The organism is Geodermatophilus dictyosporus (assembly GCF_900115505.1).
In the GTDB taxonomy this organism is placed as follows: domain Bacteria; phylum Actinomycetota; class Actinomycetes; order Mycobacteriales; family Geodermatophilaceae; genus Geodermatophilus; species Geodermatophilus dictyosporus.
Genome location: NZ_FOWQ01000008.1, coordinates 57,672 through 113,678, shown reverse-complemented (window position 1 = coordinate 113,678; position 56,007 = coordinate 57,672). Strand labels below are relative to the sequence as shown.

Annotated in this window: 54 protein-coding genes, 1 tRNA gene and 3 pseudogenes (3 of these 58 only partly in view); 15 read left to right on the top strand and 43 right to left on the bottom strand. The window is 76.3% G+C overall.

What is annotated here, in order from left to right; genetic code table 11:
• From BMZ33_RS17940 to BMZ33_RS17920, 5 genes are all read right to left on the bottom strand, one after another.
• Nucleotides 1-318, bottom strand: the 5' portion of a protein-coding gene (locus BMZ33_RS17940; protein WP_091114015.1) for a hypothetical protein. The gene continues 21 nt to the left of window position 1, outside the view; the window shows 318 of its 339 coding nt (coding positions 1-318); it begins with the start codon at nucleotides 316-318; its stop codon lies off the left edge, out of view.
• A gap of 112 nt (nucleotides 319-430) precedes the next feature.
• The gene (locus tag BMZ33_RS17935) at nucleotides 431-901 is read right to left on the bottom strand and encodes an Rv0361 family membrane protein (protein WP_091114012.1); all 471 of its coding nucleotides are present in this window, start codon (nucleotides 899-901) and stop codon (nucleotides 431-433) included.
• Nucleotides 898-2,061: a tRNA dihydrouridine synthase DusB gene (dusB, locus tag BMZ33_RS17930; protein ID WP_091114008.1), complete on the bottom strand. Its 1,164-nt coding sequence runs from the start codon at nucleotides 2,059-2,061 to the stop codon at nucleotides 898-900. Before dusB ends, BMZ33_RS17935 begins: the two co-directional genes overlap by 4 nt.
• Before the next feature lie 52 nt (nucleotides 2,062-2,113).
• Nucleotides 2,114-2,518, bottom strand: a complete 405-nt coding sequence (gene vapC / locus BMZ33_RS17925; protein ID WP_091114005.1) for a type II toxin-antitoxin system VapC family toxin — start codon at nucleotides 2,516-2,518, stop codon at nucleotides 2,114-2,116.
• Nucleotides 2,515-2,733 carry a type II toxin-antitoxin system VapB family antitoxin gene (locus BMZ33_RS17920; protein ID WP_169064516.1) on the bottom strand — a complete coding sequence of 73 codons (219 nt, stop codon included), beginning with the start codon at nucleotides 2,731-2,733 and terminating at the stop codon, nucleotides 2,515-2,517. Before BMZ33_RS17920 ends, vapC begins: the two co-directional genes overlap by 4 nt.
• A gap of 128 nt (nucleotides 2,734-2,861) precedes the next feature.
• Here BMZ33_RS17920 and BMZ33_RS17915 point away from each other — a divergent pair, with 128 nt between their 5' ends.
• On the top strand, nucleotides 2,862-4,031 hold the full coding sequence (locus BMZ33_RS17915) for a glycosyltransferase family 9 protein (protein ID WP_091113998.1): 1,170 nt from the start codon (nucleotides 2,862-2,864) through the stop codon (nucleotides 4,029-4,031).
• Here the strand turns inward: BMZ33_RS17915 and BMZ33_RS17910 are convergent.
• The 3 genes from BMZ33_RS17910 to BMZ33_RS17900 form a co-directional block, all read right to left on the bottom strand.
• A complete protein-coding gene (locus BMZ33_RS17910; RefSeq protein ID WP_091113994.1) occupies nucleotides 4,001-5,404 on the bottom strand; it encodes a glycine--tRNA ligase in 1,404 nt (467 codons plus the stop codon). The two genes, BMZ33_RS17915 and BMZ33_RS17910, sit on opposite strands and share 31 nt — an antisense overlap.
• Before the next feature lie 79 nt (nucleotides 5,405-5,483).
• Nucleotides 5,484-6,494, bottom strand: coding sequence for a hypothetical protein (locus tag BMZ33_RS17905; protein ID WP_091113991.1), 1,011 nt, complete (start codon nucleotides 6,492-6,494; stop codon nucleotides 5,484-5,486).
• 69 nt (nucleotides 6,495-6,563) lie between these two features.
• A complete protein-coding gene (locus tag BMZ33_RS17900) occupies nucleotides 6,564-6,854 on the bottom strand; it encodes an antibiotic biosynthesis monooxygenase family protein (protein WP_091113986.1) in 291 nt (96 codons plus the stop codon).
• A 170-nt stretch (nucleotides 6,855-7,024) separates the two neighbouring features.
• On the opposite strand from BMZ33_RS17900, the gene BMZ33_RS23490 reads away from it, so the two are divergent.
• Nucleotides 7,025-8,824 (top strand): serine/threonine-protein kinase, encoded by a 1,800-nt coding sequence (locus BMZ33_RS23490; RefSeq protein WP_169064515.1) that lies wholly within the window; start codon nucleotides 7,025-7,027, stop codon nucleotides 8,822-8,824.
• Between the two features lie 64 nt (nucleotides 8,825-8,888).
• Here BMZ33_RS23490 and BMZ33_RS17890 read toward each other — a convergent pair whose 3' ends face one another.
• Nucleotides 8,889-9,734: a protein kinase domain-containing protein gene (locus tag BMZ33_RS17890; protein WP_091113984.1), complete on the bottom strand. Its 846-nt coding sequence runs from the start codon at nucleotides 9,732-9,734 to the stop codon at nucleotides 8,889-8,891.
• A gap of 219 nt (nucleotides 9,735-9,953) precedes the next feature.
• On the opposite strand from BMZ33_RS17890, the gene BMZ33_RS17885 reads away from it, so the two are divergent.
• Complete coding sequence (locus tag BMZ33_RS17885; protein WP_169064514.1) at nucleotides 9,954-12,080, top strand: cation:proton antiporter; 2,127 nt, start codon at nucleotides 9,954-9,956, stop codon at nucleotides 12,078-12,080.
• Between the two features lie 261 nt (nucleotides 12,081-12,341).
• On the opposite strand, the gene BMZ33_RS24535 is transcribed toward BMZ33_RS17885, so the two are convergent.
• From BMZ33_RS24535 to BMZ33_RS17825, 12 genes are all read right to left on the bottom strand, one after another.
• Complete coding sequence (locus tag BMZ33_RS24535; RefSeq protein ID WP_091113981.1) at nucleotides 12,342-13,850, bottom strand: FHA domain-containing protein; 1,509 nt, start codon at nucleotides 13,848-13,850, stop codon at nucleotides 12,342-12,344.
• The gene (locus BMZ33_RS17875) at nucleotides 13,850-14,284 is read right to left on the bottom strand and encodes a hypothetical protein (RefSeq protein ID WP_091113976.1); all 435 of its coding nucleotides are present in this window, start codon (nucleotides 14,282-14,284) and stop codon (nucleotides 13,850-13,852) included. Before BMZ33_RS17875 ends, BMZ33_RS24535 begins: the two co-directional genes overlap by 1 nt.
• Nucleotides 14,285-14,330: 46 nt before the next feature.
• Nucleotides 14,331-15,878: an FAD/NAD(P)-binding protein gene (locus BMZ33_RS17870; RefSeq protein ID WP_091113972.1), complete on the bottom strand. Its 1,548-nt coding sequence runs from the start codon at nucleotides 15,876-15,878 to the stop codon at nucleotides 14,331-14,333.
• A 202-nt stretch (nucleotides 15,879-16,080) separates the two neighbouring features.
• Nucleotides 16,081-16,845: an isoprenyl transferase gene (locus BMZ33_RS17865; RefSeq protein ID WP_091113969.1), complete on the bottom strand. Its 765-nt coding sequence runs from the start codon at nucleotides 16,843-16,845 to the stop codon at nucleotides 16,081-16,083.
• Nucleotides 16,835-17,623 carry a DNA repair protein RecO gene (gene recO / locus BMZ33_RS17860; protein ID WP_091113965.1) on the bottom strand — a complete coding sequence of 263 codons (789 nt, stop codon included), beginning with the start codon at nucleotides 17,621-17,623 and terminating at the stop codon, nucleotides 16,835-16,837. The genes BMZ33_RS17865 and recO overlap by 11 nt, the downstream gene beginning before the upstream one ends.
• Entirely contained in the window at nucleotides 17,624-18,538 is a 915-nt protein-coding gene (gene era, locus BMZ33_RS17855) for a GTPase Era (protein ID WP_091113962.1), read from the bottom strand.
• Nucleotides 18,539-18,587: 49 nt separating this feature from the next.
• Nucleotides 18,588-18,926, bottom strand: coding sequence for a cytidine deaminase (locus BMZ33_RS17850; protein WP_091113958.1), 339 nt, complete (start codon nucleotides 18,924-18,926; stop codon nucleotides 18,588-18,590).
• A 6-nt stretch (nucleotides 18,927-18,932) separates the two neighbouring features.
• Nucleotides 18,933-20,267: a hemolysin family protein gene (locus tag BMZ33_RS17845; RefSeq protein ID WP_091113955.1), complete on the bottom strand. Its 1,335-nt coding sequence runs from the start codon at nucleotides 20,265-20,267 to the stop codon at nucleotides 18,933-18,935.
• A 4-nt stretch (nucleotides 20,268-20,271) separates the two neighbouring features.
• Nucleotides 20,272-20,775: an rRNA maturation RNase YbeY gene (gene ybeY / locus BMZ33_RS17840; protein WP_091113950.1), complete on the bottom strand. Its 504-nt coding sequence runs from the start codon at nucleotides 20,773-20,775 to the stop codon at nucleotides 20,272-20,274.
• Between the two features lie 3 nt (nucleotides 20,776-20,778).
• Entirely contained in the window at nucleotides 20,779-21,894 is a 1,116-nt protein-coding gene (locus tag BMZ33_RS17835) for a PhoH family protein (RefSeq protein ID WP_091113947.1), read from the bottom strand.
• 120 nt (nucleotides 21,895-22,014) lie between these two features.
• Nucleotides 22,015-22,842 (bottom strand): enoyl-CoA hydratase/isomerase family protein, encoded by an 828-nt coding sequence (locus BMZ33_RS17830; protein WP_091114460.1) that lies wholly within the window; start codon nucleotides 22,840-22,842, stop codon nucleotides 22,015-22,017.
• Nucleotides 22,843-22,866: 24 nt separating this feature from the next.
• Nucleotides 22,867-23,226: a histidine triad nucleotide-binding protein gene (locus BMZ33_RS17825; RefSeq protein ID WP_169064512.1), complete on the bottom strand. Its 360-nt coding sequence runs from the start codon at nucleotides 23,224-23,226 to the stop codon at nucleotides 22,867-22,869.
• A gap of 110 nt (nucleotides 23,227-23,336) precedes the next feature.
• Between BMZ33_RS17825 and BMZ33_RS17820 the strand changes: the two genes are divergently transcribed.
• The 3 genes from BMZ33_RS17820 to BMZ33_RS17810 are packed head-to-tail and all read left to right on the top strand — an operon-like array spanning nucleotide 23,337 to nucleotide 26,622.
• Nucleotides 23,337-24,278: a putative selenate ABC transporter substrate-binding protein gene (locus BMZ33_RS17820; protein ID WP_169064511.1), complete on the top strand. Its 942-nt coding sequence runs from the start codon at nucleotides 23,337-23,339 to the stop codon at nucleotides 24,276-24,278.
• A gap of 23 nt (nucleotides 24,279-24,301) precedes the next feature.
• On the top strand, nucleotides 24,302-25,018 hold the full coding sequence (locus tag BMZ33_RS17815) for a phosphonate ABC transporter ATP-binding protein (protein WP_169064510.1): 717 nt from the start codon (nucleotides 24,302-24,304) through the stop codon (nucleotides 25,016-25,018).
• Nucleotides 25,015-26,622, top strand: a complete 1,608-nt coding sequence (locus BMZ33_RS17810; RefSeq protein WP_091113939.1) for an ABC transporter permease subunit — start codon at nucleotides 25,015-25,017, stop codon at nucleotides 26,620-26,622. Before BMZ33_RS17815 ends, BMZ33_RS17810 begins: the two co-directional genes overlap by 4 nt.
• A gap of 105 nt (nucleotides 26,623-26,727) precedes the next feature.
• Here BMZ33_RS17810 and BMZ33_RS17805 read toward each other — a convergent pair whose 3' ends face one another.
• From BMZ33_RS17805 to hrcA, 3 genes are read right to left on the bottom strand one after another with little or no spacing between them, the layout of a single operon-like run.
• Nucleotides 26,728-27,495 (bottom strand): 16S rRNA (uracil(1498)-N(3))-methyltransferase, encoded by a 768-nt coding sequence (locus BMZ33_RS17805; protein WP_091113936.1) that lies wholly within the window; start codon nucleotides 27,493-27,495, stop codon nucleotides 26,728-26,730.
• Entirely contained in the window at nucleotides 27,492-28,643 is a 1,152-nt protein-coding gene (dnaJ, locus tag BMZ33_RS17800; protein WP_091113934.1) for a molecular chaperone DnaJ, read from the bottom strand. The genes BMZ33_RS17805 and dnaJ overlap by 4 nt, the downstream gene beginning before the upstream one ends.
• Before the next feature lie 14 nt (nucleotides 28,644-28,657).
• On the bottom strand, nucleotides 28,658-29,680 hold the full coding sequence (gene hrcA / locus BMZ33_RS17795) for a heat-inducible transcriptional repressor HrcA (protein WP_091113931.1): 1,023 nt from the start codon (nucleotides 29,678-29,680) through the stop codon (nucleotides 28,658-28,660).
• Between the two features lie 268 nt (nucleotides 29,681-29,948).
• Here hrcA and BMZ33_RS17790 point away from each other — a divergent pair, with 268 nt between their 5' ends.
• The 3 genes from BMZ33_RS17790 to BMZ33_RS17780 all read left to right on the top strand — a co-directional run bounded on the left by BMZ33_RS17790 (nucleotide 29,949) and on the right by BMZ33_RS17780 (nucleotide 32,161).
• Nucleotides 29,949-30,260: a type II toxin-antitoxin system VapB family antitoxin gene (locus BMZ33_RS17790; protein WP_169064509.1), complete on the top strand. Its 312-nt coding sequence runs from the start codon at nucleotides 29,949-29,951 to the stop codon at nucleotides 30,258-30,260.
• Nucleotides 30,257-30,724, top strand: a complete 468-nt coding sequence (locus tag BMZ33_RS17785; protein WP_169064508.1) for a GNAT family N-acetyltransferase — start codon at nucleotides 30,257-30,259, stop codon at nucleotides 30,722-30,724. Before BMZ33_RS17790 ends, BMZ33_RS17785 begins: the two co-directional genes overlap by 4 nt.
• Before the next feature lie 180 nt (nucleotides 30,725-30,904).
• Nucleotides 30,905-32,161, top strand: a complete 1,257-nt coding sequence (locus tag BMZ33_RS17780) for a serine hydrolase domain-containing protein (RefSeq protein ID WP_091113927.1) — start codon at nucleotides 30,905-30,907, stop codon at nucleotides 32,159-32,161.
• A 111-nt stretch (nucleotides 32,162-32,272) separates the two neighbouring features.
• On the opposite strand, the gene BMZ33_RS17775 is transcribed toward BMZ33_RS17780, so the two are convergent.
• From BMZ33_RS17775 to hemW, 5 genes and pseudogenes are all read right to left on the bottom strand, one after another.
• On the bottom strand, nucleotides 32,273-32,878 hold the full coding sequence (locus BMZ33_RS17775) for a response regulator transcription factor (protein ID WP_091113924.1): 606 nt from the start codon (nucleotides 32,876-32,878) through the stop codon (nucleotides 32,273-32,275).
• Nucleotides 32,875-33,987 carry a sensor histidine kinase gene (locus tag BMZ33_RS17770; protein ID WP_091114441.1) on the bottom strand — a complete coding sequence of 371 codons (1,113 nt, stop codon included), beginning with the start codon at nucleotides 33,985-33,987 and terminating at the stop codon, nucleotides 32,875-32,877. Before BMZ33_RS17770 ends, BMZ33_RS17775 begins: the two co-directional genes overlap by 4 nt.
• A 20-nt stretch (nucleotides 33,988-34,007) precedes the next feature.
• A complete protein-coding gene (locus BMZ33_RS17765) occupies nucleotides 34,008-34,682 on the bottom strand; it encodes an ABC transporter permease (protein WP_169064507.1) in 675 nt (224 codons plus the stop codon).
• 70 nt (nucleotides 34,683-34,752) lie between these two features.
• Nucleotides 34,753-34,878: pseudogene (locus BMZ33_RS24250) on the bottom strand (ABC transporter ATP-binding protein); the annotation flags it as partial.
• A gap of 97 nt (nucleotides 34,879-34,975) precedes the next feature.
• Complete coding sequence (gene hemW / locus BMZ33_RS17755; RefSeq protein ID WP_091113916.1) at nucleotides 34,976-36,196, bottom strand: radical SAM family heme chaperone HemW; 1,221 nt, start codon at nucleotides 36,194-36,196, stop codon at nucleotides 34,976-34,978.
• Nucleotides 36,197-36,234: 38 nt separating this feature from the next.
• Between hemW and BMZ33_RS17750 the strand changes: the two genes are divergently transcribed.
• Both BMZ33_RS17750 and BMZ33_RS22800 read left to right on the top strand, forming a co-directional pair.
• Nucleotides 36,235-37,002, top strand: coding sequence for an enoyl-CoA hydratase-related protein (locus BMZ33_RS17750; protein WP_091113911.1), 768 nt, complete (start codon nucleotides 36,235-36,237; stop codon nucleotides 37,000-37,002).
• A 32-nt stretch (nucleotides 37,003-37,034) separates the two neighbouring features.
• On the top strand, nucleotides 37,035-37,193 hold the full coding sequence (locus BMZ33_RS22800; RefSeq protein ID WP_136697340.1) for a heme biosynthesis protein HemY: 159 nt from the start codon (nucleotides 37,035-37,037) through the stop codon (nucleotides 37,191-37,193).
• Between the two features lie 95 nt (nucleotides 37,194-37,288).
• On the opposite strand, the gene BMZ33_RS17745 is transcribed toward BMZ33_RS22800, so the two are convergent.
• From BMZ33_RS17745 to BMZ33_RS23485, 4 genes are all read right to left on the bottom strand, one after another.
• Nucleotides 37,289-38,236, bottom strand: a complete 948-nt coding sequence (locus BMZ33_RS17745) for a polyphosphate kinase 2 family protein (RefSeq protein ID WP_091113908.1) — start codon at nucleotides 38,234-38,236, stop codon at nucleotides 37,289-37,291.
• Nucleotides 38,237-38,348: 112 nt separating this feature from the next.
• Complete coding sequence (gene selB, locus BMZ33_RS17740; protein ID WP_091114438.1) at nucleotides 38,349-40,094, bottom strand: selenocysteine-specific translation elongation factor; 1,746 nt, start codon at nucleotides 40,092-40,094, stop codon at nucleotides 38,349-38,351.
• A gap of 5 nt (nucleotides 40,095-40,099) precedes the next feature.
• Nucleotides 40,100-41,410, bottom strand: a complete 1,311-nt coding sequence (gene selA / locus BMZ33_RS17735) for an L-seryl-tRNA(Sec) selenium transferase (protein ID WP_091113904.1) — start codon at nucleotides 41,408-41,410, stop codon at nucleotides 40,100-40,102.
• Nucleotides 41,411-41,447: 37 nt separating this feature from the next.
• Nucleotides 41,448-41,543: transfer RNA gene (locus BMZ33_RS23485), tRNA-OTHER, on the bottom strand.
• 44 nt (nucleotides 41,544-41,587) lie between these two features.
• Between BMZ33_RS23485 and selD the strand changes: the two are divergent.
• The 3 genes and pseudogenes from selD to BMZ33_RS17720 form a co-directional block, all read left to right on the top strand.
• Nucleotides 41,588-42,546, top strand: a pseudogene (selD, locus tag BMZ33_RS17730) (selenide, water dikinase SelD); the annotation flags it as partial.
• A gap of 164 nt (nucleotides 42,547-42,710) precedes the next feature.
• A complete protein-coding gene (locus BMZ33_RS17725) occupies nucleotides 42,711-43,292 on the top strand; it encodes a hypothetical protein (RefSeq protein ID WP_091113901.1) in 582 nt (193 codons plus the stop codon).
• Between the two features lie 62 nt (nucleotides 43,293-43,354).
• Complete coding sequence (locus BMZ33_RS17720) at nucleotides 43,355-44,320, top strand: zinc-binding dehydrogenase (protein ID WP_091113897.1); 966 nt, start codon at nucleotides 43,355-43,357, stop codon at nucleotides 44,318-44,320.
• Here the strand turns inward: BMZ33_RS17720 and BMZ33_RS17715 are convergent.
• From BMZ33_RS17715 to lepA, 4 genes are all read right to left on the bottom strand, one after another.
• Nucleotides 44,310-46,049, bottom strand: a complete 1,740-nt coding sequence (locus tag BMZ33_RS17715) for an MFS transporter (RefSeq protein ID WP_091113893.1) — start codon at nucleotides 46,047-46,049, stop codon at nucleotides 44,310-44,312. The genes BMZ33_RS17720 and BMZ33_RS17715 overlap by 11 nt on opposite strands.
• Nucleotides 46,018-46,719: an LppX_LprAFG lipoprotein gene (locus BMZ33_RS17710; protein WP_091113890.1), complete on the bottom strand. Its 702-nt coding sequence runs from the start codon at nucleotides 46,717-46,719 to the stop codon at nucleotides 46,018-46,020. The genes BMZ33_RS17715 and BMZ33_RS17710 overlap by 32 nt, the downstream gene beginning before the upstream one ends.
• Before the next feature lie 62 nt (nucleotides 46,720-46,781).
• Nucleotides 46,782-47,441 carry an MOSC domain-containing protein gene (locus BMZ33_RS17705; RefSeq protein WP_091113886.1) on the bottom strand — a complete coding sequence of 220 codons (660 nt, stop codon included), beginning with the start codon at nucleotides 47,439-47,441 and terminating at the stop codon, nucleotides 46,782-46,784.
• On the bottom strand, nucleotides 47,438-49,267 hold the full coding sequence (gene lepA / locus BMZ33_RS17700) for a translation elongation factor 4 (RefSeq protein ID WP_091113882.1): 1,830 nt from the start codon (nucleotides 49,265-49,267) through the stop codon (nucleotides 47,438-47,440). Before lepA ends, BMZ33_RS17705 begins: the two co-directional genes overlap by 4 nt.
• A gap of 176 nt (nucleotides 49,268-49,443) precedes the next feature.
• Between lepA and rpsT the strand changes: the two genes are divergently transcribed.
• A complete protein-coding gene (rpsT, locus tag BMZ33_RS17695) occupies nucleotides 49,444-49,704 on the top strand; it encodes a 30S ribosomal protein S20 (RefSeq protein WP_091113878.1) in 261 nt (86 codons plus the stop codon).
• An 87-nt stretch (nucleotides 49,705-49,791) separates the two neighbouring features.
• On the opposite strand, the gene holA is transcribed toward rpsT, so the two are convergent.
• Entirely contained in the window at nucleotides 49,792-50,796 is a 1,005-nt protein-coding gene (gene holA / locus BMZ33_RS24245) for a DNA polymerase III subunit delta (protein ID WP_169064505.1), read from the bottom strand.
• Between the two features lie 343 nt (nucleotides 50,797-51,139).
• A pseudogene (locus BMZ33_RS24240) lies at nucleotides 51,140-52,666 on the bottom strand (ComEC/Rec2 family competence protein); the annotation flags it as partial.
• 569 nt (nucleotides 52,667-53,235) lie between these two features.
• Complete coding sequence (locus tag BMZ33_RS17685) at nucleotides 53,236-54,159, bottom strand: ComEA family DNA-binding protein (RefSeq protein WP_091113875.1); 924 nt, start codon at nucleotides 54,157-54,159, stop codon at nucleotides 53,236-53,238.
• Between the two features lie 137 nt (nucleotides 54,160-54,296).
• Nucleotides 54,297-55,190 (bottom strand): DegV family protein, encoded by an 894-nt coding sequence (locus BMZ33_RS17680; protein ID WP_091113871.1) that lies wholly within the window; start codon nucleotides 55,188-55,190, stop codon nucleotides 54,297-54,299.
• A gap of 56 nt (nucleotides 55,191-55,246) precedes the next feature.
• Nucleotides 55,247-56,007: the 3' portion of a histidine phosphatase family protein gene (locus BMZ33_RS17675; protein WP_091113868.1), read on the bottom strand. Its footprint extends 1 nt past the window's final position; the window shows 761 of its 762 coding nt (coding positions 2-762); only part of the start codon is in view: it crosses the right edge, with 2 bases visible at nucleotides 56,006-56,007; the stop codon is at nucleotides 55,247-55,249.
• Nucleotides 56,005-56,007: the 3' end of a ribosome silencing factor gene (rsfS, locus tag BMZ33_RS24230; protein WP_169064504.1), read on the bottom strand. It continues 606 nt past the right edge of the window; only the last 3 of its 609 coding nucleotides appear in the window; the start codon falls outside the window, past its right edge; it ends in the stop codon at nucleotides 56,005-56,007. Before rsfS ends, BMZ33_RS17675 begins: the two co-directional genes overlap by 4 nt.

The following is a 56,007-nucleotide window of genomic DNA, read 5'->3' as shown; positions in this document are numbered from 1 at the left end:
GACGACGGCGAAGGCGATGGTCAGCAGGCAGACGAGGATGCCGACGTAGAGGCCGGTGCGGTTGACCGGCGAGGGGGCCGGCGAGCGGTAGTTCGGGAAGCCGCTGGCGAGCGTGCCCTGCGGCAGCCGCGCGGCCTGCTGCGGCGTCGGCGCGTACTGCGGCCGGGGCGGCAGCTGCACCTGGCCGGGGTGGACCACCTGGGTGGGCGCGGCGGGCTGGGGCACGGCCGGGGCGGCGGCGGGCGCCGGCACCGGCGGGTAGGGGGCGTACGGCCCGGCGGGCGTGTACTGCGCGGGCTGGTAGGGCGGCTGCGACAACGTCGTTCCTCTCGACGGGCCCGGCCGGACCTCCGGACGGGCGGCGCACATGGTGGCAGCCACCCTCCGGGGCGGGAAGGGATCCCGCCGCGCCTCGCAGCGCGCCCCGTCGTCAGCCCGCGGGCGTGCTGCCGCAGACGCGCGGGCCGTCCTCGAGGACGACGGTCACCGTCGTCTCGGCACTCCCGTCGCCGTCCGCCCAGCGGACGCGGACCTCCTGCGCGTCCTGCCCGTCGAGCTCGCCGGGCTGCACGCCGGCGACCTCACCGGTGCCGAGCGGTGCGTACCCGAGTGCCCGCTCCCCGGCCTCGACGCCCTGCTCCTCCGCGCGGTCGCGCTCGGCCTCGCACAGCAGCTCGCCGGCGGTCTCGGTGTCGCCGGCCTCCAGCGCGGCGAGGTAGACGCCGACCACCTCGCGGGCCTGGTCCTCGGCCGAGCCCTTGACCAGGGGCAGCGCCACCACGGCGGCCACCGCGACCGCGGCCGTGCCGCCCAGCATCGCGACGATGAACCCGTTGCGGGTGCGCGGCTTGCCGGTGTGCAGCGCCTCCGGACCCTCGTCGTACAGGTAGGGCCCGCTCATCCGCCGCTCGTCTCCAGCTCGGCGCCCGCCGGGGGGCGCGGGTCGTCGCGGTCGTCGAGCCAGCCCTCGGGCAGCGCCACCGGCCGCGGGCTGCTGGTGCGCCCGCGGGGCCCGCCGAGGACCGCCGTCGGGTAGGGCTGGTCCTCGATCCGGTCGAGCAGGCCGGCCAGCTCGTCGAGCGAGCTCACCATCGCCAGCGCGCGGCGCACGTCGGAGCCGACCGAGAAGCCCTTGAGGTACCAGGCGACGTGCTTGCGGAAGTCGGTGCAGCCGTGCAGCTCGCCCTGCTCGGCCGACAGCAGCTGCGCGTGCCGGTGCATGACCGCGGCGACCTCGCGCAGCGTCGGCAGCGCCCGCCGCGACTCCCCGGCGAAGGCGGCGGCCAGGTCGCCGAACAGCCACGGCCGGCCCAGGCAGCCGCGGCCGATGACGACGCCGGCGCACCCGGTCTCGCGGACCAGCCGCAGCGCGTCGTCGGCCTCCCAGACGTCGCCGTTGCCCAGCACCGGGATGCCGACGGTCTCGACCAGGCGGGCGATCGGCGTCCAGTCGGCGGTGCCGCTGTAGAGCTGGTCGGCGGTGCGCCCGTGCAGGGTGATCGCGGCGGCGCCCTCGTCCTGGGCGATCCGGCCGGCGTCGAGGTAGGTGACGTGGTCGGCGTCGATGCCGATGCGGGTCTTGACCGTCACCGGGACGTCCCGCGCCGCGCGGACGGCGGAACGCACGATGTCGCGGAGGAGCACCCGCCGCCACGGCAGCGCCGAGCCGCCGCCCTTGCGGGTCACCTTGGGCACCGGGCAGCCGAAGTTGAGGTCGACGTGCGCCGGGCGGACGCCGGCGACCTGCTCGTCGACGAGCATCTCCACGGCCCGCCCCACGGTGGCCGGGTCGACGCCGTAGAGCTGCACGGAGAACCCGCCCGCCGCCTCCTCGCGCGTGGCCCGGACCATCCGCAGCGTCTTCTCGTTGCGCTCGACCAGCGCCCGCGTGGTGATCATCTCGCAGACGTAGAGGCCGGCCCCGAACTCGCGGCACAGCGTCCGGAACGCGGGGTTGGTGATGCCGGCCATCGGCGCGAGGACCACCGCGGGGTCCACCGTCAGCGACCCGAGCCGCAGCGGCGGCAGCGCCGTCGACGTCGGCTCGAGGGTGGCGGTCACGAGGTCCAGGGTAGGTCGCGGCGCGCCGTGGCCGGGGTCACCCGCGGGACCGTCAGCGCGGCCCCGGCACGGTCCGCAGCCCGGTGTGCCGCGCCAGGACGGCGAAGTCGCGGTCGCGGTGCAGCACGCCGACCCCGTGCCGCAGCGCCACGGCGGCCACCACGCAGTCGTTCAGCGAGCGCGGTGTCTCACCGGCCCGCCGGCAGGCCCGGTACAGCGCGGCGGCGGTCTCCGCGTCGACCGGGGACTCCTGCCGGAGGAGCTCGGCGCCGGCGAGGAAGCGGGCGAGCTGCCCGGCCCGCTCCTCGTCGGCCGTCCCGGCCAGGACCTCCAGCAGCACGACGTCGGTCGCCGCCGCCGCCCCGTCGGCGATCAGCTCGTGGAGCAGGTCGGTCTCGACCCCCTCGACGCCGCGCAGGTAGGCGATCCACACCGACGAGTCGACGAGGACGGTCACCGGTCGACCGGCTCCCCGGCCTCGCCGCGGCGGATCGCGTCGAGGTCGCCCTCCCACCCGCTGCCGCGCAGGGCGTGCATCTCGCGCGGGGTCATGGGCGCCGCGCTCACCTGCCGGAGGGCGAAGTCGACGGCGTCCTTCTTGGTGCGCAGCCCGTACCGCCGCATGACCCGGTCGACCAGGTCGTCGTCGATGTCGATGTTGGTCCGGCCCACGGGGGCAGCGTACACATCGAGGTGTACGCGTGTGCACGGCGACGGTCCAGCCGATCGGGCGGCCCGGGCATGGGCCGCACCCGGGCTGGGCAGGGGGAGTCCCTGCCCAGCCGAGCCCAGGAGGACGCGTGCCCAGGTCGTTCGCCGCACCGCCGGCGGCCGCGGGGGCGCTCGTCCCCGGCGTCGAGCGGATCGCCGTCCTGCGGGCCAACTTCCTCGGCGACCTGGTGCTCACCCTCCCGGCGCTGGCCGCGCTGCGGGCCGCCTACCCCGACGCGGAGGTCACCTACCTGGGCGCGCCGTGGCACCCGGGCCTGCTGGAGGGCCGGCCCGGGCCGTGGGACCGGGTGGTCGTCGTCCCGCCGTGGCCGGGCGTCCGCGACGAGCCGGGCGCCTCGCGCGACAGCGCCGAGGTGCGGCGCTTCCTCGCCGGCCAGCGGGCGGAGGGCTACGACCTGGCGCTGCAGCTGCACGGCGGGGGCGGCAACTCCAACCCGCTGGTGGCCGCCCTGGGCGCCCGGGTGACCGCCGGCGCCCGCGACGCCGGCGCGCCGGCCCTCGACCGCGACCTGCCCTACGCGCACGACCAGCACGAGGTGTTGCGCTGCCTGGAGGTGGCCGGGCTGGTCGGCGCGGTCCCGGTGGAGCTGGCGCCGCGGCTGGCCCTCACCCCGGCCGACGCCGCGGCGGCCGACGCGGTCCTGCCGGCCGGGCCCGCACCGCTGGTCGCGCTGCACCCCGGCGCCCAGGACCCGCGGCGCCGGTGGCCGGCCGGGTCCTTCGCCGCGGTCGCCGACGCGCTGGCCGCCGAGGGCGTGCACGTGGTGCTCGTCGGCTCGGGGGCCGACGACCGGCAGGCCGCGGACGCGATCCGCGCGGCGTCCTCGGCCCCGCTGCTCGACCTGGTCGGCCGGCTGCCGCTCGGTGCGCTGGCCGGCGTCCTGGCCCGCTGCCGGCTGGTGGTGGCCAACGACTCGGGGCCGCGGCACCTCGCCGAGGCCGTGGGGACGGCGACCGTCGGCGTCTTCCTGGAGCGCAACCTGCTCAACGCCGGCCCGCTCGGCCGCCGGCGGCACCGCGTGGCCGTCTCCACCCGCACCGACTGCCCCGTCTGCGGCACCGACCAGCGCCGGTCCCGCTGCGGGCACGACCGGTCGCTGGTCGCCGGCGTGCCGGTCGGGACCGTGGTGGCCGCCGCCCTCGAGCTGCTCGAGGGCGGCGGCCCCGCGGTGCACGCGGCTGCCGCCGCGGAGGAGCCCCGGCCGGCTCAGCAGCCGGGCAGGCGCGCGGCGAGGTAGGACTCGACCTGGTCCAGGGCGACGCGCTCCTGGCTCATCGAGTCGCGCTCCCGGACGGTCACCGCCTGGTCCTCGAGGGTGTCGAAGTCGACGGTGAGGCAGAACGGCGTCCCGACCTCGTCCTGCCGGCGGTAGCGGCGGCCGATGGCGCCGGCGTCGTCGAAGTCGACGTTCCAGTTGCGGCGCAGCTGCGCGGCGAGGTCGCGCGCCTTGGGCGAGAGGTCGGCGTTGCGCGACAGCGGCAGGACGGCGGCCTTGACCGGCGCCAGCCGCGGGTCCAGCCGCAGCACCGTGCGGGTGTCCACGCCGCCCTTGGCGTTGGGCGCCTGGTCCTCGGTGTAGGCCTCGACGAGGAAGGCCATCAGCGAGCGGGTCAGGCCGGCGGCCGGCTCGATGACGTAGGGAGTCCAGCGGGTGTTGCTGGCCTGGTCGAAGTAGGACAGGTCCGTGCCCGAGTGCTCCGAGTGCGTGGACAGGTCGAAGTCGGTGCGGTTGGCGATGCCCTCGAGCTCGCCCCACTCCGAGCCCTGGAAGCCGAAGCGGTACTCGATGTCGACGGTGCGCTTCGAGTAGTGGGAGAGCTTCTCCTTCGGGTGCTCGAAGTGCCGCAGGTTGTCCGGCGAGATGCCCAGGTCGGTGTACCAGCGGGTGCGCTCGTCGATCCAGTACTGGTGCCACTCCTCGTCGCTGCCGGGCTCGACGAAGAACTCCATCTCCATCTGCTCGAACTCACGCGTCCGGAAGACGAAGTTGCCCGGGGTGATCTCGTTGCGGAAGGACTTGCCGATCTGGCCGATGCCGAACGGCGGCTTGCGGCGCGCGGCGCCCATGACGTTGGCGAAGTTGACGAAGATGCCCTGCGCGGTCTCCGGGCGCAGGTAGTGCAGCCCCGACTCGTCCTCGACCGGGCCGAGGTAGGTCTTCAGCATCATGTTGAAGTCGCGCGGCTCGGTCCACTGCCCCTTGGTGCCGCAGCTCGGGCAGGTGATGTCGGCCAGGCCGTTCTCCGGCAACCGGCCCTTCCTCGCCTCGAACTCCTCCTCGAGGTGGTCGGCCCGGAAGCGCTTGTGGCAGTTCTGGCACTCGGTGAGCGGGTCGGTGAAGACGCCGACGTGCCCGGAGGCCACCCACACCTGGCGGGGCAGGATCACCGAGGAGTCCAGGCCGACGACGTCGTCGCGGCGCTGCACGACGGTGCGCCACCACTGCCGCTTGATGTTCTCCTTGAGCTCGACGCCCAGCGGCCCGTAGTCCCAGGCGGAGCGGGTGCCGCCGTAGATCTCACCGGAGGGGAAGACGAACCCCCGGCGCTTGCAGAGGTTGACCACCTTGTCGAGGCGGGCGGGGTCGTGCGGGGTGGTGCTGGCGCTCACGGGCTCGGGGCTCCATCCGGCTGGCGGTCGGCGAGTGGACCCGCCCACGGTAGTCGCCGGGCCCCGGCCGCCCGCCCGGTCAGGGCTCGGTGAACCCGCACACGGCCGGCCGGCCGGCCTCCTCCACCACGGTGACCACGAACGACCGGGCCGCGCCCGTCTCGAGCGTGACGTCGAAGGTGACCTGGTCGACGTCGTCCTGGGCGACCGCGTCGGTGGCCGAGCCCTCGGTGATCCGGCCGCCGAGGAACGCCTCGAAGTCGCCCTGCAGCGCGGCCGGGTCGGCGAAGCGGTCCTGCCCGTCGGTGCACAGGTCGGCGTAGGCGGCGCCGGCGTCGCCGTCGACCAGCGACTGCACCCACCCGGCGGCGAACTCGGGGCTCTCGGGGAGGTTGAGCGTGTCGCTGCTCCCGCCACCGTCCGGGTTGCCGGCGCCGCCGCCGAAGCCACCACCGCCGCCGGGCGACGACGACGTGGGGGTCGCGGTCGTCGGGCTCGCCGAGGTCGGCGACGCGCTCGCCGACGTGGAGGGAGGCGCGGTGATCGCGGTGTCGCCGCGGTCCTCGCGGGTGAGCAGCACGGTGACCAGCACGCCGGCGCCGACGAGGACGACGGCCAGCGCGACCAGGAGCGCGACGAGCGGCCCGCGGCGCCGGCGCTGCTGCGGGGGCGGCGCGCCGTAGCCGGGCCCGCCGTACCCGGGGCCGCCGTAGCCGGAGCCGCCGTACCCGGGTCCGCCGTACCCCGGGCCGCCGTACCCCGGGCCGCCGTGACCACCGGGCGGGCCGTAGGGGCCGGGGGCACCCCAGGACGGGCCGGCCTGGCCCGGGGCGCCCCAGCCCTGCGGCTGGCCCGGCCGGGCCCACGCCGGGTTCGGGACGGCGGGCTGCCCGCCGGTCGCCGGGGGTGCCGCGCCGGGCTGCTGCGCGCCGCCGTCCATCCGCAGCGTCGGGTCCCGCTGGCCCAGCGGCGTCCCCGACATCCGGTCGGTCGGCTGGTCGGGGACCGGGGAGCGCGGCGGGACCGGGGGCAGGCGCACCTCGCGGGTGCGGTCGGCCGGCGTCCCGTCGTCCTGCGGCGGCTGGCTCATCGCGCCCGTCCTCCCGGCTGCGGTGCTGTCCGACGCAGGCTACGCACCGGGGACGACCCGCCCCAGCGGCTACGGCCCCGGTCGGTCCAGGGGCAGGTAGGCGCCCGGCTCGTCGAGCGCGTGCAACCACACCGGCGCCCCGGCCACCTTGACCTCGGCGGCCGACAGCGCCCGGCGGTAGGCGCCGACGCCCTCCCAGCGCGTGACCAGCGCCCACAGCGACGGGTCGTCGGCGGCCCGTCCCGCCTCCCCGCCGCGCCAGCCCGGCCGGTCGGCCAGCGCGGTCAGCAGCCGGTCGACGACGGCGGGGAAGTCGGCGGCGCCGTCCGGGGGGACGCGCAGACGGGTGACCGCGAACACCGGCCCATCGTGCCCCACGGGGCGGCCCGGCCCGCGTCGCCCGGCGGGTGCGCGGACCGCGTCCGGGGCGCTGGTCGCGGCCGGTTGCCGTCCCTAGACTCCGCCGACGACCCGCACCCGGCGCCGGCTCCGGCGAGCGACCGGGGTCGCGGCACACGGAGGAAGCACCGGTGGAGTTGCAACAGTTCGGCCCCTACCGCCTCGAGGCACTGCTCGGCCGCGGCGGGATGGGCGAGGTCTACCGCGCCTTCGACACCGAGCACGACCGGACGGTGGCGCTGAAGGTGCTCTCCGAGCACCTGGCCGCCGACACGGGCTACCGCGAGCGCTTCCGGCGCGAGGCACACCTGGCCGCCCGCCTCAACGAGCCGCACATCGTCCCCATCCACCGCTACGGCGAGATCGGGGGCCGGCTGTTCCTCGACATGCGCCTGGTGCCCGGCCGCGACGTCGCCGCGGTGCTGGCCGCCGAGGGGCCGATGAGCCCCGAGCGGGCGGTGTCGATCGTCGGCCAGACCGCGCGGGCGCTGGACGCCGCGCACGCCGACGGCCTGGTGCACCGCGACGTCAAGCCCTCGAACGTGCTGCTGACCGGCACCGGCGACGACGAGTTCGTCTACCTCGTCGACTTCGGCATCGCCCGGTCGACGTCGGACGCGCAGGGCCCGGCGCTGACCCAGACCGGCGCCGCGCTCGGCTCCTTCGACTACATGGCCCCCGAGCGCTTCCTGGAGAAGCCGATCGACCGGCGGGTCGACGTCTACGCCCTGGCCTGCGTGCTCTTCGAGTGCCTCACCGCCCGCCGCCCGTTCACCGGCGACGGGCTGGCCACGCTGATGTACGCCCACCTCAACACCACGCCACCGCCGCCGTCGGCCCTGCGTCCGGGGCTGCCGCGGGCGCTCGACGACGTCGTCGCCAAGGGGCTGGCCAAGGAGCCCGCCGAGCGGTACGCGAGCTGCGGCGAGCTGGCCGCGGCGGCGCGGGCGGCACTCGCGTCGGTGGGCGTGGCGGCCCGGCCGGAGGCGGCCCCGCCGACGTCGGTCACGCCGCTGCCGGTGCGGCCGCAGACCGTGGGCTTCGCCCCCGCCGGCGCGCCCGGCGGGTACGGCCCGCCGTCCTCCCCCGGGCTCCCCGCGGCCGGCTACGGGCCGCCGTCGAACCCGGGCCCGCCGGTCGGGTTCGGCCCGCCGTCGAACCCCGGCCCGCCGGTCGGGTTCGGCCCGCCGTCGCACCCCGGGCCACCCGCCGGGTACCCGCCGCCGGGCCCGGGCTTCCCGCCCGCGGGCCCGGGCTTCCCGCCGGGTGGGGCGACGCCGTCCGGCCACCGCAGGAGGAACAGCAGGCTGCCGCTGGTCCTGGCCGGGCTCGCGGCGGTCGTCGTGCTCGCCGTCGTGGCGGTCGTCGCCCTGGCCGGCCGGTCCGGTGACACCACCACCGGCACCTCTCAGGCCGGCGGCAGCAGCGGGCAGGTCGGCACCTCGGGCGACGCGGGCACCAGTGCCGGCCCCGACCCGGAGGAGCAGCTGCGCGCCGTCCTGCCCGGCGGTTTCGACCCCTCCTCCTGCACCACTCAGGGCGCCGCGGGCGACGGCGACCTCGCGGCACTGCAGTGCGGCGCGGCGGAGCAGCAGCCGGGGCCGCAGGTGGCGTTCTTCTACCTCTACGAGGACGGCGCCGCGGTCGACGCGGTGTTCGTCTCCGACGTGACCGGCGTCGGGCTCTCCCCGCTGAGCGGCGCGGACTGCCCCGACGCCCAGGGCTACCGCGGCTACGAGGGGCCGGACGGCGAGCTGGCCGGGCGGGTGGCCTGCTGGGTCGACGACGAGGGTGACGCCAACCTCGCCTGGACCCAGGACGACGTCGCCGCGGAAGGACACGTGGTGGTCGCCGACGGCGGGGAGTCCGGGCTGGCCGACCTGTGGGCCTGGTGGAACGACGCCGATGAGAGCGACTTCCGGGCCGGCTGAGCCGCTCACGGCGAGGCCCCGCCCCCACCGGCCGGTGGGGGCGGGCCCTCCGCCGCGTGCGGGTTCAGGCGCGGACGCCGCCGAGCGCCGCCGCGGCCAGCCGGTCGAGCCGCAGGGCCACCTGCTCGGCGGTCGCCGGGCGCTGCCCCACCGGGGCCAGGCACTCCGACACCAGCGCGGCCTCGTCGTCGGTCAGCCCCGGGCTGATCGCGGGCTCGGCGCTCATCACCCGGCGGATGGCGAGCAGCGGCTCGCCGTCGGGCAGCTCGCCGTAGAGGCCGGTGCCGGTCAGCGCCCGGTTGAGGGTGGCGCCGAGGGCGAAAACCTCGGTGGCCCGCGAGGGGCGGTCGCCGCGCAGCAGCGCCGGGTCCAGGTACTCCACCGAGGCGGCGCTGGCCATGCCGGTCAGCGTCACGCCCGGGGCGAGGTAGCGCGCCAGGCCCAGGTCGGAGAGCTTGCCGCCGTCCTCGGTGAGCAGGACGTTGGCCGGCTTGATGTCGCCGTGGGTGAGGCCGGCCTCGTGCAGGGCGTGCGCGGCGTGCGCGGCGTGCGCCACCGCCCGCAGCACCTCCCCGCGGCTCAGCGGCCGGGCCGGCGCGGCCAGCGAGCCGAGCGGGCAGTACTCCATCGCGTACAGGAAGCTGTCCTGCAGCACCGCGTCGAAGACCCGCACCAGGTAGGGCGAGGCCACCTGCGCGAAGGCCCGCAGCTCCCGCACCCCGCGCTCGTAGGCCTGCTCGCTGTGCGTGCCGGTGAAGACCTTGACCGCGACGTACTCGTCGGGCAGGCCCAGGCGGGCCGGCGGGCGGGCCAGGTAGAAGCGGCCGTTGTTCCCCTCCCCCAGGACGCGGACCACCTGGTAGTCCGCGATGTTGGCGGGCGCCGCGCCCACCAGGCCGACGGCATCCATCCACGTCCTCCTGAACTCGGTGCTCCCCGGCCCGGCCGGGACGCCGCGGGTGCGCGGCAGCGCGTCAGTGTGCCGCCCTCCCCGCGGTCCCGGAACCCGTTCGCGCCCGCCCCACTCCCGCGTCCGCGAACCCCCTGTGCGGTGCCGGGCGGGGCTAGCATCCGCGCCCGCACCGCCCGGGCAGCGTGACCCGGACACCTCGACACCCCCGGAGCAGCCGTGGAGCCGCGCCCCGTCGCAGAGATCATCGCCTACGTCTTCATCGACCTGGCGGTGATCATGGTGATCGCCCGGCTCATGGGCCGGCTGGCGGTCAAGGTCGGCCAGCCCGCCGTCGTCGGCGAGATCGTCGCCGGCATCATGCTGGGCCCGACCCTGCTGGGGGCCCTGCCCGGCGATCTGGACACCCTGCTGTTCCCCACCGACATCCGGCCGTTCCTCAACGTGCTGGCGCAGCTGGGCCTGGTCCTGTTCATGTTCCTCATCGGCCTCGAGGTCGACCTGTCGTTCATCCGCGGGCGGGAGAAGGTCGCCGTCTCGGTGTCGCTGGCCTCGATCCTGCTGCCGTTCGCGCTCGGGGTGCTGCTGGCCACCTACCTGCACACCAACCACGACGTCTTCACCGCGGAGGACGGCGCGACGTCGGTGATCCCGTTCCTCGGGTTCGCGCTGTTCATGGGCGTGGCCATGTCGATCACCGCGTTCCCGGTGCTGGCGCGGATCCTGGCCGAGCGGCAGATGCACCGGATCCCGACCGGCGTGCTGGCGCTGGCCTGCGCCGCCGTCGACGACGTCCTGGCCTGGTGCCTGCTGGCGGTGGTCGTGGCGATCGTCGCGGCGAGCTCGTTCACCGGCGTGGTGCTGATCCTGAGCCTGTCGATCGTCTTCGCCCTGGTGATGTTCCTGCTCGTCAAGCCGCTGCTGCGGGTGCTGGTCACGAAGTACGAGCGGCTGGGTCAGCTGACGCCGGAGATGCTCGCCGGCGTGCTCATCGGCATCCTCGCCAGCGCGTGGGTGGCCGAGGAGATCGGCATCCACTTCATCTTCGGCGCGTTCCTGTTCGGCGTCGTCATGCCGCGCAAGGGCGCCGCCCGCCTCAACCACGAGATCATCGACCGGCTCGAGCAGGTCAGCGTGCTGCTCCTGCTGCCGGTGTTCTTCGTGGTCACCGGCCTCAACGTCGACGTCGGCGCCATCGACCTGACCGGGGTCGGCGAGCTGGCACTGATCCTGCTGGTCGCGATCTCCGGCAAGTTCGTCGGCGCCTTCGCCGCGGCCCGGGCGCAGCGGGTCCCGCGGCGGCAGGCCACCGCCCTGGCGACGCTGATGAACACCCGCGGGCTCACCGAGCTGGTCATCCTCAACATCGGTGTGCAGCAGGGCGTCCTCGACGGCGAGATGTTCACGCTGATGGTGATCATGGCCGTGGTGACCACGGTGATGGCCTCGCCGCTGCTCAACGTCATCTACCCGAAGCGGATCCTGGAGCGCGACATCGCGGCGGCCGAGCGGGCCGAGATGGGTCTGACCGACGCCTACACCGTCGTGGTGGTGGTCGACGACCTCGACCGCGACGCCGGCCTGGTGGACCTCGCCTGCGACCTCGTCGGCCGCGAGCAGCCGGCGCAGGTCGTGCTCACCCGGGTGGTCCGCCGGTCGCGGCCCAAGCCGGAGGTGTCCAGCGGCCTGGGTCCGGACCTGGAACTCATGGCGACGGTGGCCGGCGAGCTCCGCACGCTGGCCCGGCGCGTCGAGCAGCGCGGCCCGCGGGCCTCGGTGGCCTCGCGCTTCAGCGAGGACCCGTGGGCCGAGGTCGCCGACCTGGCCGGCAGCAGTGCCGCCGACGTGGTGCTCGTGCGCAGCGGCTGGGGCATCGCCGAGGGCGCGCTGACCGCCGGGACGGGCAACCCGTGGCCGCCGTCGCTGCACGGGTCGGTGGTCGTGGTCTCGGGCGAGCTGGGTGAGTCCGGACTCCAGCCGGGCGGGCCGGTCGCCGTCGTGCAGGACGCCGACGCCGACGGCCGTGCCGCCCTGCGGGTGGCCGCGCACGCCGCGGTCGGGAGGTCGGCGCCGCTGCAACTGCGGTCCGGGGGCCGACGCGGGGTGCGGCGCAACGTCGCCGACTCGCTGCGCCGGGCAGGGGTGCAGGTCGCCGCCGACGGGGAGGTGCTCCCGGCACTCCTGGTCGCTCCCGCCGGCGCGGCGCCGGTCCCGGCCGCAGACGACCTGACGCCGATCCTGCTGGTGCACGCCGGCACCGCCGACACCGACCGCGACATGGACGAGACGCTGGCCGCTCTCGCCCCCGCCGCACGCCCGGAGACGCCCCGCGCCGAGTCGGTCTGAGGCCCCACCACCACCGGAGCCCGCGTCCCCGTCTCCCGGGGGCGCGGGCTCCGGCGCGTCCGGGGGCGACGCCGGGCACTGGCGCGGGACCACCTGGTCCCCTGGCCGCCGGTCGTGCCCTGCCCGGGAGCGCCGTCGTGCTCGGACCACTCCTGGAGTCAGAGCACGAGGAGCGGCCGGACAGGTCCCCGGCGGCCGGTCGTGCTCTGACCACACCTGTGTGCAGAGCACGACCGGACTGGCGCCGGGGACAGGTGCCGGTCAGAAGCCACCGTGGGGTGACTCGAAGGCGAACTGGCGGCCGCCCATGCGCACGGCCATGCCCGGGGTCAGCCGGACCGGCTGACCCGGCACCAGCGACGACCAGCCGGGCGCACCGCGCGGGGCCACGAGCGTGCCGTTGGCCGAGCCGGTGTCGACCAGCAGCACGTCCCAACCCTCGAGGCGGATCTCGGCGTGGTGCCGGCTGACGCCGCCGGTGTGGTCGACCACCAGCAGCGGCCGCAGCTGGCCGGAGGCGACGCGCTCGTCGGTCTCCGGCTCGCGGCCCAGCAGGTAGTCCATGTCCAGGCTGACCGTGGCGCCGTCGTCGAAGACCAGCAGCCCCAGCGGTGGGCGCGGACCCTCGACGAGCACCGCGGTCTGCTGCGTCGTGCGGATGCCGCACAGCGCGCAGAACCCGGCCCGCGGGTCGTTGAGGTGCCCGTTCTTGCAGAGGATGCCCTTGACCTGCGGACGCTCGTCCTGGGGCTCGGCGGCCGGGGCGCCCACGGCGGGCTCGGCGCCCGGTGTGGGCAGCGGCTCCCGCCGCGGCTCGGGCTCGGCGGTGCCGCCGAACAGCAGCGTCGACTTCTTCGGCGCGGGCAGCTCCACCGGCGGGGCCGGCTCGGGCGGCAGCGGAGCGGCGTGGTCGTGGCCCGCGTGGTCGTGGTCGCCGTGGTCGTGGCCGTGTCCCTCGTGGTCGCGCGGCGCCGCGGGCGGTGCCAGGACCTCGGGCGGCCGCGCCGGCGGGGCCGGCACGGACGGCCGCGGAGGCGGTGGCGGCAACGGCGGCGTCGCGACGTGGGGCGCCGGCAGCCGCAGCTGCGTCGTCCCCGGGGGGACCGGACCGGCCGCAGTCGGCGCGGGGGCCGGGGACAGGACCGCCGCGGCACCCGGGACGGCCCCGGCCTCCAGGTCGGCGAGCGGGTGCGGCGCGGTGTCGGCCGGGGAGCCGGCCGACAGGTGCAGCGCCGCGGGCGGCCAGGTGACGAACCGGTCGAGCACGAGCGTCCCGTTGTCCAGCTTCTCGCCCTCGGCCGGGGTCAGGCGCAGGCCCAGGTCGGGCACCTCGGCGGTGCCGCCGCCGACGAGCACCAGCGCCAGCCCGTCCTCGGTCGCGGCGGCCACCGCGAACGACGGCGGGTCGGTGACCGTGAGCAGCCACCCGCGCACCTCCTCGTGCAGCCGCCGGCCCGGGGCGCGGCTGCCGGCCGCCGAGACGCGTCGGCAGAGGGTGACCAGCTCACCGACGTGCGCGTCGCCGGCCGGGGCGGCGACCGGCGCCGCGGGCACCGGGGCCGGCCCCCAGCCGACCAGCGCCGGCCGGACCGGCGCGGTGGCCGGCCCCGCCCGGGAGGTGGTCACCCCGACGACCAGGAGCACCCCGGGCAGCCGCACGACCAGGTCCTGCCCCGGGGCGACCCGGACGGCGACCTGGTCGAAGGGCGGCACCGTGGCCGGCGCCCCGGTCGCGCCCGTCAGCGGGACCGGCGGCGTGGAGACCGACATCAGATGAGCCTCCCGCCGTTGATCCGCCAGTGGATGAAGGGCACGCGCATGGGGCCGTTGGCCACCAGCCACACGATCAGCCAGACGCTGACGAAGTGGATGGCGAAGGCCGGGCCGGTCAGCGAGTCCACCCACGGGATGGCGCCGCCGGCGAACAGGAACCACACCAGCAGGCCCTCGGGGATGCCGGTGAGCAGGCCGAAGAGCGTGGGCCAGTCCTTCTCCCACCGGAACTGCTGGATGCCGTGGTAGACGAGCTCCCACAGCACGCCCAGCACGGTCACCACCAGGAGCACGGAGAAGGTGGCCTTGTAGGACTCACCCAGCGAGGCCCCGGTGGGCAGCACGGGCGTGATGATCAGGGTCCAGATCGATCCGACCACGGCCAGCAGGAAGATCCTGGTCTGGATGCGGCCGTTGAGGGTGGGCAGCACGGGTGTCGTCTCTCTCGGTCGTCGGTATCGGGGTCGCGGGCGCCGGTCAGATCTGCTTGTTCCGGACCCACTTCCACCACTGGCTGGTCGACCGTCCCGGCCCCAGCTTCCTCGCGAAGCCCTGCTTGATCAGGTCGTCGGCGATCTCCTGAGCGGCGATCTGCAGCCCGAAGAAGGTGTCGACCCCGGGGAAGGGGCCGCCGAGCGTCGCGCTGCCCGAGGCGTAGACCTTCCCGCCGTTGGCGGTGCCGGTGACCTCGAAGTTGCGCTGCACGTCCAGCCGGCCCACCGGGTTGCGCCCGGCACCGGAGTGGTCGAGCAGGTCGGCCAGCACGCGGTGCTCGCGGATGTCGGCCTCGAGCCCGGTGCAGTCGATGACGGCGTCGAAGGTGCCCACGTGCGGACCCTGGTCCGGTGTGCTCACCCGCACCTCGACCAGGTCACCGACCGGCCGCATGTCCTCGATCGAGCCGATCATGACGCGGTACCAGCCCTCGGCGCGGCCGCGCCGGAGCTGCTCCTGCCAGTCCCGGCGCACCGGGGTGTTGGTGCCGCCCATCTCCTCGTAGAGCCGCTTGCGCTCGGCCCCCTCACTGGTGCGCACCTGCTGCTTGAGCTGCCCGCCCCAGACCGACTTCGGGTAGTTGAAGCCCTGGTAGGCCCAGCCGTCGGCACCCTTGCGCCGCTTGAAGATGCCGGCGCCGTGCGGCTTGTCCACGTAGGTGCGGAACAGGTGCACGATCTGGGTCTGCAGGCCACGCTGGTCGCGGTCGTCGATGAGCCGCTGCAGCACGCGGGAGGCGACGATGCCGCCGCCGCGGACGAGCACGGTCCCCGGGCGCTGGTGCAGCCGCTCGTAGACGTGCTCGTGCCGCTCGTAGGCGTTGACGACCCTCGAGTAGTCGTTGTGCTCGCTGCGGTAGCGCTGGAGGTCGGGCAGAAACTTCAGGCCCGGGTAGCCGACGGCCACGTGCACCCACTGGCTGCGGTAGGCGATCCGCTTGGTCGGGGTCGCCCCCTCCGGCGGGGTCAGGATGGTGAAGTACCCGCCGCCCACGCGGCGCCGGACCATCCGGACCTGGCCGTGCACGACCATCTCCGGATACCGGATCCGGTACATCTCCTTCTCCATCGACTCGAACGCGTGCCCGGCCTTCGGTGTGTAGTAGTTGGCGAAGATCGGCTCGACCAGCACGTTCCAGGCCTGCTTGAGGTCGCCCTGCAGCGCCTCGCGGATGGCGTAGCTCGGGAAGCCCCAGATGTTGTCTGGGCAGGAGGACGAGTCCGACCGCAGCCGCTCGCCCCGGGGGATCTGGGAGACCGTCGTCAGGTACTCGTAGCTCTCCCACGGCGTCTTCAGCGGGGTCAGCACCCGCATGGCGCTGGTGGGGACGCCGCAGATGCGGAGGTAGTCCACGGTCACGAACGACCCGATGCCGCCGCCGAAGGTGACGAACGGGACGTCGATGATCGGGATGCCCGCCTCGGCCAGCATCTGGTCGGTCCAGAAGTCGCTGGCGATCAGCTGGTCGTTGAGGTCACCGGGCTGCGCCGGGGTCCGGGCGTGCTGGGGCGCGATCGTGCTCTCGCTCACGGTGGGAGGTCCGTCCTCTGTCGGGAGGCGCCACTGTCGGTCCGTGCCGTGGGCCTGTCAACGGATTCCGTCGCGGCTCCGGACACCCGTCGGAGGCCCCCGCCGGGAGCCCCGGGACGGCGGTCGCGCGCCCGCGCGCCCGGCGGCCGGACAGGCCCCTCGCAGGGGCCCGCCGCCAGCCGGCGAGCGGTGGGGGTCCCTCTCAGGCGCTGCCGAAGCGGCGCTGGCGGGAGGCGTACTCCTCGCACGCCGCCCACAGGTGCCGGCGGTCGAAGTCGGGCCAGAGGGTGTCGAGGAAGACGAACTCGGCGTAGGCCGACTGCCACAGCAGGAAGTTGCTCGTCCGGTTCTCCCCCGAGCTGCGCACGAACAGGTCGACGTCGGGCATGTCGGGCTCGTCGAGGAACCGGGCCACGGTGTCCTCGGTGACCTTGCCCGGGTCCAGCCGCCCGGCGGCGACCTCGCGGGCGATCGCGGCGGCGGCGTCGGCGATCTCGGCCCGGCCGCCGTAGTTGACGCACATGGTCAGGGTCAGGACGTCGTTGTCCTTCGTGAGCTCCTCGGCGACCTCGAGCTCCTTGACGACGCTGCGCCACAGCCGCGGGCGCCGGCCGGCCCAGCGCACCCGGACGCCGAGCTCGTGCATCTCGTCGCGGCGGCGGCGGATCACGTCGCGGTTGAAGCCCATGAGGAACCGGACCTCGTCGGGGCTGCGCCGCCAGTTCTCGGTGGAGAAGGCGTAGGCGCTGATCGCCCCGACGCCGAGCTCGATGGCACCCTCGACGCAGTCGAACAGCGAGGACTCCCCCGCCTCGTGGCCCGCCGTCCGGGGCAGCCCGCGCTGCTTGGCCCAGCGGCCGTTGCCGTCCATGACGATCGCGACGTGCCGGGGCACCCGGTCGGCGGGGATCGCCGGCGGCCGCGCGCCCGAGGGGTGCCGGTTCGGCGCCTTCACCTCACGCCTCACGCAGCAGACCCACGTCCCGGCGCGGCACCGCGTCGGAGCGGTCGACCAGCGGCAGCGACCGCAGCCCGCGCTCGAGGTGCCACTGCAGCAGCGCGGCCACCAGCCCGCTGCCCTCGCGCCGCTGACCGCTCTCGCTGGCCTCGGCGGTCGCCCAGTCGCCGGACAGCAGCGCCTCCAGGTGCCCGATGGTGACCGGGTTGGGCATCGCCGAGCCGGTGGGCCGGCACTCGCGGCAGACGGTGCCCCCGGCCGGGACGGAGAAGTGCCGGTGCGGGCCCTCGATGCCGCAGCGGGCGCAGTCGCCGAGCGCCGGTTCCCAGCCGGCCACCGACATGGCGCGCAGCAGGAAGGCGTCGAGGACCAGCCCGGCGGGGTGGGTGCTCTCGGACAGTGCCCGCAGCGCGCCGATGACGAGGAGGAACAGCCGCAGCGAGGGCTCCTTCTCCTCCGCCGTCAGCCGGTCGGCGGTCTCCAGGACCGCGGTGCCGGCGGTGTAGGCCGGGTAGTCGCCGGCGATCACCGAGCCGTAGGAGCGGATGGACTCCGCCTGGCTGACGATGTCGAGGGTGCGGCCGGTGTAGAGCTGCAGGTCGACGTGGCTGAACGGCTCGAGGCGGGCGCCGAACTTGCTCTTGGTGCGGCGCACGCCCTTGGCCACCGCCCGCACCTTGCCGTGCCGGCGGGTGAGGACCGTGACGATCCGGTCGGCCTCCCCCAGCTTCTGGGTGCGCAGGACGACGCCCTCGTCGCGGTACAGCGCCTTCGGTGTGGTGCTCACTCAGTACCCGAGCCTGTTCAGCTTCTTGGGGTCGTCCTGCCACTCGCCGAGGACGGTGACGTGCAGGTCGAGGTGCACCCGGGCGCCGAGCAGCTGCTCCAGGCCCGCGCGCGCCTCGCTGCCGATGGCCTTGATGACCGACCCGCCCTTCCCGAGCAGCATCGGCTTCTGGCTGGGCCGCTCGCAGTGCAGCAGCGCGTGCACCTCCACCAGCTCGGCGCCCTCCCGCTTCGGGTCGGGCCGGCGGACGAGCTCCTCGACGGTGACCGCGAGTGAGTGCGGCACCTCCTGGAACACCTTCTCCAGCGCCGCCTCGCGGATGAGCTCGGCGATCTGCCGGTCGGTGTCCTCGTCGGTGGTCTGCTCCTCGGGGTAGAGCGGCGGGCCCTCGGGCAGCAGGCCGACGAGCAGGTCCTCGAGCAGCTCCACCTGGTCGCCCCTGACGGCGCTGACCGGCACGACCTCGGCGGCCTCGACGAGCTGGCTGGCGGCCACCAGCTGCTCGGCGACCTGCTTCCTGGACGCCGCGTCGGTCTTGGTCACGACGACGACCACAGGCGCCTTCACGTCCCCCAGCTGGCGGGCGATGAACCGGTCGCCGGTGCCGACGGGCTGATCGGCGGGGATGCAGAACACCACGACGTCGACCTCGGAGAGGGTGTCGCGGACGACGTCGTTGAGCCGGCGGCCGAGCAGGCTCTTGGGCTTGTGCAGGCCGGGGGTGTCGACGAGCACCAGCTGGCCGCCGGGCCGGTGCACCACCCCGCGGATGGCGTGCCGGGTGGTCTGCGGCCGGTTGCTGACGATGCCGACCTTCTCGCCGACCAGCGCGTTGGTCAGCGTGGTCTTGCCGGCGTTGGGGCGGCCCACCAGGCAGGCGAACCCGCTGCGGTACGGCTGCTCCGGCGTGCTCACCGGCCCAGTCTCCCACTCCGCACCGACACCTCCGCGGAGGCGGCGGCGGTCAGGAGGTCGAGCGCAGCGCCCCGTCGGGGCCGGCGAGGTGCACCGGCGCGGACGGCGTCAGGTCGTGGACGGCGGCCAGCCCGGCGGCCTCCACGGCACCGGCGTCGGAGACGACCGCCGCCGCCTCCAGGCCCTCCACCCCGCTGGACACCGCGGCGGCCACCGCGGCCTGCAGCGCCGACAGCTGCAGCGAGGGCAGCGCCACGCTCGCGGCCACGTAGGTGCGCCCGTCGGTGTCGCGCACGGCCGCGCCCTCGGGTGCGCCGGTGCGGCCGCGGGCGGAGCGGGCCAGGGTGACGAGCTTGGCGTCCTCGGGCTGCAGGTCAGGTGCCGACACGGGGGGTCAGCCTTCCACCACGCCCGCCGCGACGTCGGCCCGGGTGGCCCCGGACTGGTGCTCCGGGTCGGCGTCGGGCAGCCGCGTGACGAGGAGGGTGTCGATGCGGTTGCGCCGGCCGCCGGTGCTCTCGGCCACCAGCAGCAGCCCGGCCACCTCCGCCTGCGAGCCCTCGATCGGCACCAGCCCCAGCTCCCGGGCGAGCAGCCCGCCGACGGTCTCGACGTCGTCGTCGCGGGGCAGCTCGACGTCGAAGAGCTCGGCGAGGTCCTCCACCGGCAGCCGGGCGGTGATCCGCACCGACCCGTCGTCGAGGTGCTCGACCGGCGGGCGCTGCACGGCGTCGTGCTCGTCGGCGATCTCGCCGACGATCTCCTCGAGGATGTCCTCGATGGTGACCAGCCCGGCGAAGCCGCCGTACTCGTCGACCACGATGGCGATGTGCGTGCGGCGGGCCTGCATGTCGCGCAGCAGCTCGTCGACCGGCTTGGACTCCGGCACGAACGCCGCCGGGCGCATGAGCTCCTCGACCCGCGGCCCGCGGGAGTCGCCGAGGTTCTGCGAGCGGCGGACGAGGTCCTTGAGGTAGACGACGCCGACGACGTCGTCGACGTTCTCGCCGATGACCGGGATGCGGCTGAACCCGCTGCGCAGTGCCAGGGCCAGCGCCTGCCGGACGGTCTTGGTGCGCTCGATCCAGACGACGTCGGTGCGCGGCACCATCACCTCGCGGGCGATGGTGTCGCCCAGCTCGAACACCGAGTGGATCATGTTGCGCTCGCCGGACTCGACGACGCCGCGCTCCTCGGCCATGTCGACCAGCTCGCGCAGCTCGACCTCGGTGGCGAACGGCCCGTCGCGGTAGCCGCGGCCCGGGGTGATCGCGTTGCCGATGAGGATCAGCAGGGTGGCCACGGGGCCCAGGACGCGGCCGAGCAGCCGCACCAGCCCGGCGGTGGCCAGCGCGGTCGGGTAGGCGTGCTGGCGGCCCAGGGTGCGCGGGCCGACGCCGACGAGCACGTAGCTGACGACGGTCATGACCGCGGCGGCGAGCAGGACCGCGCGCCCGGTGCCCTCGACCACCTCGAGCGCGACCACGGTGACCAGGACCGCGGCGACCGACTCGCAGACGATCCGCAGCAGCAGGAGCAGCGACACGTGCCGTGCCCGCTCGGAGAGGACGTCCTCCAGGGTGCCCGCGCGGCGGACGCCGTCGCGCCGCAGCTCCTCGACGCGCGCCTTGGACACCCGCTGCAGGGCGGCGTCCAGCGCGCCGAAGAGCCCGGCGAGGGGCACCAGGCAGACGGCGACGACCAGCAGGGCGACCGCGCCGGCGCTCATCGCGTCACCGCGACCCGGGGCCCCGTTCGGCCGGCTCGCCGGTCACCGGCTGCCGCGGCGCGGACCGCCAGCCCTCGAGCAGCCGGGTCTGCAGGCCGAACATCTCCCGCTCCTCCTCCGGCTCCATGTGGTCGTAGCCGAGCAGGTGCAGCACGCCGTGGGTGGCCAGCAGCAGCAGCTCGTCGTCCATGGAGTGGCCGGCGGCGCGGGCCTGCCGGACGGCGACCGACGGGCACAGCACGACGTCGCCGAGCAGGGCGGGGCCCGGGTCGGGGTCGTCGGGCCGGGCGGTGTCGAGCTCGTCCATGGGGAAGGCCAGGACGTCGGTCGGCCCCTTCTCCCCCATCCAGCGCTCGTGCAGCACCGACATGTAGTCGGGGTCCACGCACAGCACCGAGAGCTCGGCCATCGGGTTGACGCCCATCTCGGCGAGCACGAAGCGGCAGACGCCGGTCAGCTCCGCCTCGTCGACGGCGATCTCCGACTCGTTGGCGACCTCGACGGGCACCGCTCAGCTCCCCTGCTGCCGGCGCGGCCGCGCCGTCCGGCCGCCCTGGGGTCCCGCGGCGGCCGGGCGGTCCTCGCGCTGCCGGCTGGCGTCCCACCGCTCGTAGGCGTCGACGATGTCGCCGACGAGCCGGTGGCGGACGACGTCGGAGCTGGTGAGGTTGGCGAAGTGGACGTCCTCGATGCCGTCGAGGATCTCCCGCACGATCCGCAGCCCGCTCTGCGCCCCGCCGGGCAGGTCGACCTGCGTGATGTCACCGGTGACGACGATCTTGCTGCCGAAGCCGAGCCGGGTGAGGAACATCTTCATCTGCTCGGCGGTGGTGTTCTGCGCCTCGTCGAGGATGACGAACGCGTCGTTGAGCGTGCGCCCGCGCATGTAGGCCAGCGGGGCGACCTCGATGGTGCCCGACTGCATCAGCCGCGGGATCGACTCCGGGTCGACCATGTCGTGCAGCGCGTCATAGAGCGGCCGCAGGTAGGGGTCGATCTTCTCGCTCAGCGTGCCGGGCAGGTAGCCCAGCCGCTCGCCGGCCTCGACCGCGGGCCGGGTGAGGATGATCCGGTTGACCTGCTTGGTCTGCAGCGCCTGCACGGCCTTGGCCATCGCCAGGTAGGTCTTGCCGGTGCCGGCCGGGCCGATGCCGAAGACGACGGTGTGCGCGTCGATCGCGTCGACGTAGCGCTTCTGGTTCAGCGTCTTGGGCCGGATGGTGCGGCCCCGGCGGCTGATGATGTCGAGGCTGAGGACGTCGGCCGGCCGCTCGGACCCGCCGCTGCGCAGCATGCCGATGACGCGGCGCACGGAGTCCGGGCGCAGCGCCTGGCCGGTGCCCAGCAGGGCGATGAGCTCGTCGAAGACGCGGACGGCGAAGGCGTTGTCGGCCGGCTGCCCGGTCACGGCGATCTCGTTGCCGCGGACGTGGACGTCGGCGGCGAGCTCGCCCTCGACCAGCCGCAGCAGCTCGTCACCGGAGCCGAGCAGGGCGACCATCGACACGGAGTCGGGGACGGTGATCGTGGTGCGCACCGCGGCGGGGGTGGGACCGGCGAGGCTGCTGGCGCCGTCCGCGGCCGCGGCCTGCGCGGAGGCCTCGCGCGCGGTGGGCGCGCCGGGCACGGGGACGTTCGGGGATGGATCGGGCAAGTGCCCTCGACCCTGCCTTCCTGGCACAGAGGCTGCTGACCGGTCGAGTCTACCCGCGCGCGGGGGCCCGGAACCGCCCGCGCGGGGCAGCCCTCACCGCCCGGTGTAGCTCGCCCTGCCCGGTCCCTCCTCCAGGAAGGAGGCCACCGCGCCGCGCAGGTCGGCGGTGGCGAACAGCGGCCCGGACACCTGCGGGGTGATCTCGTCGGCGGCCCGCACGCCGTGCCGCACGGCGGTGGTCACCAGCCGCTTGGTGGCCGCGTGCGCCAGCGTCGGCCCCGCCGCCAGCCGGCGGGCGAGGTCCCGGGCGGCCTCGGCGAAGCCGTCGTCGGGCAGCACCCGGTTGACCACGTCCCACCGCTCGAGGACGGCGGCCGGGTAGCGCTCGCCGGTGAGGATGAGCTCCTTGGCCCGCGCCGGGCCGGCCCGCTCAGCCAGCCGCTGCGGCCCGCCCATGGACGGGGTGAGCCCGACGACCACCTCGACCAGCCCGAACGAGGCGCGCTCGGCGGCCACCAGCAGGTCGCAGGCCAGCGCGATCTCGAACGCCGCGGTGAGGGTGAGCCCGTGCGCGGCGAAGACCGTGGGCACCGGGAGGTCCTCGATCGTCTGCGCGATGCGCAGCAGCCGGGCCCACAGCGCCGTGCCGCGCTGCGCGGACTCGGCCCCCTCCGCGATCTCCCGGAAGCCGTGCACGTCGACCCCGCCGGAGACGACCTTCCCGCGGGCCTCGATCAGCACCGCGCGGGCGCGGTCGGGCCGGCCGGGCTCGGTCAGGGCCACCAGCTCGGCCAGGACCCGCTCGAAGCCGGCGTACACCGGCTCGTCGAACAGGTTCAGCGGCGGCTTGTCCAGCACGACGACGGCGACGTCGCCGTCGCGCTCGATCCGGACGGGGGCGGCGCCGGGTGCCTCGGTCATGCCGGCCACCCTGCCACGGCCGGCTCAGCCGGGCGGCCACCCCAGGTCGCGGCCGCCCAGGACGTGCAGGTGCAGGTGGTGCACGGTCTGGCCGGCCTGCGGGCCGGTGTTGGCCACCAGCCGGTAGCCCGGCTCCGGCCCGTCCTCGGTGGCCAGCCCCTCCTGGACGGCGACCGCGTGCGCGGCGGCCACGACGTCGGCCAGCAGCTGCGGGTCGGCGCCCACGAGCAGGCCGGCCGTCGCGTGGTGGTCCTTGGGGATGACCAGCACGTGGGTGGGGGCCTGCGGGTTGATGTCGCGGAAGGCCAGCGTCCGGTCGGTCTCGTGCACGACGTCGGCCGGGATCTCCCCGGCGACCATGCGGCAGAACAGGCAGTCGCTCACGCGCGCACCCTAGGGGGCGTTGGGGACGGCCGCGGGCGAGGATGGGTCGCCCACCACCGATCGTCCCCGGAGGTCCCCGTGCCCGTCCCCCACCGACCCGGTCGGACGTAGTGGCCGGCCGCCGCGCTCTCCGGTCGGGGAGCCCCGTCGTCCCGCTACTCCCGCGCCGCGCGTTCCTCGCGGGCCTGACCCTCGCCACCCTCACCACCGGCGCCGCCTCCGCCTGCGGCCGCTCCTCCCCCGTCGGCCGCGAGGCGGCCGGACCGGGCTCGCTCTCCGTCGGCGCCATCCCCGACCAGGACCCCGAGGTCCTGCAGCGGCTGTACGGCACCGTCGCCGACTCGCTGTCCGCCGCGCTCGACCTCGACGTCGCCTACACGCCGGTGACCGACTACGGCGCGGCGGTCTCCCTGTTCCGCACCGGCGACCTCGACCTCGTCTGGTTCGGCGGGCTGACCGGCGTCCAGGCCCGGCTGCAGACACCGGGCGCCACGACGATCGCCCAGCGCGACGTCGACGCCGACTTCCACTCGGTGTTCGTCGTGCAGTCGGCCACCGGGCTCGCGGCGTCGGACGACCTGCGCCCGCTGGCCGGCCTGCGGTTCACCTACGGCGCCGAGACCTCGACGTCGGGCCGGCTGATGCCGGCGTGGTTCCTGCAGCAGGCCGGCGTCGACCCGCAGGGCTTCCCGGGCGGTCCCGCCTTCTCCGGCTCGCACGACGCCACGCTGCAGCTGGTGGCATCGGGCAGCTACCAGGCCGGCGTGCTCAACGAGCAGGTGTGGGCCGCCCGCACCGCGGAGGGCGCGGTCGACCCGTCGGTGGTCGCCTACGCCCGGACGCCGGGCTACCCCGACTACCACTGGCTGCTCGGCCCGCGCGCCGCCGACCTCGCCGGCCCGCTGCGCGACTTCTTCACCGGACTGCGCGCCGACGACCCGGCCGACGCCGCGGTCCTCGACCTGTTCGGCGCCGGGTCGTTCGTGCCGGCCCGGGCCTCGGACTACGACCGGATCGAGCAGATCGGCCGCGAGCTGGGGCTGGTCACCTGAGCGCCGTCCTGCGGCTGACCGGCGTGACCGTCCGCCTCGGGGCGGCGACCGTGCTCGACGACGTCGACCTCACCGTGGGCGCCGGCGAGCGGGTGGCCCTGGCCGGGGCGTCGGGCGCCGGGAAGTCGACGCTGCTGGGCGTGGTCAACGGCACCGTGCCGCCGTCGGGCGGGTCGGTGCGGGTGCTCGGGGCCGACCCGGCCGCGTTGCGCGGGGCCGCACTGCGCCGGCTGCGCGCCCGGGTGGGCACCGTGCACCAGCACCTGGAGCTGGCCGGGGCGCTGCGGGTGGTGCACGAGGTCAACGCCGGGCGGCTCGGGTCGTGGCCGGCGCTGCGGGCGGCGTGGTCGCTGGTGCGGCCGCAGGGCGTGGCCGACGTCGTCGCCGCGCTGGAGCAGGTGGGCCTGGCCGACCGGGTGTTCGACCGCACCGACGCGCTCTCGGGCGGGCAGCGGCAGCGGGTGGCCGTCGCCCGGGTGCTCGTCCAGCGGCCCGACCTCGTGCTGGCCGACGAGCCGGCGTCCGCGCTGGACCCCGTGCTCACCGAGCGGGTGCTCGGCCTGCTCGCCGGGCCCGCGGACCGCGGCGGCGCGCTGCTGGCCGCGCTGCACGACCCCGCGCTGGCGCTGCGGCACTGCGACCGGGTGGTGGGGCTGGCCGCCGGCCGGGTGGTCCTCGACGCCCCGGCGGCCGCGCTGACCGTCGCCGACCTCGCCGCGCTCTACGGGACGGCGGCGTGACGGCGCTGCTCGCGCGGCCGGCCGCCGCCGTCCCCCGGCTGCGGCGCGACCGGCGGCGCTGGGCGTGGGGGCTGGCCGCGCTGGCCGCTGTCTGCTGGTCGGCGACCGGGGCCCTCGACGGGGTCAACCCGGCCGGGGCGGCGCAGTTCGGCGCCTTCGCCGCGGCGGCCCTCTCCCCCGCCCTGGACGGCGCCTTCCTCGGCGTGCTGGCCACGGCGGCGCTGGTCACGGTGGCCTACGCCGTCCTCGGCACCGCACTGGCCGTGCTGCTCGGTGCGCTGGGCGCGGTCGCCGCCGCGCGCAGCACGTGGGGGCGGCGCCGGCTGGGCCGGCTGGCCACCCGCGGGGTGCTGGCCGTCCCCCGCGGGCTGCACGAGGCGGTGTGGGGGCTGCTGCTGGTCAACGTGCTGGGCCTGGACCCGTGGGTGGGCGTCCTGGCGATCGGCCTGCCCTACGGGGCGGTGACCGCCACGGTGTTCGGCGCGCTGCTCGACGAGGTCCCCCGCGGGCCGTACGAGGCGCTGCGGGCGGCGGGGGCCGGGCGGCTCGCCGCGGCCCTGTACGGGCTGCTGCCGCGGGCGGCCGGCGGGTTGCTGTCCTACGCCTGCTACCGGCTGGAGTGCGCCGTGCGCTCGGCCGTGGTGCTCGGCCTGGTCGGCGCCGGGGGCCTGGGCTACCAGCTGTCGCTGTCGTTCGGCTCGCTGCGCTGGCCGCAGGTGTGGAGCGCCGTCTACGCGCTGGCGCTGCTGTGCCTGGCCGCCGACGTCGCCGGCCGCGCGGTGCGCCGCCGGCTGGCCGCCCCGCGGCGGCGGGCCGGGGTGCTCTCCCGCGACCGGGTGCTCACCGCCGCGGTGCTCGGGACGCTCGTGGCGGGCGCGTGGTCGTGGTGGTTCCTGGCGCTGTCGCCGGCGTCGCTGGTGTCGGCGCGGGCCCGCGAGCAGGCCGGCTTCGTGCTGCGCGCCGCGTGGCCGCCCTCGGCCGACGGCGACCTGCTGCGGTCGGTGGCCGCGGCGGCGGTGGTGACCGTGCAGACGTCGGTGCTCGCGGTCGTCCTCGCCGCCGTCGGGGCGGTGCTCGTGGCGGGGGTCGCGGCGCGGCCGGCCGGGCGCTGCTCTCCGCTCCGGCGCCTGGCCGGCGTGCTGGTGCGGCTGGGGCTGCTCCTGCTGCGGGCGGTGCCGGCGCCGGTGTGGGCGCTGGTCCTGCTGTTCGTGCTGCTGCCCGGTGTGCTGCCGGGCGCGGTGGCGCTGGGGGTCTACACGCTGGGCGTGCTCGGCCGGCTGGCCGCCGAGGCGGTCGAGGAGGCCGACGCCGGTCCGCGGGCGGCGCTCACGGCGCTGGGGGCGCACCCGGCGGGCGGGTGGCTGTACGGGGTGGCGCCGCTGGTGGCCGGGCCGGTGCTGGCCTACGCGCTGTACCGGTGGGAGGTGACCGTGCGCGACACGCTGCTGGTCGGGCTGCTCGGGGCCGGCGGGCTCGGGGCGCTGCTGGCCTCGGAGCTGGCCGCGTTCGACTGGCCGGCGGTCGCCACGGTGCTCACCGCGACCGTCGTCCTCACCCTCGCCGTCGACCTCGTCGGCGACCGCGCCCGCCGCGCCCTGCGCTGAGCCCGGGCCGCCGTCCTCCCGGCACCGCAGCGCGTCCTCCCGCACCGCCCACCGTCGGGGAGGACGCGCGGTGACCAGGTCACCCGATCACCGCGCGGTCGCCGCTCACCGCCAGCGGGTGGTGACCGAGAGGGCGGCCAGGGCGGCGGCGCCGGCGGTCGAGGTCCGCAGCACCTCTGGGCCGAGCCGCACCACCTGTGCGCCGGCGGCCCGCAGCGCCACCACCTCGCCGTCGGTGAGCCCGCCCTCGGGTCCCACGACGACGGCGACCGTGCCGCTGTCGGGCACGTCGATCCCCGACAGCGGACGGCGCGCCTGCTCGTGCAGCACCAGCGCGAGGTCGACGTCCTCGAGCTCGCCGCACACCTGCCGGGTGGTCATCGGTGCCGACACCTCGGGCACCCGCGGCCGCCGCGACTGCTTGCTCGCCGCCCGCGCCGCGGCCCGCCACCGTGCCAGGCCCTTCTCGACGCGGTCGTCCCGCCAGCGGGTCACGCAGCGCGCGGCCGCCCACGGGACGATGCGGTCCACGCCGAGCTCGGTGGCCAGCTCCACGGCCAGCGGCCCGCGGTCGCCCTTGGGCAGCGCCTGCACAAGCCACAGCTCCGGCTCGGCGGGCGGCACCTCGAGCCGGGCGGCCACCTGCACCCGCAGGCCGGCCGGCCCGGCGTCGAGCACCGTGCCCTCGGCGACCGTGCCGCGGCCGTCCCCGACCCGCACCGGCTCGCCGGCGGTCAGCCGCAGCACGTCGACGGCGTGCCGGCCCTCGGCCCCGCCGACGAGCAGCTCCGGTGCGTCGGGCAGCTCGTCGAGCAGGAACAGCGGGGCGCCGTCGAGGACGGGCCGCTGCTGGCCGGGGGCCGGATCGCTCACTTGAACGGGTTCCGCACCCGCGAGAACAGCCCGCCGTGTCCCTCACCCGACGCCGACGCCGACGCCGGGCGGTCCTCGCCGCGCAGCACCGCGAGCTCGCGCAGCAGCTTCTCCTGCTCGGCGTCGAGCCGCGTGGGCGTCTGGACGTCGACGTGCACCAGCAGGTTGCCGCGGCCGGTGGACCGCAGCCGCGGGGCGCCCTGCCCGCGCATCGTGAGCACGGTGCCCGGCTGGGTGCCCGGGCGGACGTCGACGTCGGTCTCCCCGCCGTCGAGCAGGGTGAGCGGCAGGGTGGTGCCCAGCGCCGCGGCCGTCATGGGCAGCGTGACGGAGCAGTGCAGGTCCTCGCCGTCGCGGGTGAACACCTCGTGCGGGCGCTCGCGGATCTCCACGTAGAGGTCGCCGGCCGGGCCGCCGCCGGGACCGACCTCGCCGCGGCCGGTGAGCCGGATCCGCATGCCGTCCTCGACGCCGGCGGGCACCTTGACCGGGATGGTCCGGCGGGCACGCACCCGCCCCTCGCTGCCGCACTCGGGGCACGGTTCGGGGATGACCTGGCCGGTGCCGGCGCAGGTCGGGCAGGGCCGGGTGGACACGACCTGGCCGAGGAACGAGCGCTGCACGCTCTGCACCTCGCCACGGCCGGAGCAGGTGGCGCAGGTGACCGGGTGGGTGCCCGGTGCGGTGCCCGCGCCGCTGCAGGTGCCGCACAGGACGGCGGTGTCGACGGTGATCTCCTCGGTGGTGCCGAAGACCGTCTGCTCGAGGTCGAGCTCGATGCGGATGAGCGCGTCGTCGCCCTCGCGCACGCGGCTGCGCGGGCCGCGGGCGCCCATCCCGCCGGCGCCGCCGAAGAAGGCGTCCATGATGTCGCCGAGGCCGCCGAAGCCGGCCTGCCCGAACGGCGAGCCGCCGCCGGCGCCGGGGCCGGTCTCGAACGGGTCGCCGCCGAGGTCGACGATCCGGCGCTTGTCGGGGTCGGTCAGCGCCTGGTAGGCGCGGCTGACCTCCTGGAAGCGCTCCTTGGCCTCGGGGTCGGGGTTGACGTCGGGGTGCAGGTCGCGCGCCAGCCGCCGGTAGGCCTTCTTGATGTCGGCGTCGGACGCGCCCCGGGACAGCCCGAGGACGCCGTAGTAGTCGGTTGCCATCTGTCTTCGAGACCTCAGCTCTCGGCCAGCAGCTGGCCGACGTAACGGGCCACGGCGCGGACCGCGGCCATGTTGCCCGGGTAGTCCATGCGGGTCGGGCCGACGATGCCCAGCCCCCCGAGGGCCCGGTCCCCGGTGCCGTACCCCACGGAGACGACCGATGCACCGGTCAGTGCCTCGTGCGCGTTCTCCTCGCCGATGCGCACCAGGACCGCGCCGCCGGTGTCGACCTCGCTGATCAGCTTGAGGACGACGACCTGCTCCTCCAGCGCCTCCAGCAGCGGGCGCAGGCTGCCGGGGAAGTCCAGGGCGGTGCGGGCGAGGTTCGCCGTCCCGCCGATGACCAGCCGGTCCTCCCCCGGCTCGACCAGCGTCTCGACCAGCGTGGCGCTCACCGCGGCGACCAGCGCCCGCAGGTGCGGCGGCGCGGTGTCGACCAGGTCGGGCACCCGGCCGCCGGCGTCGGCGAGCCGGGCGCCGGCGAAGGCGGAGTTGAGCAGCGCGCGGAGGTCGGCGACGTCGTCCTGGGCCATGTCGACCGGGCACTCCACGACCCGCTGCTCGACCCGGCCGGTGTCGGTGATGAGCACCAGCAGCAGCCGGGAGGCGGTCAGCTGCACCACCTCGAGGTGGCGGACGGCGCTGCGCGAGAGCGTCGGGTACTGCACGACGGCGACCTGGTGGGTCAACTGCGCCAGCAGCCGCACCGTGCGGCCCAGGACGTCGTGCAGGTCGACGGCGCCGTCGAGGAAGCGCTCGATGGCCTTGCGCTCGGCGGCCGACAGCGGCTTGACCGCCGAGAGCCGGTCGACGAACAGGCGGTAGCCCTTGTCGGTGGGCACCCGGCCGGCGCTGGTGTGCGGCTGGGTGATGTAGCCCTGCTCCTCGAGAACGGCCATGTCGTTGCGGATCGTGGCCGGCGAGACGCCCAGGTCGTGCCGCTCGGCGAGGGCCTTGCTGCCCACCGGGTCGTTGGTGGAGACGTAGTCCTGGACGATGGCCCGCAGGACCTGCAGACGGCGTTCGTCGTGCGCCACGGTGACACCTCCCCGTACCGGTCGACGTGCCCGTGCGGGCGGCTCCGGGAGACGCGGCCTGCACGCACCGGGCTCCCCGGTGGGCTGGCACTCGCACGGACCGAGTGCCAGCCCAGCATACGACCGAGGCGCTCGTCCGTCGCGGACTCCGACGCACGCCACACCCGCGGGGGCGGGCGGGTCCGCGGGCCGGTGGATAGGCTCACGGACCGACGGTGCCGGAACGGGGCGGGTCAGGACGGAGGTCGGGTCCCTGGTCTTCAAAGCGGTGCGCGACGGCCGCCCCTACCCCGAGCACGGCCTGGCCACGAAGGACTGGGCGATGATCCCGCCCCGGCAGATCCGCCTCGACACGCTGGTCACGACGAAGCGCGAGCTGGCCCTGGACACCCTCCTGGCCGAGGACTCGACCTTCTACGGCGACCTGTTCCCGCACGCCGTCCAGTGGCACGGCGAGCTCTACCTCGAGGACGGCCTGCACCGGGCGCTGCGGGCCGCGCTGCAGCAGCGCACCGTCATCCACGTGCGCGTGCTCGACCTCGACGCCCTCATGTCGACCGACCCCGGCCGGGTGCTGTGAGCGAGCACCCCCTCGGGGACGGCGTCGTGCTCCGCCGCGCGGGTGCGGACGACGTCGCGGCGATGGTCGCGCTGCTGGCCGACGACGTCCTGGGCGCCGGCCGGGAGACCGCCGACCTCGCGCCGTACGAGGCGGCCTTCGCCGCGGTGGACGCCGACCCCGCCCACCTGCTCGTGGTCGCCGACGACGGCGGCACCGTCGTCGGCACGCTGCAGCTGACGTTCCTCCCCGGGCTGTCCCGCGGCGGCGCGCTGCGGGCGCAGGTGGAGGGCGTGCGGGTGGCCGCGGCGGTGCGCGGGCGCGGGCTGGGCGAGGCCATGCTGCGCTGGTGCGCCGACGAGGCCCGCCGCCGCGGCGCGACGCTGGTGCAGCTCACCACCGACAAGCGCCGCACCGACGCGCACCGCTTCTACGAGCGCCTCGGCTGGGTCGCCTCCCACGAGGGCTTCAAGCTCGAGCTGTAGGACCCGCCCGCGGCTCGCGTGCGCTGCCGCTCGCTGCTCGGTGTGCCGATGGTGTGCGCCCAGGGGCGGTCGTCCAGCCGGGGACTGCACCCCTCTGCACACCGCTCGTCGGTGCCCCCTCGCTGCACCTCCCGGTCCTCGAGTGCCCGCTCCGAGACGGACTGCGGTAAGGAGTCCCACATGACACAGGTCGAGTCCCGTCTCACGTCCCCGGAGTCGGTGGGGATGAGCGCCAACCGCCTCGAGCGCATCGCGCCCGCGCTGCAGGAGTACGTCGACGAGCGCGGCTACCCGGGCTTCACGACGCTCGTGTCGCGCCGCGGCCGGCTCGTCCACGAGGGGCGGATCGGCTGGCAGGACCGCGAGGCCGAGGTGCCCCTGGCGGAGGACACGATCTACCGCCTGTACTCGATGACCAAGCCGATCATCTGCACGGCGCTGATGACGCTCTTCGAGGAGGGCAGGTTCCAGCTCGTCGACCCGGTCGCCAAGTGGATCCCGGCGTTCGGGGCGACGAAGATCGCCGGTCCGGGCGGGACGCTCGAGGACCAGTCGCCGCTGCGCCCGATGCAGATCCGCGACGTGATGAGCCACACGAGCGGGCTCACCTACGACTTCCTCGAGGACTTCCCGGTCGCGGAGCAGTACCGCGCCAGGCAGCTCATGCACGACCCGACGCGCACGCTGGAGCAGCTCGTCGACGAGCTCGCGACGATCCCGCTCGCCTTCGCGCCCGGGACGATGTGGCACTACAGCCTGGGCACCGACGTCACGGCGCGCCTGATCGAGGTCATCTCGGGCCAGCAGCTCGGGGACTTCCTCCAGGAGCGCCTCTTCGGGCCGCTCGGGATGACCGACACGGCCTTCGGCGTCCCGGAGTCCGAGCGCGGCCGCATCTCCGCCATGTACGGCCTGCCGGACATCATCGCCCAGGACATGACGTTCAGCACCCTGGCGGCCGCGTTCGCCGCCGGCGACGTCGGCCGCCGCGACGTGGAGGCGACCTACCCGAGCGACGCGGCGGACGTCTTCCAGCGTGGCGGCCTCGGCCTCTTCGGGACGGGCTCGGACTACCTGCGCTTCGCGAACATGCTGCTCACGGGCAAGGCGGAGGACGGCACCCGCGTCCTCGGCCGCAAGACGCTCGAACTGATGCACACGAACCACCTCGCACCGGCCCTGCGCCCCTACGTCCTCGCCGGCGTACCGGCGCCCGGCTACGGGTTCGGCCTGGGCTCCCGCGTCGCCATGGACATCGGCCAGAGCGCGCTGGCCGGCTCCCCCGGCGAGTTCGGCTGGGCCGGTGCGGCGAAGACCTACTACTGGGTCGACCCGGTCGAGGAGATCGTCGGCGTGATCCTGACGCAGCACATGGTCGGCTTCGACCTGCCCGAGGCCGACTTCCGGGCGGTCGTGTACCAGTCGATCGAGGACTGACCGGCGGTTCCCGGGCGGCGGCGGGTCCTCCGTCGCCGCCCGCAGGCCCCTCGTCCGGTGGCACGACCCACCGGCGCGAGCCCGTCCGGAGCGGCGCGAGGCGTCCTGCGGCTACAGCCAGCCCTTGTCGGCGGCCACGCGGGCGGCCTCCACCCGGGTCCGCGCCCCGGTCTTGCCGATCGCCGAGGACAGGTAGTTGCGCACCGTCCCCTCCGACAGGAACAGCCGGCGGGCGATGTCGGCGACGGTGGCGCCGTCGGCGGCCTCGCGCAGCACGTCGGCCTCGCGGGCCGACAGCGGGGTGGCCCCGAGGGCCAGCGCCGCGGCCGCGAGCTCGCGGTCGATCACCCGCTCCCCGGCGACGACGGCGCGGATGGCCCTCGCCAGTTCGGCGACCGGGGCGTCCTTGACCAGGAAACCGGCCGCGCCGACCTCCATCGCCCGCCGCAGGAAACCGGGCCGGCCGAAGGTCGTGAGCACGACGGCCCGCACCGCGGGCAGCTCGGCGGCCAGCTCGCGGGCGGCCTCGATGCCGTCCTGCCCGGGCATCTCGATGTCCAGCAGCGCGACGTCGGGCGCGTGCTCGCGGGCGGCGGCCAGCACCTGGTCGCCGCGGCCGACCTCGGCGACGACGGTGATGTCCTCCTCCAGGTCCAGCAGCGCCCGCAGCGCGCCGCGGACCATCGACTGGTCCTCGGCGACCAGCACCCGGATCACCGGGTCACCACCGCCGCCGGGACCGGCGCCAGGGGCAGGACGGCGCGCAGCTCGTACCCGCCGGCGCGCCCGGCGCCGCCGGTCAGCACCCCGCCCAGCGCGCCCACCCGCTCGGCCAGCCCGGTCAGGCCGGAGCCAGGGGCGGTGTCGTCGGTGGGCCCGCGGCCGTCGTCGGTCACGGTGAGGACCGCCTCCGTCCCGTCGTCGGTCAGGGTGACGGTCACCGCGCGGGCGCCGCTGTGCCGCAGCACGTTCGTCGTCGCCTCGCGGACCACCCAGCCGAGCGCGGCGTCGACCGGCCCGGGCAGCGGGGGCACCCGGGCCGGCAGGCGGACGGCGATGCCCGCGCCCGACAGCGCCGAGCGGGCCTCGGCCAGGGCCTGGGCGCAGCTGACCTGCCGGTAGCCGCTGACCGCGTCGCGGACCTCGGCCAGCGCGCGGCGGGCGGCGGCCTCCACGTCGGCCATCTCGGCGCGCGCCCGGGCGGGGTCGACCTCGGCCAGCCGCCCGGCCAGCTCGCTCTTGAGCGCGATGAGCGACAGGCTGTGGCCGAGCAGGTCGTGCAGGTCGCGGGCGAAGCGCAGCCGCTCCTCGGCGACGGCGTTGCGGGCCAGCTCCTCGCGGGCCTCGGCGAGCTCGGCGTTGACCGACACCAGGTGCCGGGTGCCGCGCAGCGCGAACGCGGTCAGCAGGCAGAGCACCGGGAGGACCAGCAGCCCGGTCCCGCCGTCGAGGAGGAGCACCCCGGCGCAGACGGCGGTCGCCGCGAAGACCGCCGGCCACGTCCATCGGGTGGGCAGCGCCGCCGCCGAGGCCGCCGACACGTAGATCAGCAGGCCCGCCCAGGACGGCCCCAACCACGCGGCCAGCCCGGCGCCGAGGACGGCGACCACGGCCAGCCGCCCGAGCAGCGGCCCGCTCCAGCAGCCGTCGAACGCGCGCCGGAAGACGTCGAGGTAGACGGCGGTGAAGACGACCAGCCCGGCGCCGGCGACCACGCGGACGGCGAGCGGCCGGTCGGTGGTGACCAGGTCGGCGACCGGGAAGTACTGGAACAGCAGCCAGGGCAGCGCCCAGCCGACGCGGTACCAGCGGGGACGGGGGTCCACGGCGCCCGACCGTAGCCCGCTCAGCCCGCGACCGCGGGCAGCGACCGCCGCCGCGCGACGACCGCGGCCAGGGCACCGAAGGCCGGCACGAAGGCGGTCAGCGCCGCGACCGCGGCCGCGGGCGGCAGCCGTCCCGCGGCGGCGGCGTGGCCGGCCTCGGCATACCAGTACGACGGCAGCCCGTGCGCCACCGCGCGCAGGCCCGAGGGGAACAGCTCGACCGGCACCCACAGCCCGCCCAGCGCGGCCAGCACGGTGCCGACGATGCCGACCGCGCCGCCCGCTGCCCGCTCCTCCAGCGCCCAGCCCAGCAGCAGCCCGAGGGCGACGAACACCGCCGACCCGAGCCACAGCACGCCGACCAGCCCGGCCCACTCCCCCGGCGCCAGCCGCACGCCGGTGAGGAACCGCCCGGTCAGCGCGACGACGACCAGCGGCGGCAGGGTCAGCAGCATCCCGACGGCGACGTCGACGGCGACCACCGAGGTCTGCGGCACCGGGGTCACCCGCAGCTGCCGCAGCCAGCCCGAGGCGCGGTCGAAGGAGAGCCGGACGGTCGCGCCGAGGGCGGCCCCGACGGCCCCGTGGGCCATCATCGCGACCATCGTGGCCGCCGCCTGCTCGGGGCTCACCCCGCCCGGCGTCCCGGCGAAGACCTGGGTGAAGAAGACGGTGGAGGCCGCCGGCAGCAGCACGGTGAAGAACAGGAAGGCCTGTCGCCGGGCGCAGCAACCCGAGGACCGCGCCGACGGTGCTGGACTTGCCCGCCCCGTTGGGCCCGAGCAGCGCGACGGTCTCGCCGCGGCCGATGCGCAGGTCGAGGTCGTCGACGGCGAGGACGTCGCCGTGGCGGACGGTCAGGCCGGAGGTGCTGAGGGCGTCGGGAGGCACGGCCCGAGCCTGCTGGCCCGCGGGGCGCCCGCAGTAGTGCGGGACGTCGCCGTCCCGACCTGACACCTGTCACCCGGCCCGGCGGGCGGGCCTCCCCCTAGTCGGTGAGGTCGCGGACGACGGCGTCGGCGAGCAGGCGTCCGCGGTCGGTGAGCACCGCCCGGCCGGCCCCGTGCGCGGCGGGGTCGAGCAGCCCCCGGGCGACGGCATCGGCGGCGCGCAGCCGGCCGGCGTCCGACAGCGCGGTGAGCGGCAGCCCGTCGCGCAGCCGCAGGCCCAGCATCACCGTCTCCAGCGCCCGGTCGGCGGGCTCGAGGACCTCGCTGTCGGCCACCGGGTCCTCCCCCGCGGCCAGCCGCTGCGCGTAGGCGGCCGGGTGCTTGACGTTCCACCACCGCACCCCGCCGACGTGGCTGTGCGCGCCCGGCCCGACACCCCACCAGTTCGCGTTGGCCCAGTACAGCTCGTTGTGCCGGCAGCGGGCGGCGTCCCCGCGCGACCAGTTGCTGACCTCGTACCAGTCGAACCCGGCGCCGCGCAGGACGGTGTCGGCCTGCACGTAGCGGTCGGCGAGCACGTCGTCGTCGGGCAGCGGCAGCTCGCCGCGGGCGATGCGGCGGGCCAGCCGGGTGCCCTCCTCGACGATGAGCGCGTAGGCGCTGACGTGGTCGACCGGCGCGGCCAGGACGGCGTCGAGCGAGGCGGCCCAGTCGGCGTCGGTCTCGCCGGGCGTGCCGTAGATGAGGTCGAGGTTGACGTGCCCGAAGCCGGCGGCGCACGCCTCGCGGGCGGCCCGGGCGGCGCGGCCGGGGGTGTGCCGCCGGTCGAGGACGGCCAGCACGTGCTCGGCGGCCGACTGCATGCCCAGGCTCAGCCGGGTGAAGCCGGCGGCGCGCAGGGTGGCCAGGCTCGCCGGCGTCACGGACTCGGGGTTGGCCTCGGTGGTCACCTCGACGTCGTCGGCGACCGGGAACAGCTCGCGGACGGCGGACAGCACGGCGGCCAGGTCCTCGGCGGGCAGCAGCGTCGGGGTGCCGCCGCCGACGAAGACGGTGGAGACCGTCGGCAGGTCGGGGCCGAGGACGTCGGCCGCGCGGCGCAGCTCGGTGATCGCCGTCCCGGCGTACTCGGCGCGGTTCGCGCCGGGGCCGAGCTCGTCGGAGGTGTAGGTGTTGAAGTCGCAGTAGCCGCAGCGGGTGGCGCAGAACGGCACGTGCACGTAGAGCCCGAAGGGCGTGCGGGCCAGTCCCTCGCGGGCGCTGTCGGGGAGCTGGAGGGTCCGCGGCGGGGCCTCCAGCAGCGGCAGGACGGTGTTCATCTGACCCCAGTGTGCCGCGCCGGGCAGGATGTCCGGTCGTGGCTGACGACGACGTGCTGCAGGTCTCGGTCGAACGCGGGGTCGCGACCCTCACGCTCGACTCCCCCGCCAACCGCAACGCGCTCTCCCGGGCGCTGCGGGCCCGGCTGCGCGAGGCCCTCGACGCCGCGCTGGCCGACGACGGGGTGCGGGTCGTCGCGCTCGACCACACCGGCCGGGTGTTCTGCTCGGGCATGGACCTGTCCGAGGCGGCCGGGGCGGGCGCCGGCGACCAGGGTGTGCGCGAGCTGCCCGAACTGCTCGAGCGGATCTGGACCGCCCCCAAGCCCGTGGTCGCCACCGTCCGGGGTCCCGCACGGGCCGGCGGGGTCGGGCTGCTGGCCGCCTGCGACGTCGTCGTGGCCGGCGCCTCGGCGACCTTCGCCTTCTCCGAGGTCCGGCTGGGCATCGTGCCCGCGGTGATCTCGGCGGTCGTGCTGCCGCGGGTCCTGCCGCACGTGGCGCACCGGCTGATGCTGACCGGCGAGGTCTTCGACGCCGCCGCCGCGGCCGCCGGCGGCCTGGTCGACCTGGCCGTGCCCGACGACGAGGTGGACGCCGCGGTCGAGGCCCAGGTGCGGGCGCTGGCCGCGGGCTCGCCCTGGGCGCTGGCCGAGACCAAGCGGCTGCTGCGGGCGGGCGGCCTGCGCGGCTCCTTCGACGACCTGCTCGACCTCTCCGCGCGCGCGTTCGCCGGCGAGGAGGGGCAGGAGGGGATCGCGGCCTTCCGGGAGAAGCGCCCGGCGCGCTGGGTGCCGGCCCCCTAGCGTCGGCCGCGGGCGCGCGGGACCCTGCGGGCGTGACCGCACCGGAGGACCCCCGCGCCCGCTTCCGCTCCCTGCCGCGGCCCGTCGACCCCCAGGACACCGTGGAGACGGTGGACGCCTCCGTGACGCGGCCGGCCGCCACCGAGAGCGACGAGCGGGACCGACTGCTGCGCGACGCCGGCGGCGTCTGACGCGGGGCGGCACCTCCCCTGGCAGCCGGTCGTGCTCTGACCACAGGTGTGTGCAGAGCACGACGACCCTCGGGAGGACACCCGGTGCGGCGTGGCTAGTCCTCGACCGTGACCGCGTCGAGCCCCTCCTCGGGCGCCGGGTACCGCGGGTCCATCGCCTCGAGCGTGTCGGCGATGGTCCGGGCGATCACCAGGTTGCGGTACCACTTGTTGTCGGCGGGCACGACGTACCAGGGGGCGACGTCGGTCGAGGTGTTGGCGATGGCCTCCTCGAAGGCGGCCATGTAGTCGTCCCAGTACCGGCGCTCGCGCAGGTCGTTGGCGGAGAACTTCCACCGCTTGTCGGGGTCGGCGAGCCGGCTCTCCAGGCGGCGCTTCTGCTCGTCCCGGGAGATGTGCAGGTAGAACTTGAGCACCGTGACGCCGCTGAGCGAGAGCGCCTGCTCGAACTGGTTGATGACGTCGTAGCGGGGCCGCCAGACCTCCTCCGGCACCAGCCCCTTGACCCGCACCACCAGCACGTCCTCGTAGTGCGAGCGGTTGAAGATGCCGATCATCCCGCGCGAGGGCACCCGCTGGTGGTAGCGCCAGAGGAAGTCGTGGGCCGACTCCTCCGCGCTCGGGGCCTTGAACGACGACACCTGGCAGCCCTGCGGGTTCACGCCGCGGAAGACGTGCTTGATGGTGCCGTCCTTGCCGCCGGTGTCCATGGCCTGCAGCACGAGCAGCAGGCTGCGCCGGTTCTCCGCGTAGAGCCGGGCCTGCAGGTCGGCGATCCGGTCGCGGTGGTGGGCCAGCTCGGCGGCGGCGTCCTTCTTGCGGCCGAAGTGCTCGGACTCGTCGGGGTCGACGTCGGCCAGCCGCACGCCGGCACCCGGCTCGACGCGGTAGCGCGGGTAGTCCGGCTCCGGCGGCGGGTCGGCCACCACGACCTGCTCCGGCCGCGCGGCCCGCGACTGCCGGCCGGCGACCGACCGCGCGGCGGTGCGGGTCTCGCGCGACTCGGCCGCGGTCCCTCCCGCGGCGCTCGTCCTGTCGGCCATGCTGCCCTCCCGGTGACGGTCCCTCCCGGCACACCACGGCCGGAGCGGGTGCGGGCAGTACCCCCGACTGCGCCGGCCCTACCGCCCAGGCGGGACGGTCGGCGCAGCCGCGTCAGCGCAGCCGGCGGGTGGCGTCCGGCAGCTTCTCGGTCACCCCGCGCGCGTCCAGCCACTCCATCAGCGGCACGGCCACGCGCCGCGACGTCCCCCAGGCCGAGCGGGCCTGGCTGAGGGTGAACGGCGCCGGCACCGCGGCCAGCCGCGCCCGCGCCTGCTCCTCGACCCCCGGCGCCAGGTAGACCCCGTCCGCGACGCGCACCAGCTGACCGTCGCGCACCGCCGCGGCCAGCTCGCGCGGACCCAGCCGCGCGGCACGCAGCTCCTCGGCGTCGGGCGCGGCGAACGGGTTCCCCGCCAGCCGGGCACGGACGGCGTCGACCGCCCGCTGCACCGCCGGCGGGAGGCCGGCGGCGGCCACGACCACGCGTCCCTCGCGCATCGCCAGGGGCGTGCGGACGACGAGCCCGACCAGGTCGTCGGCGGGCAGGCCCAGCTCGCGGCGGACGAGCGCCACCGGCGGCCCCGGCTCCAGCGGGTGCGCCTGCCGGTGCGCCGCGACCAGCCCGGGCACCCGCCGCGCGAGCGCCTCGACCAGCCCGGGCGCGAGCAGCCACGGCCCGGCGCGGACGGCGTCGCCGGGCACCGGCCAGCCCATCGCGGTGAAGTCGTCGGCGCGCACCACCCGGCGCCGCGCCAGATCGGCGGCCGCACCGGCGGGCCCGGTGTCCTGCCCGTCCAGCTCGGCGGCGCGCTGCCGGGCCGCGCCGCGGCGGCGCAGCTCGGGCGGGGCCACGTCGCGGACGTCGGCACCCAGCACCCGCCGGGCGCCGGGGTCGCGCAGCAGCACCCGGTCGCCCACGCGCAGCGGCAGCGGGCCGGCCAGCCGCAGCCGCACCGCCGTCCCCTCCAGCGGCCGCACCCGCACCGGCACCGCCGCGGAGCCGACGTGCAGCACCGCCTCGGCCGGCAGACGGTCCTCCGGCTCGCGCGCCAGCACGACGTCGACCTCGGCGGTGGACCGGAACGCGCCCGGGGTGAGCAGCGCGTCGCCGCGGGCGAGGTCCTCGACGGCGACGCCGCGCAGGTTGAGCGCCACTCGGGCGGTGGCGTCCGCGCGGTCCACCGGCCGGCCCAGGGACTGGACGCCGCGCACGCCCACCTCGCGACCGCCCAGCAGCAGCCGGTCGTCGGCGGCCACCGAGCCCGCGGGCAGCGTGCCGGTGACGACGGTGCCGGCGCCGCGGATGGGGAACGCCCGGTCGATCCACAGCCGCACCGGCGCGGCGGGGTCGGGTGCGGGCAGCCCGGCCAGCAGCGTCTCCAGGGCGGCGGCCAGCTCGGGCACGCCCCGGCCGGCCGGCGCGCTGACCGCCACGCCCGGCACCGCACCCATCGTGGTCGCGGCCAGCCGCTCGGTGGCGTCGGCGAGCACCGGCGCGGGGTCGGCGAGGTCGGCCTTGGTGACGGCGAGCAGCGCGTGCCGGACGCCGAGGGCGTCGAGGACGGCGACGTGCTCGGCGGTCTGCGTCGACCAGCCGTCGTCGGCCGCCACCACGACCAGCGCGGCCGGCACCGGGCCCACCCCGGCCAGCATGTTGCCGACGAACCGCTCGTGCCCGGGCACGTCGACGACGGCGACCACCCGGCCCGAGGGCAGCGTCGTCCAGGCGAAGCCGAGGTCGATGGTCAGGCCGCGGCGGCGCTCCTCCTCCCACCGGTCGGGCTCCATCCCGGTGAGCGCGCGGACCAGTGTCGACTTGCCGTGGTCGACGTGGCCGGCGGTCGCGATCACGTCCATGCCGTTCACGTCCACCGGCGCGCGACCTCCAGCACCGCGGCGGCCAGGTCGCCGTCGCACGCCGGCGGGACGCTGCGCAGGTCGAGCAGCGTGCGCCCGTCGGCCACGTACCCGACCACCGGGGAGCCGCCGAGCCGCAGCGGCCCGGCGAGGGGCTCGGGCAGCGAGACCGCGGCGCTGGGCAGCGGGTGCTCGGGCGCCCCGCCGCCCCCGACGCGGGCGGCCGAGTCCACCGCGCGGGCGTCCACCCCGGCGGCGACGAGCCGGGCGGCCAGGGCCGCGGCACGCGAGCGCAGCCCCTCGACGTCGGCGGCGAGCATCTCCTGCACCGGCGGCAGCGGGCCGCGCAGCGTGGCCTCCAGCGCCGCGAGCGTCGTCTTGTCCACGCGCAGCGCCCGGTACAGCGGGTGCCGGCGCAGCCGCTGCACCAGGTCGGCCCGGCCCAGCACCAGCCCGGCCTGCGGGCCGCCGAGCAGCTTGTCGCCGCTGGCCAGCACCAGGTCGGCGCCGTCGGCGAGCGTCGTCTGCAGGTCGGGTTCCTCGGGCAGCGCCGAGTGCGGCCGCAGCAGCCCGGAGCCGACGTCGGCCACCAACGGCACCCCCGTCCCGGCGAGCGCCCCGGAGAGCTCCGCGACCGGCACCGCCCGGGTGAACCCGCGGACGACGAAGTTCGACGGGTGCACCTTGAGCACCGCGCCGGTGTCCGGGCCGAGCGCGCGCGTGTAGTCCTCGAGCGCCACCCGGTTGGTCGTCCCCACCTCACGCAGCCGGGCGCCGGTGGCCTCCAGCAGCTCGGGGATGCGGAAGCCGTCGCCGATCTCCACCAGCTCGCCGCGGGCGATGACCAGCTCGCCGCCGAGTGCGGTGGCCACCAGCGCGAGGGCGGCCGCACAGTTGTTCACCACGATCGCCGCCTCGGCCGCCGGCACGGCCGCCAGCAGCGCCGCCAGCGCCGCCTCCCCGCGCGGGCCGCGACGGCCGGTGCGCAGGTCGAGCTCGACGTCGGTGGTGCCGCTGGCCGCGACCACGGCCTCGACCGCGGCCGGCGACAGCGGCGCCCGCCCGAGGTTGGTGTGCACCACGACGCCGGTCGCGTTGAGCACCGGCCGCAGGCTGCCCGCCGTCGTCGGCAGCGCGGCGAGCACGGCGGCGACGGCGCCGTCGGGGGCGAGCCGCCCGTCGCGCACCCGCTGCTGCGCCGCGCGGACGGCGTCCTTGACCAGCTCGCGGCCCAGCCGCGCGCACGCGGCGGCCACCGCGGGGTCGGCGAGCAGCGTGTCGGTGCGGGGCACGGCCCGCCGCGGGTCGGCGCTCATCGCTGCGGAGCGTATGCGCGCCGGCCCGCGGGGCGGCTGGCGGAGGCGGACGGGAATCGAACCCGCCTGACCGAGCTGCTCGGCCACGTCGGCTTTAGAGGCCGCGGGGGCCACCAGGCGCCCTGACGCCTCCGCCGGCCAGCCTACGGTGGGGCGGTGACCAGCGCGCCCGCACGGATCCGGCTCACGCAGTACGCGCACGGCGGCGGCTGCGCCTGCAAGATCCCGCCCGGCGAGCTGGAGGCCGTCGTCGCCGGGCTCACCGCCACCGGCCCGCGCGACCCGGCCGCCGAGCTGGTCGTCGGCCTCGACGACGGCGACGACGCCGCCGTCGTCCGGATCGCCGGCGGGCAGGGGCTGGTGCTCACCACCGACTTCTTCACCCCGGTCGTCGACGACGCGCACACCTTCGGCCGCATCGCCGCCGCCAACGCCCTGTCCGACGTCTACGCCATGGGCGGCACCCCGGTCGTGGCGGTGAACCTGCTCGGCTGGCCGCGCGACGTGCTGCCCGCCGAGCTCGCCGCCGAGGTCCTGCGCGGCGGGCTCGAGGTGGCCCAGGAGGCCGGGTGCCATGTCGGCGGCGGCCACTCGATCGACGACCCCGAGCCCAAGTACGGCATGGCGGTCACCGGCGTGGTCGACGTCGACCGCGTGATCACGAACGCCGCCGCCACGGCCGGGACGCCGCTGTCGCTGACCAAGCCGCTGGGCGTCGGGGTGCTCAACAGCCGGATGAAGGCCACCGGCGAGGTGAGCGAGGAGGCGGTGGTCTCGATGACGGCGCTCAACCGCGACGCCGGCCGGGCCGCCGTCGCCGCGGGCATCCGCGCCGGCACCGACGTCACGGGCTTCGGCCTGCTCGGCCACCTGTACAAGATGGCGCGGGCCAGCGGGGTGACCGCGGTGGTCGACGCCGCCGCCGTCCCCTACCTGGCCGGGGCGCGCGAGGCGCTGGCCGCGGGCTTCGTCTCCGGCGGGACGCGGCGCAACCTCGACTGGGTGCGGCCGCACGTCGACCTGTCCGCCGTCTCCGCGGACGAGGCGCTGCTGCTGGCCGACGCGCAGACCTCCGGCGGGCTGCTGCTCGGCGGCGAGGTGCCCGGCGCGCCGGTCGTCGGGGAGTTCGTGCCGCGGCAGGAACACGTCGTCGTCGTCCGCTGACGGCGTGTCGCCGGCGGCACGCCGCCCACCCGTCCACCTGCGCGCGAAGAGCGCTTCGGCCCCGAGGCCGACCGCTGTCACCCTCCCGCTCACCGGACCCCGGAGGTCCCGGGGACCGGCTCGCGAGGAGGACGGCATGAGGACGAGGACGGCCGGCCGGGCACTGACCGTGCTGCTGGCCACGGCGGCCCTGGGTGGCACGGCGGGGACCGCGGCCGCGGCACCCCCGGAGGGCGTCGGCGCGAGGAGCGCGTGGTTCGCGACCGCCTTCCTGGGCGCGGGCGGACCCATCGCGGTGTCGGCCACGGTCACCGGCACCCGTTCCGGAGCGTTGGAGACCGACCTCGCGGTGTACCTGCCCGGGTACACCTGCCGGCCGGAGGACCCGCTGCGCGCCACCCTGGTCCAGCTGGAGTCCGCCTCCCTCGCCGGCACCGACGTCGCCGTGACCTGTGAGCCCGACGGCGGTGAGGGACTGGCACCCGTCAGCGGAACGGTGGACGTCCACTTGGTCTGGGTCGGGGTCGGCGAGACCGCCCGCACCCCCGAGGTCCTGGACCACTGTGTGGGTCGGGTGCTCACCCGCGCCGTTGCCGTCACCGGATCGGTTAGCGCCTCGATCGGGAGTGACCCGGAGGTCACCGTGACGGCGACCGGCCAGACCACCGACGCTCTGCTGCGGTACACGCACACGGCCTGTCCGCCGCCGATGGCCTGATCCGCGGTGGTCCGGCGGGCGCGCTGTCGCCCGCCGGACCGCCGTGTCCTAACGTCCGGCACATGCGCGCCGTGTTCGTCTCCACGCCCTCGCCCGACGACCCGCTCTCCGTCCTGGAGGTCGGCGACCGCCCCGATCCCGAGGTGCCCGACGGCTGGACGACGGTGCAGGTCAGGGCCGTCTCGCTCAACCACCACGACCTGTTCAGCCTGCGCGGCGTCGGGCTGCCGCAGGAGCGGATGCCGATGATCCTGGGCACCGACGCCGCCGGCCTCGACGAGGACGGCAACGAGGTCGTCGTGCACGGCGTCGTCTCCACGCCCGGCTGGACCGGCGACGAGACCCTCGACCCCAAGCGCACGCTGTTCTCCGAGCTGTACCAGGGCACGATGGCCGAGCGGGTCGCCGTCCCCCGGCGCAACGTGCTGCCCAAGCCGGCCGAGCTGTCCTTCGCCCAGGCCGCCTGCCTGCCCACCGCGTGGCTGACCGCCTACCGGATGCTCTTCGTCAAGTCCGGGCTGCGCCCCGGGCACACCGTGCTCGTGCAGGGCGCCAGCGGCGGCGTCGCCACCGCGCTCGTGGTGCTGGGCAAGGCCGCCGGCTTCCGCGTCTGGGTCACCGGCCGCAGCGAGGAGAAGCGGCAGGCGGCGCTCGACCTGGGCGCCGAGCAGGCGTTCGAGTCCGGCGCGCGGCTGCCCGAGCGGGTCGACGGCGTGATGGAGACCGTCGGCAAGGCGACCTGGAGCCACAGCGTCAAGTCGCTCAAGCCCGGCGGCGTCATCGTCACCTCCGGCGCCACCACGGGCTTCGACCCCAGCGCCGAGCTCAACCGGGTCTTCTTCACCCAGCTGTCGGTCATCGGCTCCACGATGGGCACCCGCGACGAGCTCGAGGCCCTGATGCGGATGTGCGCGGCCACCGGCGCCCGCCCGGTGATCGACGTCGAGCTGCCGCTGGAGCAGGCGCGCGACGGCTTCGCCCGCATGCTCGAGGGCCGCACCGCCGGCAAGATCGTCTTCACCGTCTGAGCGGGCGCTCCCGCAGCAGGAGCAGCGCCGCGGCCGCCGCCAGCGCGGCGGCGACCGCGGCACCGGCGAACACGGTGTGCAGCTGGGTGAGGACGGCGGCGTCGGTGGCCGCGTCGTACGCCGGACAGTCGGCGGGCGACGTCGGGCAGATCGTCAGCGGCGAGCCGATCGCCTCGACCTCGGCGGTGAAGCGGCGCAGCGCGACGGCGGTGAGCAGCGAGAGCCCGACCAGCATCCCGACGGTCCGGGCGACGACGGCCAGCGCGCCGGCGCTGCCGTGCACCGCGGGGCTGGTGACCGCCAGGAGCACCGCGTTGACCGGCGCGATCGCCAGGCCGAAACCCAGGCCCGCGGCGAGCAGCACGACCGTGGACCACCGGCCGTCCAGCGACGTCTCGCCCCAGCCGGTCATCGCCCACAGCGCCAGCGCGGCCAGCGCCATCCCGCCGGCGGTCACCACCCGCGGCGCGACCACCCGGCACAGCCACCCGCCGGCCACCGCGCCCACCGGCACCGCGACGAGCAGCCGCAGCAGCACCAGCGCGGCGCCGAGCTGGTCGCCGGGCGTCGTCGTCGCCCGCGCGAACAGCGGGACGTCGACCAGCGCGGCCACCAGGGCCACGCCGACCAGCAGGTTGACCAGCAGGGCACCCCACGCCCCCACCGGGCGCAGCTCGCGCAGCGGCAGCACCGGGTCGGGCGTGCGCCGCTCGTGCAGCCAGAACGCGACGGCGGCTGCCGCCGCGACCGGCAGCAGCACCGGGCCGTGCGCGACCACCTCGGTGGCGGGGTCGGCGGCGGCGAACGCCCACACCAGCGCCCCGAGCGCGACGACGGCGAGCAGCGACCCCACGACGTCGACCTCGCGCACCAGCCGCGGCAGCCCGCGCAGCGGCAGCACCGCGCCGTCCGGGGCGGCGAGGCTGCGGGCGACCAGCGCGGCGCCGGCGGCGACGGCGGCCACCAGCAGCGGCGTCGAGGCGGCCACGCCGTCGAGCAGCGGCACCCAGGCGAGACCGAGCGTGACGTTCTCGGCGAGCGCGGGAGGCTCGGCCAGCAGCAGCCCGAGGGCGGCGCCCGCGAGCAGCAGCAGCACCAGCCCGGCCGGGTCGGGCCGGCGCCCCCGTCCGGTCAGCACCACGCCGGCGGCCAGCCCCAGGCCGAGCAGCAGGTTGAGCCAGAACACCGCCCGCCAGTCGGCGACGGCGAGCACCGCAGCCCCGGCCAGCGGGCCGAGCACCGCACCGGCCTCCTGCACCGCGGCGACCACGCCCAGCGGCACCGCGCGGCGCTCGGGCGGCCAGCGGTCGGCGACCAGCGCGAGCGTGGCCGGCACCAGCCCGCCGGCACCCACGCCCTGCAGCCCGCGGCCGGCCACCGCCGGACCCAGGCCGGTCGCCGTCGCCGTCAGCAGCGAGCCGAGCGCGAACAGCAGCAGGCAGCCGGCCAGCACCGGCACCCGGCCGCGGAGATCAGCGAGGCGCCCCAGCAGCGGCAGCGTGGCGGTGTAGCCGAGCAGGAAGCCGCCGATGATCGGCGTCGCGCGCTGCAGCTCGTCGATGCCGACGCCGACCCCGGCCAGCACGTCGGGCAGCGCCAGGACGACGACGTAGGTGTCGGCCGCGGTGACCAGCACCGCCAGCGTGGCCAGGACGACCAGTGGCAGGCCCGGGGCCGGCCACCCGTCCGCCTCGGGGTCAGTCGGCAGGCGGTGCGGTGATCTCGACATCGGCGCCGAAGTCGCTGAGCTCGAGGGTGAAGGTGGCGTCCTGGTCGGCGGTGTAGAAGGGACCGGTCAGCTCGGCGCGGCGCAGCTCGCCGCTCCCGGTGGCCACGGAGAAGCGGGCGTCCACCGGCTGGCTCGGGTCCTCGCTGGTGAGCACCTGCTCGACCAGGTCGCCGGGCAGCTCCGCGGTCACCTCGCGCACCACCTCGCCGTCCACCCGGCGCTCCTCCCCCAGTTCGGCGGAGTCCGCCTGCGCGAGCAGCTGCGAGATGCCGGTGTCGGGGTCGAGCAGGGCGCCGGGGTCGCCGAAGCCGAACTGGGCGGGGTCGACGACGCTGTAGCCGGTGGTGAAGGGCAGCTGCGCGTAGACCGTGCCCTCCACCGAGACGACGGCGAGGTCGAGCGGCGAGCCCGCGGCCAGCACCTGCAGCGTCCCCTGGAACGACGCGGGACGGGCGACGTCGCCCTCGCCGCCGACCAGCGCGGTGCCCGTGGTCGGCGCGCCCTCGCTGGTGAGCACGAAGTGCAGGCTGCCGGCCTCGTCGAGGGTGGTCTTGGCGCGGGCGAGCAACTGGTCGGCGGTCTCCTCCGGCTCCCCGCCGCCGCAGCCGGCCAGCAGCGGCACGGCGAGGACGACGCCGGCGACCAGCCCGGCGGCACGGCGCAGCAGCATCGAGCGACCTCCCCGTCGCGCCGGTGCACCCGGCCCGGCGCGACGGTAGCGCGCTGCGGGCCTCAGCCCGTGGCGGCCAGCCGCCGCTCGATGCGGGCGGCGATCCTCGCCCGGGTGCGCTGCGGCAGGAAGGGCAGCGCGGGGGCCAGCTCGGGCAGGCGGTGCTTCTGCGTGGTGTACGCGCGGAACGCCGTCCCCACGGTGACGCCGTGGGCGGGCCGGTCGACGACGGTGACCGGGTCGCCGGCGCCGACGTCCCCGGTCTCGAGGACACGGAGGTACGCGCCGCTGGCGCCGTGCGCGGTGAACCGCTTGACCAGCCGCGGCACGCCCCAGAAGCGCTCGAAGTTGGCGCACGGGATGCGGCAGTCGGTGACCTGCAGCAGGGCGGTGCCGACCCGCCACCGCTCGCCGAGGACGGCGCCGGTCAGGTCCAGGCCCGTCGTCCGCAGGTTCTCGCCGAAGCGGCCGGGCGGCAGCTCGCGGTCGAGCTCGGCCGCCCACCAGGCGGCATCCTCCTCGGCGTAGGCGTAGACCGCCTGTCCCTCGCCCCCGTGGTAGCGCCGGTTGACCTGGACGTCGCCGTCGAGCCCGAGCTCCCGGACGGCGACCCGGCCGGCCACCGGTCGCTTGTCGATGCCGCTGCGGCCCGGCCGGCGGTCGGGCAGCGGCAGCAGGTCGGTGCTGGAGACGCAGACGGCCTCGATGCGGCCGGCGGTCACTTCTTGGCGGAGGAGGGCTCGCTGGTGGACAGCGCGGCGACGAAGGCCTCCTGCGGGACCTCGACCCGGCCGACCATCTTCATCCGCTTCTTGCCCTCCTTCTGCTTCTCCAGCAGCTTCCGCTTGCGGGTGATGTCACCGCCGTAGCACTTGGCGAGGACGTCCTTGCGGATCGCGCGCACCGTCTCGCGGGCGATGACCCGGGAGCCGACGGCGGCCTGGATGGGCACCTCGAACTGCTGGCGCGGGATGAGCTCGCGCAGCTTGCCGGCCATCATCACGCCGTAGCTGTAGGCCTTGTCCTTGTGGACGATCGCGCTGAACGCGTCGACCGGCTCGCCCTGCAGCAGGATGTCGACCTTGACCAGCTTCGACTCCTGCTCGCCGGCCTCGGCGTAGTCGAGGCTCGCGTAGCCGCGGGTGCGCGACTTCAGCGCATCGAAGAAGTCGAAGATGATCTCGCCGAGCGGCAGCGTGTAGCGCAGCTCGACGCGGGACTCGCTCAGGTAGTCCATGCCGCCGAGTTGGCCGCGCCGGCTCTGGCAGAGCTCCATGATCGCGCCGGTGTAGTCGCTGGGCGCGATGATCGTCGCGCTGACGACCGGCTCGAAGACGGTGTCGATCTTGCCCTCGGGCCAGTCGCTGGGGTTGGTGACGGTGTGCTCGGTGCCGTCCTCCATGACCACCCGGTAGACGACGTTGGGCGCGGTGGAGATGAGGCTGATGCCCGCCTCGCGCTCGAGCCGCTCGCGGACGATCTCCAGGTGCAGCAGGCCGAGGAAGCCGACGCGGAAGCCGAAGCCGAGCGCCGCGGAGGTCTCCGGCTCGTAGGTGAGCGCGGCGTCGTTGAGCAGCAGCTTGTCCAGTGCCTCGCGCAGCAGCGGGTACTCGCTGCCGTCGATCGGGTACAGGCCGGAGTAGACCATCGGCCTGGGGTCGCTGTACCCGCCGATCGCCTCGGCGGCCGGCTTGTGCTGCAGCGTGACGGTGTCGCCGACGCGGGACTGGCGGACGTCCTTCACACCGGTGATGAAGTAGCCGACCTCGCCGACGCCGAGGCCCTCGACCGGCTTGGGCTCGGGCGAGATGACGCCGATCTCGAGCAGCTCGTGGGTGGCGCCGGTGGACATCATCTTGATCCGCTCGCGGCTGGCGATCCGCCCGTCGACGACGCGGACGTAGGTGATGACCCCCCGGTAGATGTCGTAGACGCTGTCGAAGATCATCGCGCGGGCCGGGGCGTCGGCGTCCCCGACCGGGGCGGGGATCTGCGCGACGATCTGGTCGAGCAGCTCGGGCACGCCCTCGCCGGTCTTGCCGCTGACCCGCAGCACGTCGGAGGGGTCGCAGCCGATGATGTGTGCGATCTCGGCGGCGTACTTCTCCGGCTGCGCGGCCGGCAGGTCGATCTTGTTGAGGACCGGGATGATCGTGAGGTCGTTCTCCAGGGCCAGGTAGAGGTTGGCCAGGGTCTGCGCCTCGATGCCCTGCGCGGCGTCGACCAGCAGGACGGCGCCCTCGCAGGCGGCCAGGGAGCGGGACACCTCGTAGGTGAAGTCGACATGGCCCGGGGTGTCGATCATGTCGAGCACGTACTCGTCGCCGCCGACCGTCCACGGCAGGCGCACGTTCTGCGCCTTGATGGTGATGCCGCGCTCGCGCTCGATGTCCATCCGGTCGAGGTACTGCGCGCGCATCTGCCGCGCCTCGATGATCCCGGTCACCTCGAGCATCCGGTCGGCCAGCGTCGACTTGCCGTGGTCGATGTGGGCGATGATGCAGAAGTTCCGGATCCGGGTGGGATCGGTGGCAGCGGGAGTCGTCACAGTGCCGCCATCGTCCCACGGCGGGCGGCTGCTGCCGAGCACCGTGCCGGGAGGGCCGCCGCGACCGGGGTGGGACACCGCCCGGGGCACTGGTAACCTGGCAGGCCGGTCCGCTGACGCACGCCGTCCGGACGCACTGTCAGACTCCCAACTCTGCGAGACACCGAGGCTCACGCGTGGCGAACATCAAGTCCCAGATCAAGCGGAACAAGACGAACGAGAAGGCGCGCCAGCGCAACGTCGCCGTCAAGTCCGCCCTGAAGACGGCCGTCCGCCGCTTCCGCACGGCCGCCGCGTCCGGGGACACCGAGGCCGCCGGCACCGCCCTGGCCCACGCCAGCAAGGCGCTCGACAAGGCCGCCAGCAAGGGCATCATCCACAAGAACCAGGCGGCGAACCGCAAGTCGGGCATGGCCAAGCACTTCGCCAGCCTCTGACCTGCGCTCCAGCGCTGCCGCGCGAGCCCCGTCCCCGCGAGGGACGGGGCTCGCCGCGTGTCGTGGGCCGGTGGCCCGGTCCCGGGGCTAGTAGCCGGCGCGACTGCGCGCGGCGCGGCCGGTGACCGCCCGGATGGCGACGATGCGGCGGACCGCCCGCTCCAGCGCGTAGTCGGCGCTGGCCGCCACGCCCTTGACGTCGGCGTTGAGCTCGGCGGCGACGCCGATCGCCTGCTGGAGCCCGTCGATGGTCCACCCGCGGGCCTGGCTCTGAGCCTTCTTCACCTTCCACGGTGGCAGCTTCAGCGCCCGCGCCAGCTCGCCGGTGTTGCTGGTGTTCAGCGAGGTGACCCGCGCGGCGGTGCGGACCCCGTCGGCGATGGCGTCGGCGATGAGCACGTGGGCCACGCCGCGGTCGAGCGCCCAGCGCAGCATCTCCAGCGAACCCTGCCGGTCGCCGACGAGCACCCGTTCGGCGACGGTGAAGCCGGTGACCTCGGCCTGCCCGCGGTGGAAGTGCGCGACCGCGTCGGCGTCGACGGTGCCGCCGAAGTCGGCGACGAGCTGGGTGGCCGCCGAGGACAGCGCCCGCAGGTCGGCGCCCACCGCGTCGACCAGGGCGGTGACCGCGTCGGCCGTGATCCGGCCGCCGGCCGCCCGCACCTCGTTGCGGACGAACGCCGCCCGGTCGCCCGCGGAGGAGATCTTCGGGCAGTCGTCGACGGCGCCGCCGGCGGCGGTGAGGGTCTTGACCAGGCCCTCGTTGCGCTTGCCGCCGTGGTGCACCACGACCAGCGTCAGGTCCGGGTCGGGATCGGTGCAGTAGCTGGTCAGCGCGTCGACCAGGGCGCCGGCGGCCTCGTGCACGCCGCCGACGACGACGAGCCGGTGTCCGCCGAACAGCGAGGGCGCCAGGACGTCGGCCAACTGCCCCACCGGGAGGCCGAGCGCGGCCAGCTCGTGCACCTCCGCGTCCGGGTGGCGCTCGAGGACGGCGGCGCGCACGGCGGCGACGGCGCGGGCGCGCAGCAGCTCCTCCTCGCCGACGACGGCCCGCAGCCGGGAGGTCGGTGCCGGGGGTGCTGCTGCCACGCGGCGATGGTGCCACGCCCCGGTGACGGGACCGCCGACGTGCAGCCATCGCGCGGGGCACGGCCACCGGAGTGCCGTGGGCGGGCCCCTCCCCGCGGTCAGGGACCGGTCCCGCGGCGGTGTCGCCGGCCGCGCCGCGGGCGGTGACGCCCCAGTCGTCGGCCGATCCCACGACCGCGAGGTCGCCCTCCCGGTCGGTGCGGTGCACCCGCATCCCGGCCTGCTGCAGCCAGGACAGCAGCCGGGGCGCGGGGTGCCCGTAGGTGTTGTCCGCCCCGACCGAGACCAGCGCGACCCGGGCCCCGGAGGCGGCGAGGAACGCCGGGTCGGCGTCGGCGCTGCCGTGGTGCGGGACCTTCAGGACGTCGGCGCGGAGGTCGACGCCCCGGTCGAGGATGCGGGACTCCGCCACCGCGCTCAGGTCGCCGGTGAGCAGCACGCGGACCCCGCGCTGGGTGACCCGCACGACCACCGACAGGTCGTTGGCCGCGGCGGCCGCCGAGGCGATCTGCGGCGGCGGAGCGAGCACCTCCAGTGCCGCCGAGCCGACCACCCGCCGGTCCCCCGGCCGCAGCACCTCCCGCCGCGCACCGGCCCGGCCGGCGGCCGCGTCGATGGCGGGCGCCCGCTCGTCGGCCGGCGCGAGGGTGCCGGTGGCGACCACGTCGACGTCCCGCCCGCCGAGCGCGCCGGCCAGCCCGCCGACGTGGTCGGCGTCGAGGTGCGAGAGCAGCACGAGGGGCAAGCGGTCCACGCCCAGCCGGTCGAGGCAGCGGTCCACGGGACCGACGTCGGGGCCCGCGTCGACGAGGACGGCCTCCCCCGGTCCCGTCGGCACGACCAGGGCGTCGCCCTGCCCGACGTCGCAGGCGACCAGGACCGCCTCCGCCGGCGGCCACCCGTCGGCCACCTGGCGCAGCGGCCAGCCCACGACGAGCAGACCGAGCAGGGCGGCCAGGGCGAGCGGGCGCAGCCGCGGGCGGCGCCACAGGAGCAGGGCGGCGAGGAGCAGCACGACGGTGAGCAGGACGGCGCCGCGGGTGCCGGCCGGCCAGCCGGTCGCGCCGTCGGGCAGGCCCGACGCCATCCGGGCGACCAGCACCAGCCAGCGCACCGGCCAGCCGGCGAGCCAGACCAGCGCGTCCCCGACCGGGGGCACGAGCGGCCCGGCGACCGTCCCCAGCAGGCCGAGGACGGTCGCCGGTGTCACCGCGGGCGCGGCGAGCAGGTTGGCCGGCAGCGAGACCGGGCTGACCAGGCCGGACAGCCCGGCCACGAGCGGGGCGGTCGCCAGCCCGGCGGCCGCGGCGACGGCGACCGCGTCGGCCACGGCCCGCGGCCAGCCGCGCTCGCGCAGGCGCGCCGACCAGCCGGGGGCCAGCAGCACGATGGCCGCCGTCGCCGCCACCGACAGGGCGAAGCCCGCGTCCCGGGCCAGGCCGGGGTCGAGCCACAGCAGGACCGTGGCCGACGCGCACAGGGCCGGCACCGCCGCCCGGGCGCGGCCGGTGGCCAGGGCCAGCAGGGTGACCGCGCCCATCGCGGCGGCCCGGACGACGCTGGGCTCGGGCCGGGCGAGCACCACGAAGCCGGCCAGCGCGACCGCCGCCACGACCGCCTGCACCCGGCGGTCGACCGCCCGGCGCCGCAGCGGCGCGAGCACCCCCGTGACGACGATCGCGACGTTGGCACCCGACACGGCCGTCAGGTGCGACAGGCCGGCCCGGCGGAAGTCCTCGTCGAGGACCGCGTCCATGCCGGTCGTGTCGCCGACGACGAGCCCGGGCAGCAGCCCGCCGGCCGGACCGCCGACGACCCGTCCGGACGTCTCGGCCAGCCCGGCGCGCAGGCCGCCCGCCGCGCGCTGCACCCACGGCGGCCGGCCGAGCACCTCGGGCGGACCACGGGCCGAGAGCCGGGCGACCACACCCTCGGACGCGGCGGCGGACGCGACCGCGACCCGCGTGCGGACCGCCTGCCCGGGCAGCACCCCGGCCCACTCCTCCGCCGGGGCGAACAGCACGACCTCCGCGGTCAGCTCCACCCGCCGGCTGCCGTCGTCGAGTTCCCCGACGGTCGCGTCGACGACCGCGCGGGGCGCGCCGGGGCCCCGCACCCTCCGGGGGTCGCCGTCGACCTCCAGCACCACCTCGACGGTGCGACCCGCGACCGCGGCCAGCGGCGAGGCGGCCCGCTCGGCGCCGCGCACGGCCGCGGTGGTCGCCGTCGTCGCCACCGCGGCCAGCACCGCGAGCAGCACCCCGGCACCGGCCCGTCGGCGGCGCAGGACGAACCCGGCGAGGAGGACGGCCGTGACCGCCAGTGCGGCCAGGACGGTGGGCGGCAGCACCCCGGCCAGGAGGGTGACGCCCCAGACGGCGGCCGCGACGGGGGCGAGCCGCAGGTCCAGCCAGGTCCAGCGGCCGTCGGGTGGGCGGCTCACACGCGCACCAGGTCGGCCAGCCCGGAGTAGACGGCCGGCCCGATGCCCGGGACGTCGTCGAGCTGCTCGACGCTGGTGAACCGGCCGTGCTCACCACGGTGGTCGACGATGCGCTGGGCCAGCACCGGGCCGATGCCCGGCAGCGCGTCGAGGTCGGTGGCCGTCGCGGCGTTGAGGTCCAGCGGCCCGGCCGACGTCCCTCCCCCGCCGGTCGCGCCCGGCGCCGCCCCGGCCGCTCCGGGGACCCCGACGGCGACCTGCTGGCCGTCGGTGACGACCGCGGCGAGGTTGACCGACGCCGCGTCGGCCCCTGGCAGCAGGCCGCCGGCCGCGGCGACGGCGTCGGCCACCCGTGCGCCCTCGGGCAGGGTGACCAGACCCGGGGCGACCACCAGCCCGACCACCGAGACGACGACGGTGGCCTGGGCGTCGGAGGACTGTGCGTCGGAGGCCCCGCCGACCGACGGGGACGCGGACGACCCGGCGGTCACCGCCGCGGAGGGTCCGGCGGCCGGGGCCGGCTGCACGCTCGGCCGGTCCAGCCACGTCCAGCCGGCGACGGCCAGTGCGGCGACCAGCCCGCACACCCACAGCGCCCAGCTCCCCCGGCGGCCGGGGTCCACGCGCACCGTCCGCGCCGGTGCACGGTGGCGTCCCAGGCCGGACGGCAACCCGTCGCGCGGGTCGCCGTCGAAGGAGTCGTCGTACGGGTCGTCGTCCGCGTCGTCGTCCGCGTCGAGGTGCTCCTCGGGGTCGCCCGCAGCCCGGCGCCGGAGCACGTTCACGCCGGTGACGGGGGCGTCCCGGAGGGGGTCGTCGTCGGGCAGCCAGCCGGAGGCCCGCCGGCCCTCGTCGAGCAGCGCCCGCAGGCGGGCGCGGATGACGTCGGCGTCGTCGGGGCGGCGGGAGGTCAGGCGCACGCGGCGGACGCTAGGCAGGCCGGCTGCGCGGCGGTCCGCGCAGCGGGCGGCTGTGGACGGCGCAGCACCCTGTGGACGACCGGCGCCGGGTGGTGCCCGCCCGGGTGCACGCTGCGCCCGTGCACCCCGCCCGCCGCTCAGCCCTCCGGTGTCCCGCCGCCGTCCTCGTCCTCGTGCTGCGGCTCGTCGGCCGGCGCGACGACCACGCCCACCGCCCCCGGGCCGACGTGCGCGCCGACCACGGCTCCGAGCTCGCTGACGTGGAACTCCCGGATGCCGGGGATGGCCTGCTGCAGCTCGGTGGCGAGGCGCTCGGCGCGCTGCGGCGCCGCCAGGTGGTGGACGGCGATGGCCGCGCCGGGTCCGCCGGCGGCCTCGGTCGCCCGCTGCACCAGCCGGGCCAGGGCGCGACCCGACGTCCGGACGCGTTCGAGCGGGACCACGCGGCCGTCGGCGACGTGCAGGACCGGCTTGACCGCGAGGGCGGTGCCCAGCAGGGAGGCGGCCGCACCGATCCGGCCGCCCCGGCGCAGGTGCTCGAGGGTGTCGACGACGAACAGCGTGCGGGTGCGTGCGGCCGTGCCGTTGGCGTCCGCGGCCACCTCCTCGGCAGCGGCCCCGCGGGCGGCGGCGCGGGCCGCGGCGAGGACGGCGAAGCCGGTGCCCATGGCCGTCGACCGGGAGTCGACGACGGTGACGAGGTGCTCGCCGACCTGCGCGGCGGCGAGACGGGCGGCGTCCCAGGTGCCGGAGAGGTCGGCGGAGAGGTGGATCGAGACGACCCGGTCGGCGCCCCCGTCGAGGAGCCGGCGGTAGGCGGCGACGAAGTCACCGGGGGTCGGGCGCGACGTGGAGACCTTCTGGCCCCGGCTGCTCAGCGCGCGGGCGACGTCATCGGGGGTGACGTCCTCGCCTTCCCGGCCCGACCGCCCGGCGAGGACGACGTAGCAGGGCACGACCTCGATGCCGTAGCGGGTGACGACGTCGGTCGGCAGGTAGGCCGTGGAGTCGGTGACCACGGCGACGACCACCAGGGGAGGCTAGCCCGCCCGGTCCGGGGCGCCCGGGGCAGGCGACGGGCGGCTGCTCAGAGCACCGCGTCGGCGTCCTGCGCCGTCGCTCGCGCCCCCTCCTCCGGGGTGGCCCCGGCCTCGACCGGGGCCGTGCCGGACCGTGACGCCGCCGCCTCGGGAGCCGGAGCAGGGGCCGGGGCGGGCACGTCGGCCACCGTGCAGTTGTGGCGCATCAGCCGCCACCGGGAGCCTTGGCGGGCGAGCTCGCTCCACCCGCAGTTGGCCAGCGGGCCGAAGACCCGGCGGTGCTCCGGGCCGAGCTCGAGCAGCGCCTCCATCAGCCGCCCCGCGGTGCCCCCGTGGGTCACCACGACGGCCACCTCGGCCTCGGGCAGCTCGGCCAGCGCACCCAGGGCGCGGGCGGCGACGGCCGGCGCGTCCTCCCCGCCGCGGCCCTGCACCGGGCGCCCGGCGAGCCAGTCGGCGTACTGCTCGGGGTACCGGGCGGCGACCTCCTCGCGGGTCAGGCCCTCCCAGCAGCCGAGGCCGTGCTCGCGCAACCGCTCGTCGAGGCGCAGGGGCGTGTCGAGCAGGCCGGTGAGCGCGGTGGCGGTCTCGGCGGCCCGGACCAGGTCGCTGGAGACCACGACGGTGTGCTCGGGTACCAGTCCCCCGGCCACCAGGTGCGGCGCGGTGCGGGCCGCCTGCCCACGCCCCTCGGCGTCCAGCGGCGGGTCGAGCTGTCCCTGGAAGCGGCCGGTGGCGTTCCACGCCGTCCGGCCGTGGCGCCAGACGACGAGGCGGGGCACCGGCAGGCCGGGGACGGCGGCCGTCA

Coding starts and splice junctions, on each gene's coding strand:
- BMZ33_RS17935 (WP_091114012.1), bottom strand. CDS start 901: ATGAGCGGGCCCTACCTGTACGACGAGGGTCCGGAGGCGCTGCACACC.
- BMZ33_RS17905 (WP_091113991.1), bottom strand. CDS start 6,494: ATGAGCCAGCCGCCGCAGGACGACGGGACGCCGGCCGACCGCACCCGC.
- BMZ33_RS17890 (WP_091113984.1), bottom strand. CDS start 9,734: ATGGATGCCGTCGGCCTGGTGGGCGCGGCGCCCGCCAACATCGCGGAC.
- BMZ33_RS24535 (WP_091113981.1), bottom strand. CDS start 13,850: ATGTCGGTCTCCACGCCGCCGGTCCCGCTGACGGGCGCGACCGGGGCG.
- BMZ33_RS17845 (WP_091113955.1), bottom strand. CDS start 20,267: ATGAGCGCCGGCGCGGTCGCCCTGCTGGTCGTCGCCGTCTGCCTGGTG.
- BMZ33_RS17830 (WP_091114460.1), bottom strand. CDS start 22,842: ATGACCGAGGCACCCGGCGCCGCCCCCGTCCGGATCGAGCGCGACGGC.
- dnaJ (WP_091113934.1), bottom strand. CDS start 28,643: ATGGCAACCGACTACTACGGCGTCCTCGGGCTGTCCCGGGGCGCGTCC.
- BMZ33_RS17780 (WP_091113927.1), top strand. CDS start 30,905: ATGACACAGGTCGAGTCCCGTCTCACGTCCCCGGAGTCGGTGGGGATG.
- hemW (WP_091113916.1), bottom strand. CDS start 36,196: ATGAACACCGTCCTGCCGCTGCTGGAGGCCCCGCCGCGGACCCTCCAG.
- BMZ33_RS17745 (WP_091113908.1), bottom strand. CDS start 38,236: ATGGCCGACAGGACGAGCGCCGCGGGAGGGACCGCGGCCGAGTCGCGC.
- selB (WP_091114438.1), bottom strand. CDS start 40,094: ATGGACGTGATCGCGACCGCCGGCCACGTCGACCACGGCAAGTCGACA.
- selA (WP_091113904.1), bottom strand. CDS start 41,410: ATGAGCGCCGACCCGCGGCGGGCCGTGCCCCGCACCGACACGCTGCTC.
- BMZ33_RS17725 (WP_091113901.1), top strand. CDS start 42,711: ATGAGGACGAGGACGGCCGGCCGGGCACTGACCGTGCTGCTGGCCACG.
- BMZ33_RS17720 (WP_091113897.1), top strand. CDS start 43,355: ATGCGCGCCGTGTTCGTCTCCACGCCCTCGCCCGACGACCCGCTCTCC.
- BMZ33_RS17715 (WP_091113893.1), bottom strand. CDS start 46,049: ATGTCGAGATCACCGCACCGCCTGCCGACTGACCCCGAGGCGGACGGG.
- BMZ33_RS17710 (WP_091113890.1), bottom strand. CDS start 46,719: ATGCTGCTGCGCCGTGCCGCCGGGCTGGTCGCCGGCGTCGTCCTCGCC.